This is a genomic window from Streptomyces sp. NPDC014676, from assembly GCF_043084105.1.
GTDB lineage: Bacteria > Actinomycetota > Actinomycetes > Streptomycetales > Streptomycetaceae > Streptomyces.
On record NZ_JBIBZI010000023.1, the window covers coordinates 1 to 57671 of the forward strand.

Annotated in this window: 36 protein-coding genes (1 of these 36 running past the window's edge); 17 read left to right on the top strand and 19 right to left on the bottom strand. The window is 67.8% G+C overall.

What is annotated here, in order from left to right:
• Positions 1-612: 612 nt before the first annotated feature.
• The 5 genes from ACF1DX_RS36670 to ACF1DX_RS36690 all read right to left on the bottom strand — a co-directional run bounded on the left by ACF1DX_RS36670 (position 613) and on the right by ACF1DX_RS36690 (position 4470).
• A complete protein-coding gene (locus ACF1DX_RS36670) occupies positions 613-1626 on the bottom strand; it encodes an alpha/beta hydrolase (protein ID WP_391795481.1) in 1014 nt (337 codons plus the stop codon).
• A 332-nt stretch (positions 1627-1958) separates the two neighbouring features.
• Positions 1959-2744: an SDR family oxidoreductase gene (locus ACF1DX_RS36675; RefSeq protein ID WP_391795482.1), complete on the bottom strand. Its 786-nt coding sequence runs from the start codon at positions 2742-2744 to the stop codon at positions 1959-1961.
• Positions 2745-2782: 38 nt separating this feature from the next.
• Complete coding sequence (locus ACF1DX_RS36680) at positions 2783-3145, bottom strand: nuclear transport factor 2 family protein (RefSeq protein WP_391795483.1); 363 nt, start codon at positions 3143-3145, stop codon at positions 2783-2785.
• A 75-nt stretch (positions 3146-3220) separates the two neighbouring features.
• Entirely contained in the window at positions 3221-3619 is a 399-nt protein-coding gene (locus tag ACF1DX_RS36685; protein WP_391795484.1) for a hypothetical protein, read from the bottom strand.
• Positions 3616-4470 (bottom strand): IS5 family transposase, encoded by an 855-nt coding sequence (locus ACF1DX_RS36690; protein ID WP_391795485.1) that lies wholly within the window; start codon positions 4468-4470, stop codon positions 3616-3618. Before ACF1DX_RS36690 ends, ACF1DX_RS36685 begins: the two co-directional genes overlap by 4 nt.
• A gap of 66 nt (positions 4471-4536) precedes the next feature.
• Between ACF1DX_RS36690 and ACF1DX_RS36695 the strand changes: the two genes are divergently transcribed.
• Complete coding sequence (locus ACF1DX_RS36695) at positions 4537-4941, top strand: winged helix-turn-helix domain-containing protein (RefSeq protein ID WP_391795518.1); 405 nt, start codon at positions 4537-4539, stop codon at positions 4939-4941.
• Positions 4942-5090: 149 nt separating this feature from the next.
• Here the strand turns inward: ACF1DX_RS36695 and ACF1DX_RS36700 are convergent, their stop codons facing one another.
• Positions 5091-6248 (bottom strand): DNA alkylation repair protein, encoded by a 1158-nt coding sequence (locus ACF1DX_RS36700; RefSeq protein WP_391795486.1) that lies wholly within the window; start codon positions 6246-6248, stop codon positions 5091-5093.
• A gap of 233 nt (positions 6249-6481) precedes the next feature.
• Between ACF1DX_RS36700 and ACF1DX_RS36705 the strand changes: the two genes are divergently transcribed.
• Entirely contained in the window at positions 6482-7732 is a 1251-nt protein-coding gene (locus ACF1DX_RS36705) for an IS701 family transposase (RefSeq protein ID WP_391795519.1), read from the top strand.
• Between the two features lie 285 nt (positions 7733-8017).
• Entirely contained in the window at positions 8018-8353 is a 336-nt protein-coding gene (locus ACF1DX_RS36710) for a MarR family transcriptional regulator (protein WP_391795520.1), read from the top strand.
• 180 nt (positions 8354-8533) lie between these two features.
• Here the strand turns inward: ACF1DX_RS36710 and ACF1DX_RS36715 are convergent, their stop codons facing one another.
• Together ACF1DX_RS36715 and ACF1DX_RS36720 are read right to left on the bottom strand one after the other, a co-directional pair.
• Positions 8534-9319, bottom strand: coding sequence for an SDR family oxidoreductase (locus ACF1DX_RS36715; protein ID WP_391795482.1), 786 nt, complete (start codon positions 9317-9319; stop codon positions 8534-8536).
• Between the two features lie 38 nt (positions 9320-9357).
• Positions 9358-9720 (bottom strand): nuclear transport factor 2 family protein, encoded by a 363-nt coding sequence (locus ACF1DX_RS36720; protein WP_391795483.1) that lies wholly within the window; start codon positions 9718-9720, stop codon positions 9358-9360.
• A gap of 78 nt (positions 9721-9798) precedes the next feature.
• Between ACF1DX_RS36720 and ACF1DX_RS36725 the strand changes: the two genes are divergently transcribed.
• A complete protein-coding gene (locus ACF1DX_RS36725) occupies positions 9799-10593 on the top strand; it encodes a MerR family transcriptional regulator (RefSeq protein WP_391795487.1) in 795 nt (264 codons plus the stop codon).
• Between the two features lie 1570 nt (positions 10594-12163).
• Here ACF1DX_RS36725 and tpg read toward each other — a convergent pair.
• Entirely contained in the window at positions 12164-12721 is a 558-nt protein-coding gene (tpg, locus tag ACF1DX_RS36730; protein ID WP_391795488.1) for a telomere-protecting terminal protein Tpg, read from the bottom strand.
• A 9-nt stretch (positions 12722-12730) separates the two neighbouring features.
• Positions 12731-14980 (bottom strand): telomere-associated protein Tap, encoded by a 2250-nt coding sequence (tap, locus tag ACF1DX_RS36735; protein ID WP_391795489.1) that lies wholly within the window; start codon positions 14978-14980, stop codon positions 12731-12733.
• A gap of 610 nt (positions 14981-15590) precedes the next feature.
• Between tap and ACF1DX_RS36740 the strand changes: the two genes are divergently transcribed.
• Together ACF1DX_RS36740 and ACF1DX_RS36745 are read left to right on the top strand one after the other, a co-directional pair.
• Complete coding sequence (locus ACF1DX_RS36740) at positions 15591-25661, top strand: ADP-ribosyltransferase domain-containing protein (RefSeq protein WP_391795490.1); 10071 nt, start codon at positions 15591-15593, stop codon at positions 25659-25661.
• A 6-nt stretch (positions 25662-25667) separates the two neighbouring features.
• Positions 25668-26033 (top strand): hypothetical protein, encoded by a 366-nt coding sequence (locus ACF1DX_RS36745; RefSeq protein ID WP_391795491.1) that lies wholly within the window; start codon positions 25668-25670, stop codon positions 26031-26033.
• Between the two features lie 58 nt (positions 26034-26091).
• Here ACF1DX_RS36745 and ACF1DX_RS36750 read toward each other — a convergent pair whose 3' ends face one another.
• The 5 genes from ACF1DX_RS36750 to ACF1DX_RS36770 form a co-directional block, all read right to left on the bottom strand.
• Complete coding sequence (locus ACF1DX_RS36750) at positions 26092-29010, bottom strand: BTAD domain-containing putative transcriptional regulator (RefSeq protein ID WP_391795492.1); 2919 nt, start codon at positions 29008-29010, stop codon at positions 26092-26094.
• A 521-nt stretch (positions 29011-29531) separates the two neighbouring features.
• Complete coding sequence (locus tag ACF1DX_RS36755; RefSeq protein WP_391795493.1) at positions 29532-32045, bottom strand: hypothetical protein; 2514 nt, start codon at positions 32043-32045, stop codon at positions 29532-29534.
• Between the two features lie 366 nt (positions 32046-32411).
• On the bottom strand, positions 32412-33221 hold the full coding sequence (locus ACF1DX_RS36760; RefSeq protein WP_391795494.1) for a maleylpyruvate isomerase N-terminal domain-containing protein: 810 nt from the start codon (positions 33219-33221) through the stop codon (positions 32412-32414).
• Positions 33222-33818: 597 nt separating this feature from the next.
• The gene (locus ACF1DX_RS36765) at positions 33819-34886 is read right to left on the bottom strand and encodes an MBL fold metallo-hydrolase (protein WP_391795495.1); all 1068 of its coding nucleotides are present in this window, start codon (positions 34884-34886) and stop codon (positions 33819-33821) included.
• A gap of 14 nt (positions 34887-34900) precedes the next feature.
• Entirely contained in the window at positions 34901-36004 is a 1104-nt protein-coding gene (locus ACF1DX_RS36770; RefSeq protein ID WP_391795496.1) for an NAD(P)-dependent alcohol dehydrogenase, read from the bottom strand.
• 273 nt (positions 36005-36277) lie between these two features.
• On the opposite strand from ACF1DX_RS36770, the gene ACF1DX_RS36775 reads away from it, so the two are divergent.
• Positions 36278-36808: a MarR family winged helix-turn-helix transcriptional regulator gene (locus ACF1DX_RS36775; protein ID WP_391795497.1), complete on the top strand. Its 531-nt coding sequence runs from the start codon at positions 36278-36280 to the stop codon at positions 36806-36808.
• Positions 36809-37201: 393 nt separating this feature from the next.
• Positions 37202-38164 (top strand): ion transporter, encoded by a 963-nt coding sequence (locus ACF1DX_RS36780; RefSeq protein ID WP_391795498.1) that lies wholly within the window; start codon positions 37202-37204, stop codon positions 38162-38164.
• 360 nt (positions 38165-38524) lie between these two features.
• Here the strand turns inward: ACF1DX_RS36780 and ACF1DX_RS36785 are convergent, their stop codons facing one another.
• The gene (locus tag ACF1DX_RS36785; protein WP_391795499.1) at positions 38525-38758 is read right to left on the bottom strand and encodes a hypothetical protein; all 234 of its coding nucleotides are present in this window, start codon (positions 38756-38758) and stop codon (positions 38525-38527) included.
• 278 nt (positions 38759-39036) lie between these two features.
• On the opposite strand from ACF1DX_RS36785, the gene ACF1DX_RS36790 reads away from it, so the two are divergent.
• From ACF1DX_RS36790 to ACF1DX_RS36820, 7 genes are all read left to right on the top strand, one after another.
• A complete protein-coding gene (locus ACF1DX_RS36790) occupies positions 39037-40074 on the top strand; it encodes an NAD-dependent epimerase/dehydratase family protein (RefSeq protein ID WP_391795500.1) in 1038 nt (345 codons plus the stop codon).
• Positions 40075-40289: 215 nt separating this feature from the next.
• Positions 40290-41153, top strand: coding sequence for a UbiA prenyltransferase family protein (locus ACF1DX_RS36795; protein WP_391795501.1), 864 nt, complete (start codon positions 40290-40292; stop codon positions 41151-41153).
• Positions 41154-41428: 275 nt separating this feature from the next.
• Complete coding sequence (locus ACF1DX_RS36800; protein ID WP_391795502.1) at positions 41429-42457, top strand: glycosyltransferase family 2 protein; 1029 nt, start codon at positions 41429-41431, stop codon at positions 42455-42457.
• A complete protein-coding gene (locus ACF1DX_RS36805) occupies positions 42454-43755 on the top strand; it encodes an endonuclease/exonuclease/phosphatase family protein (protein ID WP_391795503.1) in 1302 nt (433 codons plus the stop codon). Before ACF1DX_RS36800 ends, ACF1DX_RS36805 begins: the two co-directional genes overlap by 4 nt.
• Complete coding sequence (locus ACF1DX_RS36810) at positions 43752-44894, top strand: glycosyltransferase family 2 protein (RefSeq protein ID WP_391795504.1); 1143 nt, start codon at positions 43752-43754, stop codon at positions 44892-44894. The genes ACF1DX_RS36805 and ACF1DX_RS36810 overlap by 4 nt, the downstream gene beginning before the upstream one ends.
• Positions 44895-45067: 173 nt before the next feature.
• Positions 45068-46090, top strand: a complete 1023-nt coding sequence (locus tag ACF1DX_RS36815; protein WP_391795505.1) for a lysylphosphatidylglycerol synthase domain-containing protein — start codon at positions 45068-45070, stop codon at positions 46088-46090.
• Positions 46080-46865 (top strand): polysaccharide deacetylase family protein, encoded by a 786-nt coding sequence (locus ACF1DX_RS36820; RefSeq protein WP_391795506.1) that lies wholly within the window; start codon positions 46080-46082, stop codon positions 46863-46865. Before ACF1DX_RS36815 ends, ACF1DX_RS36820 begins: the two co-directional genes overlap by 11 nt.
• Here ACF1DX_RS36820 and ACF1DX_RS36825 read toward each other — a convergent pair.
• Positions 46852-47154, bottom strand: a complete 303-nt coding sequence (locus ACF1DX_RS36825; RefSeq protein WP_391795507.1) for a hypothetical protein — start codon at positions 47152-47154, stop codon at positions 46852-46854. The two genes, ACF1DX_RS36820 and ACF1DX_RS36825, sit on opposite strands and share 14 nt — an antisense overlap.
• A gap of 863 nt (positions 47155-48017) precedes the next feature.
• On the opposite strand from ACF1DX_RS36825, the gene ACF1DX_RS36830 reads away from it, so the two are divergent.
• On the top strand, positions 48018-48536 hold the full coding sequence (locus ACF1DX_RS36830) for a hypothetical protein (protein WP_391795508.1): 519 nt from the start codon (positions 48018-48020) through the stop codon (positions 48534-48536).
• A gap of 940 nt (positions 48537-49476) precedes the next feature.
• Positions 49477-56310 carry a hypothetical protein gene (locus ACF1DX_RS36835; protein ID WP_391795509.1) on the top strand — a complete coding sequence of 2278 codons (6834 nt, stop codon included), beginning with the start codon at positions 49477-49479 and terminating at the stop codon, positions 56308-56310.
• 279 nt (positions 56311-56589) lie between these two features.
• Here the strand turns inward: ACF1DX_RS36835 and ACF1DX_RS36840 are convergent, their stop codons facing one another.
• Positions 56590-57507: a hypothetical protein gene (locus ACF1DX_RS36840; protein WP_391795510.1), complete on the bottom strand. Its 918-nt coding sequence runs from the start codon at positions 57505-57507 to the stop codon at positions 56590-56592.
• Between the two features lie 4 nt (positions 57508-57511).
• Positions 57512-57671: the 3' end of an NlpC/P60 family protein gene (locus ACF1DX_RS36845; protein WP_391795511.1), read on the bottom strand. The gene runs 944 nt beyond the window's last position; 160 of the gene's 1104 nt are visible here — the last part of the coding sequence; the start codon falls outside the window, past its right edge; the stop codon is at positions 57512-57514.

Genomic DNA, 57671 nt, shown 5'->3' on the forward strand with positions numbered 1-57671 from the left:
CTACGAGCGCAAGGCCGACCACTTCCTCGCCTTCACCAGCATCGCCTGCACCCTCATCTGCTACCGCAGACTCACCAAATGAGATGAGCTCTAAACGAGCGGACCATGGTCGTCCCGGGAACGAAGGTGGCCGCACTAATCGTCCCGAGCCTGACCACCTCGCTGGCCACCGCCCTCGACCAGCACAAACCACCGGCCGGACGGACCGAACAACTCCTCAAACACCCACCCTCTCTCGAAAGCCCTGACATCCATGCCGGGAGCTCCACGGCGGGGCGTTCCATGTCTGGGGAGCGATCGTGCCGGCCGACGGCGGCTGACCCGCGACTTCCTGAACGACACACGCCGCAGCGCCGGGTGAGATCCACTCACCCGGCGCTGCGGCGTTCCTGCAGTATGACGAGCATCGCCGGGCCGCAGACACCCCTCCGGGTGTCCCGGAGGGTGAAGTCCGGGACAGGCCCACAACACCGACCACCACAGCCACACCGAACAGGACACCGCGATCGCCAGCTACGTACGCCGGCACAACGCCCGAGCCGGGCCGAAGGCCAACTTCGCCACCGGCCCACCGATCCGGAACTGGACCGATTACCCGGCCGAGGCTGCGTGTCAGACCAAGAGCTGACGGCGCAGCCATGCCGCTCGGGCGGCGATGGCGTCCTGCGAAATCACGGCATGAGGGACCACGACGTCGAACCCGTGGAACCCACCGGGCCACACGTGCAGCTCGAGGCGGCCGCCCGCCTGCCATATGCGGCTTGCGTAGGCGACGTCCTCGTCCCGGAACGTTTCGGCCGACCCGACGTCGATGAACGTGGACGGCAGACCGGAGAGGTCTGCCGCACGGGAAGGCGCAGCGTACGGGGACACATCCGGTCCTCCGCGAACGCCGTCGCCGAGGAGCGCGTTCCATCCGGTCTCGTTCGAGGAGCTGTCCCAGATACCGACGCCGCGCATCTGCTGAGCAGAGGGCGAGTCGTTGCGGTCGTCAAGCATCGGCGACAGGAGCAGCTGGGCCAGGATTGCCGGGCCGTTGCGGTCGCGTGCCATCAAGGTGACACCTGCCGCGAGACCGCCGCCGGCGCTCGCACCGCCGATGACGATGCGTTCAGGGTCGATGTTGAGCTCGTGGGCGTGATGCGACACCCACGCCAGGCCCGCGTAGCAATCCTCGACGGGACCCGGGTGGGGCGTCTCGGGTGCGAGCCGGTACTGGACCGAAATCACGGCCATGCCCATCGGCTCGGCCAGGTTCAGCATCTCGACGAGGCCGAACCGGTTGTCTCCGATGATCATGCCGCCGCCGTGGATGTGGTAAATCGCCGGGGCCGGGGTCGTCGCGTGCTTCGGGAGACAGATCAGCAGCGAGATATCCGGTTCTCCGTCCGGCCCTGGCACCACCCGCTCCTCCACGCTGTAGGTGCCACCGCGCGAGAGGATCTCGTCGGTCGGGGTCTCCACCCCGGGGACGGGCTCGCGCATTTCAACGATGTTGTCCAAACGGTAGGCGTCGGGGGAGCGCAGGCCGGTCAGGATCTCAACGACCGGAGCGAGCTCCGGGTCGAAGGGCGGGGGCGGCCCGACCGGTTGGGCGGACGACCGGTCCGTGATGTGCGTCGTCATGTGTTTTCCTTGCGATAGTCAACTGGGTCTCTGCCTGCCCCAGCTCACGGGTCATCGGCACATGTCACGTGACCGATACGGCCCGCCATCTGGTGGGGCAACCTGAGCGCTCGACACGTGAATCGGTGACGCGCAGCCGTCTGGAGACGCGCAGCCGTCTGGAGACGCGCGGCACGATCGCGACGACCAGGCGAGCGCCGGAAGCGCGACGACGGCGTCGTCGACGCGCTTCTCGGTGTTGCAGCAGCGTCTGAGAGTTCTCCGTGTGAAGGAGGGGGTCCCGCCGTCGGATCGAGCTGTTCGCGAGTGGCTACTCGGAGCCGGTGTCTGGCTCAGACGGTCCGGACGGTGCCGCCGTCAATGACGTACTCCGCGCCCACAATGGATGAGGCTCGGTCCGAGACAAGGAAGCCGACCAGGTCCGCGACCTCTTCCGTCGTTGCGAACCTTCCGAGTGGAACCCCTCCGAGGGAATCCATCAGGCTCTGCTCCGCCTCCTCGCGGGTCAGTCCGTTGCCCTCGGCGAGCTGGTCGATGAAGCCCTCATACGCTCCGGTCTGAATCCCCCCGGGGCTGACGGCGTTTACTCGCACTCCTCGTGGCGCCAGTTCGTTCGCGAGACCCTTGCTGTACGTACGCAGGGCACCCTTCGCTGACGCGTACGGCAACGTCGCGTCGTGCAACGGCATCTGACGCTGGATCGACGTGACGTGGACAACTACTCCTGATCCGGCCTCCACCATTGCCGGCAGCAGCGCTCGATCCAGTCGGACAGCTCCCAAGAAGTTCAGGTTGAGTTCCGCCAGCCAGTGCTCCTCAGTCGCTGCCGCGAACCCGCCGGGCGGGGTCGACGACCCTCCGACAACGTGCACCAGGATGTCCAGCGCACCTCCCTCAGAGATCTTGGACACCACAGCCTCTACACCGCCCACCGTGGAAGTGTCCGCCTCGATGAACCGGTCGGGGCGCTCGTAGCCGCCGGGCATAGTGCGTGCCGTGGTCCACACGTCGGCACCCATCTCTCGCAGTCTCTCTACGACGGCCTTGCCCGAGCCCTTCGAACCGCCCGTGACCAGCGCCCGGCGACCGTCGAGGCGATCGCGATCTGAACTAGACATTTTTCTCTCCACTGAAGATCGAGGTGGTGCGGGTTCGGTCAGGCCGGGTGGTTGGCGATGACGAGTTCGGCGATGAGGTCGTCCCGCAGCGCGAACCGGTAGTCGAGCTCGGCGACGCCCCCCGGGAAGGTGCCCTCGAGCCGCACGGTTACCACCCAGTGGGCGTCATCGACGCGGTGAGCGCCGATCTGCTCGGTCGTGTATTCGAACTCGGATCCGGCGTCCCGCAGGAACGCGTAGGTCTTCTCTCGGCCGCGGAAGGTCTCGTCCTGGTCGACGATCATCGCATCCTCGGCGAGGAACGACGAGGCGGTGTCGGCGTCGCGGACGATGTGGGCGGCGAAGAACTCGCGCACGGTGGCCGGGAGCAGATCGGACGGAAGGTCGGTGTGCTGTGTCATGAGTCCACCGTGTGGCCTCACGGCGCGGGAGGGTCAAGCCGTGGACTCTCCCCCAGGGAGAGTGTTTAGTGGACGTTAAGTCCGTTTCTCGTAGCGACCTCGTCCGGGTTGGGTGAGGAAGCCTTGTCGGACGAGGCGTCCGAGGCGGCTGCGGGTGACGTTGACGGTCGCCTCGTCGGTGGGCATGCCGAGGAGTTCATGCAGCTCACGGGCTCGGAATGCCCGGCCCGGGTGTTGGTTGAAGGCGTTCACGATGGCTTGGTAGGCGGTGCTCGTCTCGGGCGGATCGGGCTCGGTCCCGGGCGGGACGCGTTCGGCGATGATCTTCCGGGTGGTGGCCAGGTCTGCGAGTCGCGCTTCGGTGTCGGCCAAGGCGGCGGTCAAGTGGTCGATCTGGTCGCGTAGTTCACCAGCCCGGGCCGTGGTTTTGTCGTGCTGGGCCTGGAGGTCTGCCAGGAGCTCGCTGATGTTCACGCGGCCAGCCCGAGGATGTCGCGCCAGGCCGGACTCGGTGTGGTGAGGCGGCGGGCCATGTTCGCGATGGAAGCCCAGTAGACGCGCGAGGCGGAGGTGTCGGGGCGGTGGTCGTACTCGCGGGCCAGGCGGCGGTGCAGCATCAACGTGCCGTTGACCTGCTCCACGATCCACCTCTTCGGTTGCGGGACGAAGCCTTTGCCCTGGTCTGCGGGGTTGCGGCGGACGACCTCGACGTCGATGTCGAGCAGGGCGCCGTGGATGAGAACCTCGTCCTTGAAGCCCTGGTCCACCAGGGCCTTCTCCAGGCGCATCCCGCACCGCTCGGCCGCCTGGTCGAGCAGGGCGGTGCCGGCGGCGTTGTCGTGGGCGGATGCGGCCAGCACCACGACGCCGATGATCAGCCCCGGAACGTCGACGGCCAGTCCCCGCTTGCGGCCCGACACCTTCTTGTTGGCGTCCAGTCCCGTCGTGGTCTTCGGGACACCGGCGGCCGCGCGGACGGACTGGGTGTCGATGATCACGAGGGACGGGTCCTCTAATCGGCGGGCGCTCTCCCTCACCTGGCAGCGCAGAATTTCCTGGATCCGCTGGTCGAGCCCTTCCTGACGCCACAGCGTAAAGTAGTGGAACACCGCAGACCAGGCCGGCAGGTCGTGGGGCAGATAGCGCCACTGGCAGCCCGTACGGTTCTGATAGAAGATCGCGTTCACGACCTCCCGCAGATCGCAGGCCCCGGGATCCCCGGTCGCCGACCGCGCCACCCGGCCCTGCTTCCAGGCCGTGATCATCGGCTCGATCAACGTCCGCTGCTCATCCGATAAGTCGCTCGGATACGGTCTCCGCCCCATGCCCGTATCCCAGCATGGACATGACGAGCAGTCGCCCCGGACGAGTATCAGTACCACGATCGAGCGATCACGAACCGGGGAAGATCGGACTTAACGTCCACTGAGATCGCGCGGATGCTGGGGGTCAGCGACGAGAGTGTGCGGCGGTGGAGACGGGTCTGGGAGGAGGGCGGCGCCGACGGGTTGCGCCGGCGTCCGGCCACCGCTCGCCCGCCGAAACTGGACGATGCCCCGGTCGATCGGGTGCGGGCCGCGCTGGAGCAAGGCGCCCAGACCGATGGATTCGAGGCCGATCTGTGGACACTGGAGCGGGTCGGCCCGGTCGTCGAGCGGGTGACCGGAGTGGCCCTGATCCGGGCTTCGGTATGGCGGTTGCTGACCGGCCGGCTCGGGTGGAGTCTGCAGCGTCCCGAGCGGCGGGCCGTAGAGAGAAATGATTCGGAGATCGTCCGCTGGGTCGCGCACGAGTGACGGCGGATCAAAAAGGGGCAGCGAACATACGTGCCTGGGTCGTCTCCCTCGACGAGTCACGTGTCTACTTGCTGCCGCAGGTCCGCCGCACGTACTCGCACCGCGGCCGCACCCCGCTCCTGCGGCACCGGCTGAACTGGAAACGCGCCTCACCCATGGCTTGTTCCACCTCTACTCATCGTCGTCGAGGTCTCCTCCTCGGCGGGTGTCTCGGGTTCGAGCGTGAAAGGCGCTTCGCTCGACACGACGCCGTTTGCCTGCACGGTGACGAAGTGCTCGCCGGGGTAGTAGGTCCGGGTGGTGATGGGGCGAAACGAGTGGGTCTTCTCGACCACGACGGACTGGCCGGGCGGGATGCGCCGTGCCGCCAACTTGAAGGTCTTGGGACTGATGGTCCCGTTCGCTCTCTGGAATCCCAGGGAGTAGTCGATGGCCACGCGGGCCTCTGACTCCCCGTTGTTGGTAATGGTCGCGTTGAACGACACAGAGCCGTTCCATGGCACGGACGGCCTGGACACGCTCGGTTGCCCGACGGTCAGGTCCGAGCCGGTGAAGCCGACGAGTTCGAGTGCTTCCGGATTGCCCTTCTTGATGAGGGTGCGCAGGCCATGCCTGATCACCCACGGTGTGTTGGCGTCGGGATCTTCGGCCCACCGCGATGCCAGCCGGGTGACGAGGTCCGGGGCAACCCTGCTGAGGTCGTTGAGGTGGTTGGCTGCGGATCGGCGTACGAAGTCGCTCTCGTCGCGGTAAAGGGCGTCGATGATGGCCTGCGTAGACTTGGGATGCGTGATCAGGAAGGGGACCCGTCGGCCCCATGGCAGGTAGGCACGGGAGCCCTCCGAGGCCAGTCGTCTGACGTGTAGGTCGGGGTGCTGGGTCCAAGTCTTCATGATTTCGAGGGCACGCTCTGGTCGGGCGTTCAGGGGTTCGCGTACGGCGAACTCGCTGCTCAGCCGGACGGTGAGTGCGGCCAGCAAGTCCATCGTCGCGTCAAAGTCGGCCGTTGTGCCGCTTTCGAGTCCTCGTCTCGCTACCCACTCTGAGGCTGGCCAGATCATCCAGCCGCTGAAGTTGGGCTCCTCCAGCAGACCGCGTGCGATCTTCTCGGTGATCGCGAAGTCCTCGGGAAGATCTTGGAGGAGGGCGTCGCGGACGATGTCGACGCGCTCGCGCAACTTTTTACCCGTTACGGCCTTCTCTGCGTCGTTGAGCGCATCGATGCTGCTGGACGCCACCATTCGCGTGACATAAGTGCGAAGCCGTGCGACCAGTGCCGAACTGACAAGGTCGTCTGTGACCCCCATGGGTTGCCTCCTGGCTCTGGCTGGGATTTTTGCGCGCCATTTGGCGGAGCAGCGCTTGGCGTGACAGCACCGCCTCGCTCGGCTCGTTGCTCTTGCCGAATTGCTCCCCCGGGGGCTGTGACTGTCGCCCGTGCTTTCAGTGCGAGATGCTAGTAGGGCTTGGTCATTTTCACTCGCGGGTGGCGTGTCCGTTGGTCTGCGGGTGTTGTTGTGCTGGTGTGACACCTGAGGAGATGGCCGGGGTCCGGGAGGACCTGGAGGCGTTCGCGGCGGAGTTGTTCGACGGGTTCTTCCGTGCCGATCAGCGGCGGTGGGGGCAGGCGTATGTGCGCGGGCTGCTGCTGGACGGCAGACGCAAGTCGGTGGAGCCGATGGCGGCCCGCCTGGGTGAGGACGGCAACCGGCAGGCGCTGGCGCACTTCATCACCTCCAGCCCGTGGGATGCGGCGTATGTGCGGGCCCGGCTGGCCTGGCGGATGCACGAGGCGATCGGCCCGGAAGCGTTGATCATCGACGACACCGGTTTCCTGAAGGACGGGGATGCCTCGGCGTGTGTGGCCCGGCAGTACACCGGCACCGCGGGCAAGGTCACCAACTGCCAGGTGGGCGTCTCTGTGCACCTGGCCGCCGACCGTGCCTCCGCGGCCGTCAACTGGCGACTGTTTTTGCCCGCCTCCTGGGACCCGGCCTCGCCCGAGGCCGATCCGGTCAAGGTCGCCCGTCGTGGTCGCTGCGGCATCCCGGCCGAGGCCGGTCATGTGGAGAAGTGGCAGCTGGCCCTGGACATGATCGACGAGACTCTCTCGTGGGGCCTCGATGTCCCGCTGGTGGTCGCGGACGCCGGCTACGGCGATGCGACCGCCTTCCGCCTCGGCCTGGAGGAACGGAACCTGGCCTACGCGGTCGGGATCTCCTCCCGGCTCACCGTTCATCCAGGCCATGCGCGGCCGGCCACTCCCGCCTACAGCGGCACCGGCCGCCCGCCGGTGGCGAAGTACCCGGACAAGGCCATGACGGTGAAGGAACTGGTCGTTGCCGCCGGCCGGCAGGCGGCCCGGCCGGTGTCCTGGCGGGAAGGTTCCCGGCCGGGCACCGGCCGCAGCGGGCTGAAGCGCATGTACTCGCGTTTCGTCGCCCTGCGCGTCCGGCCGGCCGGGCGCGAGATCCGCCAAGCCACGGACGGTCCGGAGCTCCCCGAGCGGTGGCTGCTGGCCGAATGGCCCGCCGGTGAGAGCGAGCCGGTGCAGTTCAGGCTGTCGAACCTGCCCTCCGGCATGCCGCTGGCCACGCTGGTGCGACTGGCCAAGCTCCGCTGGCGCATCGAACACGACTACCGGGAGATGAAACAAGCCTTGGGCCTGGCCCACTTCGAGGGCCGCACCTTCACCGGCCGGCACCACCACGTCACCCTCGTCTCCGCCGCTCACGCCTTCTGCACCCTGCAACGACTGACGCAAGACCCAAAAGATCCGGCGCCGGTCTGAGCCTCTACCACGTCGTCCGGAACCTGCAGGCACTCCTCGCCACCTGGACCGGCGCCTGCCCCACCTGCCACCGCGACATACCCACACCCATACGAACCTGACCAAGTCCTACTACCACTTATACTGTCTCACAGGACAGTATTTTCCTCCCGGTCGAGTGAGAGATAACAGACACCGAGACGTGGACATGCAAGGCGACGAGGACGTACCGAAGGGCCGGAACTTTACGGCACGGACTCCCCTTATAGGCCTGGACTCCTGTCCAACCTGAGCGCATTGATCCTCGTGTGGAACAACCCAGCAATCCAGGGCGAGATCTTTGCCAAGACCGGGGAGACCCTCGACCAGCCCTCACTGGAGGTCTTGCGGCGCCTGTTGGCTTGGGGTCCGATGCATCCTACTGCACTGGCAAAGTTGCTGGGCACGGGTCCCTCACACGTCAGCAAGATCGTTCGTGAACTGGAGACCGACGGACTGGTCCAACGCATCGCACATCAGTCCGACGGCCGCGCAACGCTCGTTAGAATCCAAACTGCCAGGAACCAGCAACAAGTAACGGCGCCTGGTTGGAAGCTAACCTCGCGCTTTCACGAGTTGGGGCGGCGACGTTTGACCAAATAAGCAGAGAGCGCCCCTGAACTGCAACGATTGGACTTTTCTAGGGTCCTGTTGGCTACATGGAAAGAGGCGTTCTCCAGGTGAAGAGCCTATCGGGTCGTACCCGCATGGTCCTTGTGAAGGAGGGGGTCCCGCCGTCGGATCGAGCTGTTCGCGAGTGGCTACTCGGAGCCGGTGTCTGGCTCAGACGGTCCGGACGGTGCCGCCGTCAATGACGTACTCCGCGCCCACAATGGATGAGGCTCGGTCCGAGACAAGGAAGCCGACCAGGTCCGCGACCTCTTCCGTCGTTGCGAACCTTCCGAGTGGAACCCCTCCGAGGGAATCCATCAGGCTCTGCTCCGCCTCCTCGCGGGTCAGTCCGTTGCCCTCGGCGAGCTGGTCGATGAAGCCCTCATACGCTCCGGTCTGAATCCCCCCGGGGCTGACGGCGTTTACTCGCACTCCTCGTGGCGCCAGTTCGTTCGCGAGACCCTTGCTGTACGTACGCAGGGCACCCTTCGCTGACGCGTACGGCAACGTCGCGTCGTGCAACGGCATCTGACGCTGGATCGACGTGACGTGGACAACTACTCCTGATCCGGCCTCCACCATTGCCGGCAGCAGCGCTCGATCCAGTCGGACAGCTCCCAAGAAGTTCAGGTTGAGTTCCGCCAGCCAGTGCTCCTCAGTCGCTGCCGCGAACCCGCCGGGCGGGGTCGACGACCCTCCGACAACGTGCACCAGGATGTCCAGCGCACCTCCCTCAGAGATCTTGGACACCACAGCCTCTACACCGCCCACCGTGGAAGTGTCCGCCTCGATGAACCGGTCGGGGCGCTCGTAGCCGCCGGGCATAGTGCGTGCCGTGGTCCACACGTCGGCACCCATCTCTCGCAGTCTCTCTACGACGGCCTTGCCCGAGCCCTTCGAACCGCCCGTGACCAGCGCCCGGCGACCGTCGAGGCGATCGCGATCTGAACTAGACATTTTTCTCTCCACTGAAGATCGAGGTGGTGCGGGTTCGGTCAGGCCGGGTGGTTGGCGATGACGAGTTCGGCGATGAGGTCGTCCCGCAGCGCGAACCGGTAGTCGAGCTCGGCGACGCCCCCCGGGAAGGTGCCCTCGAGCCGCACGGTTACCACCCAGTGGGCGTCATCGACGCGGTGAGCGCCGATCTGCTCGGTCGTGTATTCGAACTCGGATCCGGCGTCCCGCAGGAACGCGTAGGTCTTCTCTCGGCCGCGGAAGGTCTCGTCCTGGTCGACGATCATCGCATCCTCGGCGAGGAACGACGAGGCGGTGTCGGCGTCGCGGACGATGTGGGCGGCGAAGAACTCGCGCACGGTGGCCGGGAGCAGATCGGACGGGAGATCGGTGTGCTGTGTCATGAGTCCACCGTGTGGCCTCACGGCGCGGGAGGGTCAAGCCGTGGACTCTCTCCCAGGGAGAGTGTTTAGAGTCAGGGTATGCTGACCATCGGAGAGTTCTCGCGGCTGACCCACTTGAGCGTACGGACCCTGCGCCGGTATCACGAGGCGGGCCTGCTGGAACCCGCCGTGGTGGACGAGACCACCGGTTACCGCTACTACGCCGTCGGCCAGATCCCGACCGCGCAGGTCATCCACCGGCTCCGCGAGCTCGACGTCCCTCTGAGCGATGTGCAGCGGATCCTGCGGACACCCGACCCCGGTGTCCGGGCGGCCCTGGTCACGGAACACCTGCAACGCCTCGAGGACGCGCTCGACCGCACCCGGGCCGCAGTCGTGTCGCTGCGCCGCCTGCTCCGGCCCGACCCCGCGCCGATCGACGTCGAGCTGCGTGCGGAGCCCGCCCGGACGGTCGCGGCGATAGAGGCCGTGATCGGGCATCGCGACATGGCGACCTGGTACGCAGGCGCGATGGCCGAATTGGAGGCAGCCGTCGGCGACGCCGTGACCGGACCACCGGGCGGCAGCTACGACAACGCCCTTTTCGAGCAGGAGCGCGGCCGCGCGGTCGTCTACCTGCCGACCGCCACGCCACCCCGCACCGGGCGCGTGCACCCCACGATTCTGCCGGCCGCGGAACTGGCCGTCACCACCCACGTCGGCGAGCACGACGGTGCCGAGGTCACATACGGCGAACTCGGGACCTGGGTGGTGGAGAACGCGATGTCGGTGGCCGGGCCGGTGCGGGAGGTCTACGTTGTCGGCCCCCGTGACACAAGCGATCCCGCTGCATGGCGCACCGAGATCGGCTGGCCGGTCTTCCGTGTCACCTGAAGCGGTCAGTGCGGAGTCCTGGAACGACGGGGCGTGGTGTTTCACTCCGGCCGCGGCACGCAGGGCGGATTCAACCGGTCGTCGCGACACCGGCGCGCACTGGTCGTCGAGGGCTTCCGCGGGTGTCTTCCGGCCGAGGGCCTTGCGGGGGCAGGAGTCGAGGACCACGGCGATGGCCGACAGTTCGTCGGCGCTCCATCAGGACAGGTCGGTGCCCTGCGCAGCACGGCGATCCCGTGCGCGAGCGCGCCGCCGACGGCCCGACGAGCCCGGCAAGCGCGGCAAGCGGCCTCGCCCTCGCACCACGCGTAGCAGGAGGAACGGGCGGCCCTCAGCACCCGGCACAACAGGGCGACCGGACAGGCCGCCTTCTTCGCACGGCCCGACCGGTACAGCCGGCTCACCGGCCGATCCCCTTCACGAAGAAGGCCGTCTTGGATTCAACCCGTCAAGGCAACACTCCCGGCTGGTGTGCGGACCTCCTTGCACAGCCGCTCGCGCTCCTCGCGTGCGGCGCCAGCCGGCTCACCAAACCCGCCGCCGTCCTGGTCCGGCTCGGCCCGTCGGTACCAGCCGCGCGGATACTCCGAGCCGATAACCGAACTCCCGGGCCACCACGGTGACCGTACCGCCCGGGGATCGACAAGCGCGATCACGTCCGTTTGAACTCCTCGGTACACCGCTTCCTGTGCCTGTTTCCCACCCAGTGCCGCTCCCTCCGGAACCTCAAAACCCCAGCCTCCAGGTGCCCACGATCAAAAGGGAAGCTCCAACAACGCGGCAGAAAGTCAGCACTTCTGACCTCGAGGCCGGCATTCCTGACCCACCGCGGGTCCTGTGTCACCCCGGGGGCGACACATCCCGCCCATGACGCCCCGCAACAACTCCTGCACACTGGGCAACCCAGGAATGTCCGAAACGGGCGAGCCGACGACACGGAAGCCAACAACGCCGACCTCCCGACGAACCAGAAGATCAGCGATACTGACCTTTTGCCGGGTACAAGGTCAGGAATACCGACCTTTTGAAGGATTCATATCTCCTCAGCGGTGGCATCCGGGAGATCGAATGTCACTGCCGAAGAGACACACGACCTCCGCTTTCGACTCTGTGACCAGCGAAAATGTCGGTTCTCTTTCTATCTATGCCAGGTATAACGTGCGGACCGGACCCCGTCGTGGCCGAGGCGGCTTCGCGTGCGGCCCGATGGGCCGTCTGCGGACCGCAGGCGGGAGAAACGGCTCCGAGTCTCGGGGGCCGGCCGTGACGGACAAGCAGCAGCACGGCGTGGCCGGGACCGGACCCGGGTTCCGCCGCACGGCTCCAGAGGGCCGTGCGGCTGCTGTACCTCCGCACGCCGCGTCTCAGGTGCACGGCATCCGAGATGCTCTTCTGCGGCTCGGCCTGTCGGAGGGCGGAGGTGACGCGACGGCTCTCGGGGAGTGGGGCCCTGCGCATCCAGCCCATGACCCGCCCCTGGCCTGACCCGTGATGCTGTCGGCCGCCTCTGCCGGCGGATACGTGAGCGAGTCCCGGACCGTATCGGTCCGGGACTCGCGTGGTGGAGCGGTTACAGCTCGAACTCCAGGTGCTCGATGTCGGTGAAGTGGACCTCCTCCAGGCTCCCGGCGCGGCGGCCGCCGTCCTGGAAGTACACCTCGCGCAGCGCGTCCGCGGCGATCCGCCGGAGCTGGGCGTCGTCGGCGCCGACCTGCTGGGCGTCGAAGAGGCGGGCGGCGTGCTGCGGGGGCAGGGCGACGGTCAGGTGCCGGATGCGGGACTCGTCCGTCGACCCGATCGGCGCGGTGTAGCCGAGGCGGGCGCGGGTGTCGATGACGATGCCGCCGGTGGTCGCCGCCCTCGCCCTGGCCTTGGCGCGGATCTGCGGCTGCCACCGCTTGTTCACCTCACGCTCCAGGCGCGCGGCGAGCTCCGGGCGGGGCCTTTTGATCTGGCCTTTCACATACCGCTCGACGGTGCGCTGGGAGATTCCCAGCATCTGCGCCACGGCTTTGGTGCCCTTGAGCTGCTTGACCAGATACCGCATCCGCGCGGGTGCGCTCTTGGGTGCCGGGCGGGTGAACGCCTTGTGCACCGCGGCGTCCAGGCCGTCCCCGAACAGGGTCATCGCCTTCCCCTACTCTCCGTTGTCGACGTCGGCGACGGTACCGTCCTTGATGTAGCGGGCGAGGTTGAGGTCCGGGGTGCCGAACCGGTCGCGGACCTCCTCGCCCCACAGGACGCTCTGGGTGCCCTCGTGCTTGACCAGGCCCGGGTTGACGCCGAGCTTGAAGCCGCCGGGCAGCGGCCTGCCCTCCCGGTAGGGCAGGAAGTCCAGCGGACCGGTGCCGTCGGTGGCGTAGACGACGCAGTCGGACAGGATGGCGACCGGGTACTGGCCGGTGAACGCGGCGTGCTTGACGATCTTGCGGTGCAGGTTGATCCGGGTGCGGGAGATGACGGCCGCGCGGATGTCCGGCCGCCAGGTCGGGCGGGACAGGGCCCGCCACGGCTGCCCGGGCCGCCAGCCCTCCCCGCGCGGGCGTTCGCGCAGCTTGCCCAGGCCGCCCTTGACCGTGGCCTTGATCGCCGAGGCGACGATCGCCAGCTGCGGGTCACGGCTTCCGTAGCCGTCCATGGCCGCCAGGAAGTCGGCCGGAGCCATGTCCGGGTGGACGCCGAGGTCGGCCATCGTGGCCAGGTAGGCGTCCCGCAGCCGCTGGTACCAGCCGTCCAGGTAACGGCCGTTGTCGTACCGGACGTACGCCTCAACAGGTTGCACCTCGTAGCCCAGTTCCACCGCGTACGCGACGGTGGGCGTCGCGTACCAGGCCGGCCCCTCGGGACGCTCGCCCTTCGGCGTGAACGGAGAAGGCAGCAGACCCGCGTCCAGCTCCGCCCACGTGTCCTTGCCCACCTTCACCCTCGACAGGTCGACGTGGCTGAGGTCGACCAGCCATGAGCCGGGCAGCTTGGGGTCGAAGACCGGGTTCGTGACGTGGGCGGGCGCGCCGAGACCGACGACCAGGCCGTTGGCTCCGGCGGCGAAGGCCATGTTCACGTCGATGCCGACCAGGTGCGGCAGGGTGCACTCGGCATCGGTCATCGGCCGTGCCCAGTCGTACGCCTCCTCGAACAGCTTTTCCGCCGGACCCCGGACATGGAAGCGGGGCAGGTCCTTGAGCAGCGGGTGCCCGTCCGGTGCCTCGCACGGCGCGCAGTCCACCGGGTCCTTGCCCAGACTGCCGGGGTTGTGCTCGGAGTGCCGTTCACCCGCCGCGTCGAGCCCGGAGGCGCGGGTCGGCGGGTGCAGGGCGGTCATCAGCTCCAGGCCGGTGACGGCGGTCGAGCCACGCGGCGTCATCACCCGCGACGCGTACACGCCCAGGACCCGGGCGAGTTCGGCCGGCGGAAGCTGCGCGGCCTCGCCCCAGTGCCGGGTGTCCAGCGCGTTCCAGGAGGGGATGCACAGCTGCACGCAGGCCCGCTGCGAACCGGTGGCGGGGCGGTAGATCCGCGCCCACGGCCCGAAGCCGCGCTTGGTCAGCTTCCACTCCGCACGCACCAGCTGCTTGATCACCTTGTGGCCCTCCGGGATCCGCCCGGCCAGCCGCTCCTGATCGGTGAGGGTGACGGGGAGGCCGTAGCGCTCCAGCGCCGCCTCGGTGAGCACGATCAGCGGATCGGCATCCTTACCGGGACCGGACAGCCTCGGCTGCCCGAGCCTCGCCTCCTTCAGCGTCCACTCCACCAGGGCCGGCAGGGACTTGGCGGGCACGTCCAGGACCAGGCCGCCGGTGCAGTACGCCAGCACCTGCCCGCCGGTGTCGACGTCGACGACCGCCAGCGGACCGTTCTCGAACCGCGGGTCGGTGCCGCCCGCCGGGGTACCGGCCGGGGCCGCCTTCTTCGCGCCAGGGCGGCGCGACGCCGGTGTGCTCTCGGTGGTACGCGCAGGAGGGGGCGCGGCCGCCGGAACAGGAGGCGGAGGGGCAGGAGTGATGCGGGTGTTCCCGGTCGTGCTCGCGGCCGCGGCGTCGGACGCCGGAACGGAGAGCGGAGGCTGCGCTTCCCCCAGGGCGGGCGCGGCGATGAAGGCGGCCGGCGCCGCCGGGGCGGCTGCCCCCTCCGGTACCGGAGGCGTGGGGTAGAGATCCGCGAGCCTGTTCAACAGCCGCGCGTACGCCTCACGTTCGGGGCCTCGCGGCTCGGTCGTCTTCTTCACCGACTCCCAGCCGGACACCGTCGCCCTGCGCACCTTCAGCGCGGCGGCCACCTCATCCAGGGTCAGGCCATGGGCTTGACGCAGCCGCTTGCGCTCCTGCGCCGGCGGCAGCGGAGCGCGGGACGCCACCAACGCGTCGACCGCGTCGAACAACTCGGACATGCAGCACCTCCTGACCGGCACCTTATCCGCCAAACCGTACGGACGGCGCACTTTTTGCGTACCGACGGCGCATGAGCAGGGCAGGTGCGACGAGGAGACAGTGGCCCCGGCCCAAGAGGTCCTTGCGGAACGGCCCTTCCGCGACACGGTGGCGAGGTAGGTGATCCCGTGCTGTGCAAGGCGTGCTCACGGTGCGGCGAAAGCCATGGGCGGTCGGTGGCGAACCGCAGGCGGTGATCGAGCCGCTGCCGCCGCCCTCGAACCGCAGGGCGAGAAGCGTTCACTTGCGCGGCATAAGCATGGAGTGTCCGGCATCACAGGGAAAGCCCAGAGAAAAGAGAGACTCCCCAAGAGGGGTTGCCGAAAAACTTCTGGATCTCAAAATGTGAGCCACGTCACACTGAACCTGCGTGCTCGGCACGCCGTTGTATTGACGCGTCGATCCGACGCGAGGGTGCCGCCCAACCATGCGCGCAAGGCACCTCGTGCCTGCTGTTGCAGCTTTGCCCTTCTCGGAGTTCCGTCGCCCGCCCGTCGCGCCGACGAGGCCGAGCGGCCACTGCCGACGCGTCCATGGCCGCCAGCGATCCGCTCGACAATGGGGACTGCAATGCCCGATGTGAACAAAGTCTGCTTCGTCACGGATGCGGATACCGCCAGGAAAATCAGGCAACATACGGACAAAGTCACGCAACTGAAAGCGCTCATCGAGTATTACACGCAGAAAGAGGCCGCAGAACAGCGGACGAGTGCGTCGCCGGACAGAGGCGTGTTCCAGAGGACCTTCGGTCCTGATGAGATTTCCCTCCACGGCCCAGGCGAAGCCCCACCCGCTCTGACACGCGACGCCGGCGAGCTGTCCGCCGCGAAGACGGCGGCCGCCGTTGCCGAGGAGACGGCACATGAGCTGCGGAACATCGCCGATAGCACCGGTCAGGTCACTGGGATGAACCGTCTCGCCGCCCCGGCACAGGCCGAGCCGGCGCCGATGTTCACAGCGGACGACGCCCCTGCCCCGTCGCAACGTGTTCGCCCCGCCCCGGTGTACCCGATCGTGGATCCGGCCGTCCGTGCCCGCTGGGCCGATCGGTTCGCCGAGGCCCGGGAGGTCCTCGAGTCGCTGCCGGAAGCGAAGCGGGAGCAGCTTCTCGAGCAGGCCGCCCAGCTGATGAGCGGGCGCCATCAGCCCCCGCCGATCGACCGTGCCGGTGCCGCCGAGGGGTCGCCGGAGGCCGAATACGCCGCGCTCTTCGACGACATGGCCGCTGTGATCGCCGCGCGCGTGCACAGCGAACCGCGCCCGGACTCCGTGGAGGAGTGGCCGCCGTCGCTGCTGTCCGAGGAACTGCGTACCGAGTTCGGCACCCGGGCGGTAACGGGCCTGCCGGGAGGCATGTGGTCGACGAGTCACAGCACCGCCTCGTCGTCGCGGCAAGGGCAGCAGAGCTCGAGTTCGGCACGGTTCGACCCTTCCCTTCTCTCGTACGGGAAGATGGGGCCGGAGTTCGAGACCGAATGGATCATCGACCAGGATCTGTCGCACGGCGACAGACTGGCGCAGCTGGGCCCCGTCACCCTGACCGCTGAAAGGCTGCGGAGCGACGCCCCCACCACGCTGGAGATCGTCGGAGCCCCCATCGCTTTCCGCGGCGAGGCCGACGGTGTCCCGGAGGACGACATCTGGCGTTCGCTCGACACGGTCATGCGTTCCTTGCGCCCTGGGCCGGCCGTCAAGCATCTGTTCCGAGGGCAGAGCGGGTTCCGGGCCCTGGAACACGGCGGCGCGGGGCTCGCGAGGGTGGCGCCCGGGCGGGAGTCCAGCCTGTCACCGCAGTGGACCGTGGGCATGCCCGCCTCCGAACTGCTCGACTTCATCATGGACGACGTCAAGGCGCTGTCGGTGAAAAGCGCCGACACCGCTCACGCCGACGCGGAGGCGGGTGCGGCCTTCGCCAAGGAGACCGCGGCCCTCTACTACTCCGCCACGCGGCGGACCACGATCACCAACCCCTGGCTGGCATGGGAGATCTTGGACGATGCCGACTACCGGTCCGTAGCCGGTCTGCTCCTTCTGGTGTTCCTGCAAGCCATCACGCCCGTGCACGTGGAAGACAACAGGAACGCCGGCAAAAAGAGCGGGAACTGGTTCAAGAGCTATACGTTCATCGCGTCCCGGCATGACCCGCGCACCTTGGCCGATGCACTGCCGCCCCATGCGCGTGATTTCCTGAACGAGAATCATTCCTCCGTCCTGCGCAGCTTTTCCAAACATGCCCGGAGCGCACTGAGCGACCGATATTCCGGCAACCCGCTCGATGCCAGTTTGCTCTATAAAGGCCTCACCGTCCGTGACTATGTGAACAGCTTCCTTCTGCGTAACCCGTACTACGCCGTTTCTCAGGAGATCATGGGCATGGTCACGGTCTTCGGAAAGCTCGACGGAGGAAAACCGCTTGTCGAGCTGCGGAACCTGGCCGATGTGGAGGGCGTTGCCCAGGCCCGTGAACAGTATGAGGACCTCAAGCGGCGCGCCCTCGTCCGCTATGAGGCGGGGGCCCGAAGGACAGGGCTGCCCCCCGGCCACCACGTCCGGCTGCACGCGATGCAGACGGAGCTGGCCAGTAGTGAACTCGCAGGCTCCCTGGAACGGCTGCTGCGGATCACAGGGGAACTGAACCTGGCGCACCACCAGCGCGCACTGGGGTTCGAGCTGGTGAAGCGGACAGCGGTGAAGCCTCTGGTGCGCAGTCTGCTTCGGCTTCACAACCCCGTGGAAAGCGGTACCAGGGGCGCCGAGCAGGACCGTTCTCACGTTTCGGCCGTACTGCAGAAGCTGGACGCCGATCTGACCGAGTTCGCCTACACGCTGAACCTCTTCGATCACGCGGGACGGTCCTGGGACCGGGTCAAGCGGCAGTGGGCCCAGGCCATGCAGGACACGGCCACGCTGCGGCAGGCACTGTCCCAGGAGCCGGCGAACTGGCCTCCGCCCGAGGCCATGCAGAACTGGAAAGAGATCTCGGCACTCCCCGGAATGAGGCCCCGCACCAACCTCAAGAACATCGACTCCGCCGTCAGGGAAGCCCTCTCCCGGCCTGGCGACACAGCCGCCCTGCAGGACATCCTGTTCCAGATCACCGACTGGCGTGGCCACCATCCGGGCAGCAAGCGGGAAGGCGCCATCGAGCGGCTGGAACGCCACGTACTCCACCAGCTGGCCGGGAGACCCGAGCACATCGCAAGGCCCTCGGCTCCCCGCCAGGGGATGTCCACAACGGACCGGCAACGACCAGGCACAGCACACCACACCAGCCCGGCAGGCGCGACGAGTCCCCACACCGACCACCCCCGCTACCCGGTGCCGTCCCCAGAGGCGTTGGAGGAGTGGTCGGACAGGATCCGCTACGCACGTGATTACCTGCGTGAGGTGCCGGACGCCGGCCGGCTCCGGCAGCAGGCCGCATCGATCGTCACCGCTCATCACCTCGCTCCCCCGCACGCATCCGAACGGCTCACCGAGGACGCCAGGACTTATCGGGAGTATTACGAAGGTGCCGTCGACGTCGTGGCTTCGCTCCTGGGCCGTGACCGAACCCGATCCCAGCCCGACCGACGCGCCGTCCAGGCCGCCCAGGACATGGCCGAAGCGTTCGGCAGCGCCCGCACCTCCCACACGGCCGTCCCCCTGGGCGGCGCTCCCTTCGCCGCTCCGCAGCCGCCGGTGCAGAACCTGGCCGAACACATGGCGCGCATGGGACTTCAAGCGCCCAGTACGTCGGCTCCACAGGCTGCCGGTTCACACGTCCGGGCCTATCCACCGGTGAACACCGTAGTCGTCCAACGATGGCAGGCAAGGTTCTCCTCCGCCCGCCAGACGCTGGCATCTCTGGCCGACCAACAGCAACTGCTGGAGGCCGCCGCGCCGATAGTCGCCAGGTACCACATATCACCCCCCTCTGAACGCAGCGGCCTGCCCGAGGCCGCACAGAACTATCAGAATCTGTACTCCAACATCGTCTACGTGGTCGCAGCGCAACTCTTCGCGGACCGCCGTTCACCACAGCCCGCATACCAGGCGCACGTCATCGCCCAGCAGGCGGCGAACGAGTTCGGCACGGTGCGTCGCTCCGCCGCTTCCACGTCGCTGCATCCCCAGGTCTTCATGACGCTGACCCCACCGGCCTCGGACATGGCACGGTGGCAGCAGGACATGCTGCGGAAACGACTGACGGAACTGCAGCCGGGGAGCCCGGAACACAGGCGTGTCACGAAGGTACTGAACACCTGGACCCCTGAAAGCGCCGCACCCACCACAGAGAACCAGGAGACCGGACAGCCGCAGACGGCATCCTCCTGGCAGGACCCTGCCCGCACCGGGCTGCCCGCGGACCGTGCCCCAGGGCAGCGCTCGGCATGGAAGGCACCGGAACTACTGCCTCCCGCCTTCGGCGGCCGAACGGCCGAACACGTGCCGGCGAACCCCTCGGGACACCGGCACGAAGTGATGACCAGCCCGTCGGTTCCCCTCCCCAGGACGGACAACCTGCCGACGGTGAGGGAGACCAGGGAGGATTCCGGACACGGCGGGTCCGTTCGGGGCACGGCGACCGGTGAGCCGCAGCCCGTGTTGCGTCTGCGTGGTGGTGGTCCCGGTGGGTCGCAGTCGGAGCGCGACATCATCGACCACTGGATCGCGGAATCGGACCGGCTGGGAAGAAGTCGTTCCGGCAAACTCCAGGACATCGACCGTGCGGTGGAAGCGTGGATGACCGGTGGCCGGGAGCATCCGCTCGCCTTCGAGCAGAACAAGTGGGAGCTCCAGGCCATTGACCTGGCGATCGGGGCATGGCTGGCCGAACCTCATGGCTCGGCCCGTACGGCAGCGGTCGAACGGCTCCGGCAGCGCGTACGACAGGAACTGACCGCGTCCGACATGCTGTCGCGCTCCTTTCCCTATCTCGCCGTCCCGGGCTATCGCACAAACCATGAGGAACGTCAGTCGTTCCGCACCGGATTCGCGGACTACCAGCTGCATCGGCAGCAGATGCCGTCCGGAAGCTATTTCAGAAGAATTCCGGAGGAAGACCTGGTGGCGCTCATCGCGTACACGGGCATTACGGAATTCTCCGCCGTCAACCAAGCCCTGCGTACGGGCGACCGGAGGGCACTGGCGGGCTATGCGTCACTGATCAAGAGCTCGATTTCCGGTTTGAACCAGCTTGCGCCGCACACCGGGACGGTCTACCGGGGCATCTCGCTCAACCCCGCCCAAACACAGGCGGCGCTCGCCCGCTACGCACCCGGCAGGGTGGTGCAGGAACCCGCCTTCGTCAGCACCAACGCCTTCGCCCCCCGTTTCTCCGGCAACATCCAGTTCGAAATCGAGTCCCGGAGCGGCCGATCGGTTCAGGCGATCTCCCGGCACAAGAATGTGGAGAACGAGGTTCTCTTCCCGCCGGGGACCAGTTTCCAGGTGCAGTCGGTGCAGGACCAGGGCGGCATATGGACCATCAGAATGACCGAGGTCGCCCCCGCGCAGGACTCACCGCCTGCCGCGGAACCTTCGTCCCTCGCCCGGCAGGGCGAGCCTCTCCCCTGGGTGGATGCGTCCGGGTGGCGGAAAATCGGTGAGAAGCTCGGGTCGAATGTCGGTGGAACCTACGAGGACGCCAGGGGACACCGCTTCTATCTCAAGCTTGCGCGGACACCGGACCACGCCCGCAACGAGGTCCTGGCCGCGGCGTTGTACAGGCTCGCGGGTGTGCAAGTCCCCGAGCTGCGACTGATCACACGCGAGGGAAAGTACGGGACGGCTTCGCGTTTCATCGAGAACGCCCATCAAGATCTTGAGCGAAAGCTCAAGGACAAATCATACCGAAAGGCTGTATACGACGGATTCGCCGTCGACGCATGGCTTGCCAACTGGGATGTCGCAGGACGATATTATGACAATATCGTCAACGTGGGCGGAAATCCGGTGCGCATTGACACCGGAGGCGCACTGATGTATTCGGGCAAGGGGGACCTGAAGGGAAACCGTTTCGCTTCGAATGTCACCGAGTGGAACAACCTGCGCGACTACACCACCAATCCGCAGACCTTCGAAGTTTTCAAGGACATCACCGCGAAGGCGATGCAGGAATCCGCCCGCCGAGTGATTGCGATAACTCCGCAGCAGATAGATGCCGCGATTGACAGCGTCGGCTTCAGCGATCGCACCACCGCGTACCTGAAGACGACGCTCAAGGCACGTCGGATCGACGTCGCACGCCTGGCGGGTCTCCCTCTGCCCACGGAAACAGCCGGTCCCGCAGGGCGGACTCCGATCGCGGCCCCCGCGCCGTCGTCGGCGTTCACCAGCACGCCCGGCCAGTACCGCGGCCCTCAAGCCCCCCTGACCGCCTCCCAGATGCTGGCGATGGTCAACAGGCAACCCGCTGAGCCGAGCACGGACATCCCCGCGCTGACCCAGCAGTTCTCGCACGTCGGTCTGAGCCGTACGAACACCGGGATCGAACCCCCCCAGGCCTCCGGTTCCCGCCTCCCCGCATATCCCCTGGTGGATCGCGCGCTCCTCGATCAGTGGCGGGGGAAATTCTCCGAGGAACGCGCGGCGTTGAGAAGCCTGCCCGACGGCCAGAACTGGCTCACCACAGCGGCACGCCTCGTGGCACGCGATCATGTGGCTCCGCCGTCCCTGGGGAGCACGATGTCGGCGCCCGAGCAGGCGTACCAGGAGCTGTATTCCGGCATCGTCTACGTCGTCGCCGCCCGGCTTCACCGGGACCGCGCCCGGCAGCATCCCCAAGAGCGGGCGCACGCACTCTCCCTGGAGTTGGGAAGTACCTTCGGGACCCTGCTTTCTCAAGCCGCCCCCACCCGTGGCGCGCGGACCCAGCAGTGGAGCGAACCGGCACCGGGCATCGACTCGGGCGAGCTCATCGGTGACGGCAGAGGATTCGGTGCGGCCACCGGCTTCGCCGGTGTCGAGGACTCGTCGCGGGCGATGAGGATCGCCCGCGAGCTGATCGACGTGCCCGCCGAGGTGGAGCGGCCACTCGCCGCTCGTGCCGAGGCAGCGCGTCTGATCGGACTCCTCCTGCACGACGACGTCGTCGCGGAGCGGGTGGCGGGCAGCGATGTCCGGGTGGTGATCGTTCCCCGTTCCCGGCACCTCGCCGACCTTCCTCCGTACGCCGGCACGCAAGGCGAGGACCGTCCGCCGGTGAGCGCCCGCGGTTGGACCGACCAGCAGCGGGCCGTGGTGGCGGTCAGTGAGGAGAACCTCCTCGGCCAGGAGGCCGCGGACGCCGACCGGACTCATCCGGAAGGCTATTCGTCGGTGCTGCACGAGGCCGCCCACCTGGTGTACGCGTTCGGACTGGAAGACGCCCGGCGGGCCCGGGTGGAGGAGGCGTTCAGCACGCGCAGGGGCGCGGCGACACCGCGGCAATGGGTCGACGGTCCGCTGCGGGACCTCCACGGCAACCCCAGCACCAACCATTCCTCCTCCGACGCGGCCGAGTACTTCGCGCAGAGCACCGTGGCCTACTTCGGCGCGAACCACGGGCGCGACTCCATCACGCACCAACAGCGCAACAACGGCGCCGCGTGGCTGGCCGAGCACGATCCCGTGCTGAACTCACTCCTCCACGAACTCTACGGACCGCCGCCCGCCGAGCCTCTGCACGCCAACGCTCTGTCGGTCACCGCCGCGGACCAGAGCATGTGGGAGGCCCTCAACTGGCACACCACGAACACCGAGGGCCGGCAGGACTCGGCCCGACAGGTGCCCGGCACAGCCGCCCACGCGCGGCAGCACTCCTTCGAGGAACCCGTCGGCAGTGGCGTGACGGAGACCGTTCCGTCCGTGGAGGGCACGGGCCCTGTCGGGTCGCGTGACACCTTGCGGGCACCGGAGCCGGAAACGGCGCAGACCCCACAGCGGCCCGCGCGGACAGAGCAGGGCCGGCTGGTAGGGGAGGACAGCGCAGGCGTATCCGGTCCGCACGAGCAGACCGCACCGGTGAAAGAGCCGCCGACCGGGCTTCCGGTCCCGCTGCCCGATCTGACGCCGCCCACCCCACTGGTCGCGTTCCTGGACGCACCCCATACGAACAAGTCACGATCGACACGGCCGGGGACGGAAACCGAGGGAGGCTCCGGCCGACTGGGACGAGAAGTCTTCGACCGGCACACCGAGAGCGCCGAACTCCGGGAGCACACTGCGGGACAGCCGGCCGATGGTGTTGAAACGTCCGCAGCGCCGGATCCCGATCTCGCCAAGGACACAACAGCGGCGGCCGTCACCACCCCCATGGATGCATGGAACGCGCTTGCGAGCCGGGATTCCGAACGGGCGAACCTGTTGATGGTCTTCACTCTCGGCAAGCTCCCGCCGGAGCTGGGCGACATGAGCACTGCGGTCAAGAAAGCATATTCTGAACTGACCCGGGCAGAAATCGCTCTTCCCGTCGAGCATCAGGCGAATCTTCTGACCCAGCTGATCCTGGCCGGCACCAAGTACCCCGTCAAAGGCGGAGCTCCCCTCGCCGACCTTTTCAAGAAAAAGAAGAAAGCGGATAATTCCGGCGCCGGGCCCTCCTCCGAGGCAAGAACGTACACTCCTGCCAACGCCACGCCCCACTGGTCGGCCGGCACGAGCACCGCACCCCACTGGCCGGCCGGCACGGGCAGGGAGCTTCAATTCACCGACCCGGCAAGGATGCAACCGCGGATCCCCACTGTTGCGGTACGGACCCTGGTGGATCACAACCAGCATTTCCTGGGCGCTGACTACACGTTCCACGCCGATGACGGCCGCATGATCGACACACGTGGCTTCGTTCTGCATCCAGATGGAACGCACGGATCCCACCGCCTGGCCTCTGCCCCATGGGGAAGTGACCGGGTGTTCCTTGTCCGGGCCACCTGGGATGAGGAATTTCATAAAATCGTCGTGCGTGAGGACGGGGAATTCGCTGGAAAGTCACTCCAGGAATTCGCTGAACTGGTTGGACGAAACCCAGCACTGACTCAAGTTCACCCACAAATGGCGATCGCCATTCTCGTCGAAGCACAAGACCCCTCGACAGTGTGGAATCTCGCACGATTGACCGCGTTCACCACGCGGCGGGCGGTGTGGTTCTCGTCGCAGCGCCCGGCCCTGGGCACCAGCCCTCTCAACGCCTCTCACCGGGCGATCAGCATTTCCGGTGTGAAAGCCGCCCGTTGGGCGAAAGTCCTTCCGCAGGACTGGACCGGAGAAGCCCCTGAGAGGCACCTGACAGTCCATCCTCAGAGGCAGATCAGAGACACCGACATCCGCGTCGATGTTGTGGTGGACTACGAGACAAAACGCCCGATCGGAGTTCTCAGTCACAGCCTGTGGGACACGCAGAACTCAGAAGAATCATTTATGACCCTGTCCGGGTTCAGGCAATACTCGCAGGGCCTGGTAAACAAGAATGAAATTCCGAGAATAGCCGGGACGGAGCGTCCTGTCCCCTGGCCGAGGGACGCCTTCTTCTGGGTATCGCACGGTCAGCCGGGCTGGGTCATTCTGGAAGCCAATCTGCCGGCCGGCGGGCAATATCATGTGTCAGGTAAAGAGTTCGGTGGATATCTCAGGCGTCTCCTGAGGACACAACCGTTGCGCGCTGGTGCTCCGATCGTCCTGGTGGTCTGCCACGGCGCCTCCGTCGCGCATGATGTCGCCCAGGCTACTGGTCGTGTCGTGTACGCAGCAGACATGCGGGTCGGCGCGAACTTCACTATCGCGAAGGAACCCCATGGCCATGACCACTTGTGGATGAGGTTCGAGCCACAGCGGCTTCCCCAGCACCCTGGTACCGGCGTCATCACCTATCCCGTGATCGTCAGCAGCGCAAGCGGGGAGGCAGTGAGCAAGCAGGCCCTCCGCGCTCAACTGGAAAAGATGACCCCGGGAACCGCGCAATACGAACGTGTCACCCGGGCGCTTGCATCATGGGAGCACGCTGACCGCAAGGAGGCCGCCCGTGCGACTCCCGGCACGGCTGCCGGGGAGACCCACGACGACACGTCTCTGATGAGCGCCCGCCCTCGTGTCACTCCTCAGGAGTTGCCGAGCTGGATGACTCAGTTGCTGAGCGATCTCATGCGGGTGCCGGCAAACCTGCAAGTTCCGCCACTCGGTGCCGGCGAGACTCGTGGTGAGCGGGAGCGCTTGGAATCCCTGGAGCCGGAGAATGAGAAACACAACCGGACCACAAGGGTTCTGGACACAAGGACGGCAGCACCGGACAACGCCCCTTCCGCGGTCCAAGGAACCGACGAACTCCTGGTCGGCATCGAGGACAGGTTCCGCCCCGCCGTACGGCGTTGGAACGGCCCCTTCGTCACCGAGGTGGAGAGACTCACCCGCATCCTGCGCGTAGCGGGGTCGCGATCGCTGGTCTTCGGAATCACGCCGGACGACCCGATCTGGGCGGTCAACGACGGGGGCTCCATCGTCTGGCGCGCCAAGGACACCACGGTGCTGCCGGCTCCGCAGGAGGCCGCCGGTCCGGTGGCCTCCATCGACATCCACCGAGACGGCTATCTGATCGGGCCTGCGGCATCCGCGGTGCAGAAGGGCGCGGTCGGGTTCTGCGACCTGAATCTGGGCGCCGATCCTTACAAGGTCCTCGGCGGCCGATGACTTGATGTGGCGTTTGCCCAGGTGGGCGCGGGAGAAGCGGGCCTTGTCCGCGACAACCGCGCCCGGCCGGGTGCGGGGCCGGCCGACCGGCAGGGACTGACGCGCTTCGTTATCTCCAGCCCCCTGGGCTCCGGCGCCGCGTGCTTCGTCGGCCAGGAAGCGGTGGCCGACCTCCGGATCGTCACGGTGCGCGTCGGACAGCGCGTCCGCACGATACGCCTCCCCCAGCACGGCATCGGTCACCGGCTGGTGCAGCCGGCGGTAGCAGGGCTGTCCGGCGGACTTCAGCACCCGGCGCGGGGCCATGACGGGCACCCCGCCCCGGCCGGTTCCTTCACGAGCGGGCAGGTCCTTGCCCGGCAGATGCGCTGACGCGCATGGTCAATGATCCTCTTGGGGCGTACCCCGGTCCGTTCTTGGTTTTCTCGCCTTACATCGTTCCTCGGTTCGACAAGCGAGCAGGCATCACTTCTTTAATTTTGAGGTTGAGAGACTGAATGAGGGACTTCGCCATATCCTCCTCGGACCCCTCCAGGAAATCGAGCGCCATCCTCCAGGCCCCGTAGGCCGCATTACTGTTCCCGCTGCTTGAATACACGTCACCCAGCTGGCCCAGGGATACGGCGGCAAAAAGATCACTGCCAAGACTCTGGAAGAGATCGATCGCATTTTTGTAGGCGGTGGTCGCCTCTCCGTAGTGACCCATCTTCTGATGTGCCGTCCCCAGGCAGTCCCAGCTGTGAGCCAGACCGTATCGATCGCTGGCCTGGGACCATAGAGGGATGGTGCGCATGCATATTTCAACCGCTTGTTCGAAGTCGCCGAGCTGTATGTACTCGTTGCCGGTGTTGTTGAGTATCGTGGCCACAAATGCCGGATTTTCTTTTTCCGTGAAAAATCCTAGTGCTATTTTATAGTTTTCAATTGCTTCCGTATGTCTGCCGAGGGCGCCCGCACTGATTCCGAGCGAGACATGGCATTGGCCCTCGAAATCCCGTTCTCCGATCTCTCGGAACTCGATCATTGCCGCTTGCGCGTACGACTGTGCCAACTCGTGCTCGCCGCGCGTACTGTGCGCCTTTGACAAACTATGGCGTGCCAGAGCTCGCATCCAGGCGTCATTGAGGTTCTCCGCTGCGGTCAGCGCGAGGAGCTGAGTTCGGATCCACGCGTGCCAGCGCCCCGAAAATTGAAGATAGGTTTCCATTGCACGGGCCAGGTGCCAGACTTCGGAATACATGCCGAAACGCATCGCACTGTCAATTATTTCAAGGAGTACGGAATGTTCGGCAGCGCTCCATTTGAAAGCGTCCGCGTAGGCGTCGAATTTTTCCACGATGACACCTGGCGACGGAGGGGGGACGTCGACCTGAGGCCGGTTCGGGTTCAGCATCTTTGCGGCGGCATGCGCATTGACGGCATAGAAGTTGATCAGACGAGAGCGTGCGGCATGATGGGATTCGGACGCATCCGTCACGGAGACCAGCTCATTTGCGTATGCCAGTAGCAGGTCATGTGCGGCAAAGGTGCCGGGCGATACCTCTTCGAGGAGTGCGGCTTCACAGAGTTCTGTCAGAAGTCGGCGTGCTTCTCGGGCACCGATGTCGGCCAGGCTGGCGACCGACGCGACCGTCATCTGCGATCCTGGATGCAATGCCAGAAGCCGGAACAGCCGTGCTGCCGGATCGTTGAGGGAAGCATAGGACCAGGAGAATACATTTCTTATGTCAAGTGCGGGATCTTGATTGCCGAAGCCGTCAAGATTTCCTGCGGATTCCCGAAGCTCCTGCACAATTTCAGCGAGCAGAAAATTCGGCCGTGCGGCTGCCCGAGCGGCCACTATGGCGATCGCGAGTGGCAGCTGGGCACAACACGCGATGATGTCCAGGGCCGCGCCCCGCTCCGTTTGCAAGCGCTGAGGACCCAGTCGCTGCTCGAGCATGTCGAGGGCATCCTCGACAGGAAGGACTTCAAGGTGAATCAGATGAGCGCCTTCGCCGACTATCAGGCCGGTCAGCTGCACACGACTCGTGACAATGATGAGAGTTGACTGTCCCCCGGCCAGCAACGGACGAACTTGCTGTGCGTCACGTGCGTTGTCCAGCACGATGAGCATCCGGCGATCGGCAAGAATGCCGCGGTACATGGCTGCTTGCGCATCAGGATGCGCCGGCATCTTTTGCGGAGTGACTCCCATGGATTCCAGAAGAATGCGAACCGCTTCGGTGGCCGACTTGGGCTGCCCATCGGCACTGAACCCTCGCAGATCGAGGTAGATGTGGCCGTCCGGAAAAATTTTCGCTACTCGATGAGCCCAGTGAATCGCGAAGCTGGTCTTGCCGACGCCGGCAGTTCCTGTGACGAGACCAATGGTGGGCCCAGCTCGGTCATCGACCCTGGTGGCAAGGTTGACTGCGTCCTGAAGCTGTGTCTGGCGTCCTGCGAAGACAGGCAGCCCTGGAGGGAGCTGGTCCTGTGGAACAAAAAGATCTGTTGCGACTGCTGGAGCTTCTGGCGTCGAATTTTTGCCGGTCTGCTCGTAGTGCTTGAGCTCTGGAAGAGCGAGGAGAGGACTTTCCGACAGCAGTTGGCTGTGTATCTCTCGCAGTTGAGGACCGGGCTCGACTCCCAGTTCGTTCACCAGCACGTGCCGAGCATCCTGATAAACGCTCAATGCCTCGGCCTGGCGCCCGCATCGGTACAGTGCGAGCATCAGCAGGGCCCGCAGTTGCTCACGTAGCGGATACTCTGCGCAAAGGGCTGTCAGTTCAGCAACTACATCCGTATGACGGCCCAGCCGGAGGTTGAGTTCGAGACGCTCCTCCAGGATACTCATACGCCGCTCCGCGAGGCGCATGCTCTCCTTGTGCGCAAAGGGACCGGGCACGCCCTCGAGGGGCGAACCCTGCCAAGCATCAAGCGCAGATGTGAATGCCTCTACCGCTGCGAAATGACTCCCCTCTTGAACCAGCCGGCGTCCTTCGGAGACCATGGCTTCGAAGTCCGTCATGTCGAGAGAGTGACTTCCGGACATCAGAATCGCATAACCCCCCGCAGTGGAGGTGATGAATTGCGCCTCGCGGTCGGCGGGAAGGCTGGGATCCACAACACGGCGCAACCGGGATATATAGGTGCGCAAGGTAGGGACCGCGGCAAGCGGAGGGTTGTCTCCCCATACGGCATGGATGAGTTGATCGATCGAGACCGATCGTCCCTCCCGCATGAGGAGGACTGCCAGTACCGCCCTCTGCTGCGGCGATCCGAGATCGACCTCTTTCCCGCCGCACCAAGCCCGGACAGGCCCCAGCACGGAGAACCGGAGCTCTGCCCCGCCTTGGTTGATCGCCAACTGCTCAGTGCTGGTTCTTTTCCGGTGGTGGGACATCGGCGCCGATCGCCTCTCATCTTGCCAGGTATGTACGGATGCGTACGAATTGCCCCTGTATTGTAATTATGTACAGATGAATCAGGTACTGCTAAAAATTCCCGACTCCGATCCCGCTCGATTGAGCACCTCGGGCTGTAACGCCTTGTGTCGTCGCGTATGCGGGTCGGCCAGCATAGTACAAGGTTGTACATCTTGCAGCCGATTTCTAAACTTTTCGGACTTCACACTGACACACGGTAAAAAATAAGGACATCCTTATGTGTCAGTGAAAACTTCTCCCTCCGAGTGCCAGGTGATGAGAGTCAGAAGCCTCCGTCGATCGTGGTGACGACAGGGCAGCGGAAGACGCCGCGGTTCGAGTCCGTGCCGGCAAAGGCCCACAGGATCGGCTGCACCATCACCCATACGGCCGGCCCCGCCTCCGCGACGGACGGACCCACGGACCCACATCACCCGCCGCGCCTACTGCTTGACGGACCTTGTCAGAAATCAGCGGTGCGACTGCGCGACAGGAAGGGAATCTCGCGGTCATAGAGGTCGCGCAGCGTGCTGGCTATTTTGTCGTAGTACTGGCGGACGGTGCGGAGGTTGGGCTTGTGGTCCGCCCCGAAAAATCTTATCTCGAGCAGCACGAGAGGTATACCGATACCGCTGCTGTCCAGCTCCTCGAATGTTGTCATGAGACCGAACACGTCATCCGGAGAAAATACCCTGCCGCTGTGCTCAGGATACAGTGCATCGCTCACGTAGCCCGCGGGACTCGGGTCGCCCGGCGGAGAAAGTTCCAGTAGAGGGAGGTCGAAATCCGGCCGCTTGTATTTTTCTTTGAGAACGAAGGAGACCGGCCGGTTGGATTCGATGAAATGCTTCTCCATGTCTTTGCCGATGCCGCCGGCCCTCTTTTTCAAGTATTCGATGACGCGCGGGGAAAGGGCCTGCCGTATGACGGAAAGCGGGTTACGGCTGAGAACCGGGGTGTAGTTCTTGATGACCACCTCGTCGTCAGGGGAGGTGGCCTGAACATAGTAGGACCTCAGGAGGGCGGCGAGATGCGTGTAGACGAGCGCGGTGAAACCGGCAAGGGCAGTGGATTCCAAGGCGATGGAGCGACTGCTGCCCTCTCCTCTGTGCTGCTTCAGATACTCATTTCTGACTTTCTGGCCGAACTTGAGGCCATGGTCGAGATTTGCCATCGCAGTCCGGATCGCAGAATTCACCGCCCTCGCACGCCCCTCTTTCAGAATGAACTCGAGGAAGGAGTACAAAGAGGCCAGTGGGACACCTGCGGTGAAGTGGATGCTGAGTCCTTCGTCCAGGTTTCGCGGGTCGATCTTGCCGATGATCGACGATTCGTGATCTTCGATCGTGAACCTATTGCTGTCCGGGAACAAGTCGGACAGCAATTTACTCTCCCCTGGAGGCACATCGCTCAGCCGTTGCAAAATCAGAGCGACATCGGAAAAGACGTCGTCCGCCGAAAGTCCGGATGTTTCCTTGCCGTGGACCCTCATGGGGCTCGAGGTGATCTCGATGATGGACTGGCCGTCCAGACCGGTGTCCGACACCAGTCGCAAGGTTCGGGCTTTCATGAAGTGTTCTTTTACATTTGGCGAATCGACCTCGAATTCGGTTTCGAGTTCTACGCCGAGCATGCCGTAGTGGTGGCTGGTGGGTGCGTCGACCAGGGCCTGGGCAAGGGTGGCTGATTGAGGACGGGCGGGGAGAGAGGCGAGGTCGACGGCCCGGCCGGTGGGAGTGATGACGATCATGCGGGTGCCGCGTCCGGCCCTTATCCATCGCTGGGCCTGATCGTGCAGTGTCTCCACGGGGCGGCGTGCCTGGGGGTCCACGCGCACGATGTGGGTGCGGCCGTCCGGGTGGGCGCCGATGTGGACGTAGAGGAGGGCGTGCCCGATGTCTTTACGGCCTTGTTCGAGGAGGAGGGCTGTGCTTCCTCGGCCGGCCTGGTGCAGTGCTGTGACGATCTGATCGACAGTCGACACAGGCGTCCATGTTCCGCCCGGAACGAGCCGGTCCTCGGCCCGGAGGGAGCCTGCGGCGAGGTCGTCCACGGTGATGGCCGGGCGGATCGCGTGGCGGCCCGGCCGAACCGTGTCATAAGTGTCTGCCACCGGGTACAGCCGCGCGAGCACGGCTTCCATGAGGTCGACGCAGTCGAGCACGCCAGGGTCGGCGGCGAATGCGTCTTTTGTCGTGCCGGCCTGTGCGACAACCCGCTCGACCGCGGCGTCGACCGCGGCGCGCAGGAACCCGACAGGTTCTTCGGAGCGCTGCCACGGGACGATTCGGTCAGCCGTGGCCGGGCTGGTGGTGCCGGCATGAGGGGGTGTGAGGGTCCGGCTGCGTGGGGTGTCCAGGAACACACGGGGTGCCGGGGCCTGCTCCCTTTCGTGCTCTGGATCCCTAGGACGCGTTTCCCCGACCGCGGCCACGCCGGCATCCGAATCCGGGCGAATGCCGAATCCACTCCTCCTTCGTTGTGCCGGCAGTGGGGTGTCGCGTCGCTCTGCGATCTTTTGATCATCAGGACGCGCGTACTCGCCGGTCCGGTCAGCCTTCGTGCCGTTCCACGCCTCTTCTGCCGCAGAGGACGCCGATGCCACCGAAGTCATGGGAGTTTCGCCGGATGTCGCGGGGCCGGCGGAATGAACCGCCCGCCCCTCCGCCGGCACCGGCTGCGGGCCGCGGGCGGGACGGTGCGCCACGGCGGCGGCATCAGGATCCCCGAAGAGGGGCAAGGCGGCGAAGTCCTCCGTGAAGTCCGGATTCCCGTTCGCTGTGGTCTGCGGGTCGTCCAGGCCGCCGGCATCATACTCACCGGCCGTCGCAGGGGCCTGTCCCTGCGACGGCCGGCCGGGATATGACAGTCGATCGTAGTAATCGATCAGGACGGCGATCTTCTTCAGCTGATCGGCTTGGCGTTTCACCGCTCGCACGACGTCGCGCGGCAAGCCGTCGAAACACACAGTTGCCATGGGGGAAGTCATAAGCGATACCTTCTTGCTCTGTCTCACGAAGTCGTCGCACTTGATCGGCCAACCGCCTCTCACGGAGGAGGGACAAGCCGTCGCAGTGAAAAGTTTTTGATCAATATGTCGAATCAGCCGGAGGTCGGCATCGTCTCGGAGCCAGGTCTGCTGCCCTGCCGGAAAGAAGCACTGTCCAGGTGAAGAGGCGTCTCGGGCCATACCCGCGTGTCCGCTTCGAGGGTGGCGGCCGGACGGTGGTCGCGCAGCCCTGGGGCGTACTGCTGTCGAGACCGTCCGCAAGGCCGGCTCACGACGGCCGGCCGGTCGCTCCCCGCCGGGAACGTCCCCTGACGTCCCGGCGACATGTCCGGGTCAGGTGGCAACTTTCCGGAGAAGGGTCAGCCGAGCGACCGCGGGGGCGGACGATCCGAACACCTCCCGGGGTTCGGGACCGCGTCCCGCGAGGCTGTCGAGCGCCTCCCCCACCGGTCCGGACAGTTCGGCACCCGCCTGCGGCGACGCGGCTGTCACCCTGATGCTGTCGTCGGCGTGCGTGATTTCGTAACAGCCGTCCGGGCTCCCGTCGAGGGCCACGGTCGTGCGCACATACCGGCCTTCCCAGCCTGCCGGGGCCGCCGCCGCGAGCAGCCCGTACATCGTGGCGGCCCTCAGCTCACCGGCCGGGTACACGGGTTCCGGTCCCGTGCACAGGACGATGTCCCTTTCATGCATCCACGCGTCCCAGAAGGTGTGCGCCGAGGACACCGACCAGTGCAGCGTCCGCCGCAGCTGCCCCTTCACGACCTCCGGCGGATTCACCTCCGCCTTGTGCTCCAGCAGGCGTGCCTCCTGGTCGATCAACAGCTTCAGCTCGTCCAGGGTCTCCTCGGGGCTCTGTCCCTCCGAGGCGGCGAGCCACGTGGCGGGCGAGGTCGCGGGGTCGAAGGGGCCTCCCACCGGGAACGGGGCCGGCGGACCGCCCAGGCGCGCGACGTGGAGGGAGACCACGTCCCTGACATGGCGTACGACATCGTGCACCGACCACAGGGTGCACCGGGTGGGCGCGCGCCAGAACGAGGCGTCCCAGGAGGACACCGTCGTCAGGAAACGGTGGCGCTGTGACCGGAAGGCCTCGACGACCGCGAAGGGGCCGCCCGTCATCCCTTCTCTCTCGTCCAGCACGGCAGGTGATTCGATGTGTCCGACGATGGCCGGACTCCTTTCAGAAGAGGTGAATCCCGCTCACAGGCACAGTCCGTCCGGTGCGGCGGGCGGCCCTGCCGGGATCACCCGCTGCGGTCGCCTGCGTCCGAGCGTGGCATGGCGGTTGCACGGCAGTCGGCCCCGCGGCTCCCTGGCAAACAGCTCATCGGCGTCGCGATCGGGACGGATGGGGCATCAGTACAACGAGGTCCCGGTCATCCGGGTTCAGCGAGCCTTTCTCGGTCTGACGCGGCCGGCACCTCCCGACGGGCGGGCCGGGCCGACGTCCGCGTCCGGCGGACGTCCCGGGGGACAGCGGTCCCTGACGGGGCACCGGCCGTGCCGGATCATGAGCGTCGGGCCCGGCGGCCGTCCGTCCCGGGCCGCGGGGTAACCCTCACCGTCGTCTTCTCCGCGGTCCTGCGCGAAAGCCGCCGGCCCGCGGGCCGGGCATGACGGTTGCCGTCCTGGGCAGGGGGTGGATCCTCCCCCCGCGTCATTGCCGTGGGGGGAGGGCCGCCCCCGGAGTGCCGCGCTCGGCACGGTCGGGTCACAGGGCTGGTCCATACGTGGGGATCAGACGATGTACCAGGGTCCGCCGTCACCGCGCGTCTGGTATCCGTGGTGGGTCCGCTCGAGGCGGGAGGACTCCATGACGGTGTAGGCGTGGTACTTGGTGAACTGGGTCGCGCCGGCGAGCCGTTCGGGCCAGGTCCGGCCGTTGGAGGTGGACTTGGTGAGCGCCTTCTCGGTGATGTAGTTCGCCATGGAGTTGATCCAGTTCTCCGAGGCGGTCAGCACATGCCCCCGGCCGCTGCCGCCGAGGAAGCCGCTCAGGACCTCCTTGGTGCTCAGCTCCCTGAGCGCCTCGTCGGTGAATGTCCGCAGGTCGTGCCAGTACTCACGCGCGGCCTCCACGTCCTCGCGGGTGCCCCAGCGCCAACTGTGGCCGCCGACGTACGCCTTGAAGTCGTAGGCGAGGATGTCGTCGTGGGCCTGGAAGTACCCGCTGATGTTCTCCGAGGCGTCGGCGTGCATGAAGGCCACCGAGCCGGGACTGACAATGTCGATCTTGGTGAGCACCTTCTGTTGCGGCGCGTAGATGTAGATGTTGCCCGGGGTGTGGTCGAATCCCTTGTAGGACAGTTCAAGTTTGGCGCCGTTGACCTCGAGCGTCTCGTCGGTGGAGAACGTCTCGGTGGGCGCCGGGCGGTACGGGTCGGGGAAACGGGTCAGAAGCTCACGGGTCATCTCGTGCCCGATGATCTTGACGTTCGGTCCGAAGGCCTTCGCTCCGCCGATGTGGTCGCTGTGCCAGTGGCTGTAGATCAGGTGGGTGACCGGTTCGTCGGTGACCGACTCGACCGCAGCCACCATGTTCTCGCCGAGCGCGGGCGGAGCGTCGATCGCGACGACGCCGTTGCCCGTCAGCATGAAGGCGGCGTCGTAGCCGCTGGGGCTGCCGACCCAGTAGAACCCGTCGCCGTCACCCAGCTTCTCGACGCGGTAACCCTTCTCGTAGAAGGCCGGGTCGTCGAGGTGCCCGGGCAGGAAGTGCTGCGGGGCCTCGATGTTCTCCGAGGGCTCGGACTTCGGGAAACCCCACTTCCGCGCGGCGTAGAAGTCTCCGTACTTGCTGGCCATGGCATTGCTCCTTCTCAGTCGCTGGTGTCCGTCATGCGGAGGACCGGTTTGACGACGTCTCCGCGTGCCGCGTCGGCGAACGCGGTGTTGATGTCGTCGAAGTCGTAGAAGCGGACCAGCCGGTCGAACGGGAACCGTCCGGACCGGTACAGCTGAATGAGCCTCGGGATGAACAGGCGGGGGTTCGAATCGCCCTGGACGATGCCGCGCACCGACATCCCGAGCCCGAGCTTGGCGGTGGGGATCCTGGCGTCCTCGCTGCCTGCCACGAGGCCGGCCTGCCCCGCTGCCGCCAGGGCGTCGACAGCGTGGTCGATCATGTCGGCGCGGCCGGTGGTGTCGAGGGCGTACGCGACTCCCCGGCCGGTGATGCGCTTGATCTCCTCGGCCACGTGCGTCTGGCGGGCGTCGATGACGTGCGTGGCGCCCAGTTCCGCGGCGAGCGCGAGGCGCTGTGGATTCACGTCCACGGCGATGACGGTTGCCGCGCCCGACAGATGCGCGGCCATGAGTGCGCCGAACCCGACGGCTCCGACGCCGAGGACCGCCACGGAGGAACCCGCGGGAACGGCGAAGGAGTTCAGTACGGCGCCGGCTCCGGTCTGCAGGCCGCAGCCGAGTGGTCCGAGTATGTCCAGCGGGACGTCGTCGGGGACCTTGACGGCGTTGCGCTGTGTGGCGAGCGCGTACGTGGCGAACGAGGACTGGCCGAAGAAGTGCCCGTGGATCTCGCCGCCGTCGGTGCGGCGGATTCCCCGGGTTCCGTCGAGCCGCGCACCGGCGAAGTTCGCGGCGATCGCACTGTCGCAGAACGCGGGATGCCCGCTCAGGCACTGCTCGCAGTGGCCGCACGCCTGGAACGACAGGACGACGTGATCCCCGGGTCGCAGTTCCGTGACGGACGGGCCGATCCGCTCGACCACGCCCGCTCCCTCGTGACCCGGCACGAGGGGGAGCGGGGCGGGGATGCGCTGGTTCCACACATGGGAATCGGTCTGGCAGACGCCCGTGGCGACCACTCTGACCAGAATCTCGTCGCCGACCGGTTCCTCGAGTTCGAGGTCCTCGATCACAAGAGGTTCCGACCGGGCTCGCGCGACTGCTGCTCGGATGTGCATGAGAGGTCCTTCCCATCGGCATGGGGCGGTCGTTCCCCAGCGGTCCGGTGCACAGGGCGCGCCGGCGGTCCGGCGCGTCAGCGCGAAGAAGCGGCGGACCTGCCTCCCCGCAGACGGCCCACGACACTCGCAGCCGCCGTCCATCACTTCAAGCGTTGAGCAAAAGGTATCCGTGATGACTTCAAGCTTCAAGGGGTTTGAGAGAGATGAAAGTTTTAGCTTGAAGTGACTCCGGGAGGTCGATCACTTTCGGGTTGAAGTTACAATGGCGGCATGGACAGTGCACCGGAGCCGCGTTGGCTCAACGCCGAGGAGCAGCAGACCTGGCTCGCGGTCGTGTACTTGCTCGCCCGGCTGCCTTCGGCGCTGGACGCGCAGACGCAGCGTGATTCCGGGATCAGCCTGTTCGAGTACCAGGTCCTCTCCGGACTTTCCATGACTCCCGGACACAGCCTGCGGATGAGCGACCTGGCCGAGTACACCTCGAGCAGCCTGTCGCGGCTGTCCAACGTCGCCTCACGGCTCGAGCGGCGCGGGTGGCTGTGCCGAACCGCCGACCCCTCCGACGGCCGCTTCACTCGGGCCGTCCTCACCGAAGCCGGTCTGGAGAAGGTCGTCGCCGCCGCTCCCGGGCACGTCGAGGAGGTGCGCCGTCTGCTCTTCGATCCCCTCACCAAGGCGCAGCAGGGCCGGCTCAACCAGATCTGCCGACGCGTCCTGCGCGCCATCGATCCCGAAGAGCAGCGGGTGGACGACCCCTTCAAGGCCATCGGGCGCGCAGCGGCCGCACAGCAGCCGGAGTGACGAAGGGGTTCGGTGCGCCAGGGCGCTCCCTGTCCCGGCGCCCTGCTGCCGGGCGCCCGGTCCCCGCTCCCTCGTGCCCGGCGAACGACGGCCTCGTGCCAGGTCCCGGGGCCTGGCCGGAAAGGAACTCGCCCGCGACCACGGGACCGCGGGCCGCGCCCGCTGTGGTCCGCGACGGCTCCGGGCGTCTCACCGGCGTGGTGAGCCCGTACGATCCGCCGGCCCGCGGCCTCGGGCGGTGTGACGGCAGGACCCGGCCGAGTGCCCCGGACCCCCGGGCGTTCGCGCATTGATGTAGAGGTCTCTTCTGAAGCATGATCACTCAACGCTCCCGTGTCCGGTCGGCTCGGCCGGGACGGACCGTCGCAGGCACGGAGGAGACAAGGCAGCAGGATGCCGCAGCACCAAGACCACGTGGCCGGATCCATCGCCCTGTCCGGGCGCGGGCGACTCGCACGCCGCTGCCGTGACATCACGGAGACCCGCTGGTTCGCCGTCACCGTCTTCGCTCTGATCCTCGTCAACGCCGCACTGCTGGGCCTGGAGACGTACTCCGGAGTCGTCGAGGAATGGCACCGCTGGTTATGGCTCGCCGAACACGCCTGTCTGGCCGCGTTCACCGTCGAGATCCTGCTGCGCATGGCCGCGCACGCCGACCGTCCACGGGACTTCTGCAAAGACCCGTGGAACCTCTTCGACCTGGCCGTGGTCCTGTGCGCCTTCCTGCCCGTCGTCCGCGAGAACACCACGGTGCTGCGGCTGCTCAGGCTGGCCAGGGTCCTGCGCACCGCCCGCTTCCTGCCCCAGTTGCGCATCGTGCTCGTCGCGGTCGCCCGCAGCCTGCCCGGCGCCCTGAGCTTCCTGCTCGTCGGCGCCCTGCTCCTGTACGTGTACGCCATGGTCGGCTGGGTCTTCTTCGGCCACCACGACCCCGAGCACTACGGCTCCATCGGCCGCGCCGTCCTCACCCTCTTCCTCCTGATGATGCTCGACGGCATCGGTGACGCGATCCACGCGGGCCTGGAGATATCCCGGTGGAGTCTCCTCTACTACGCCTCCTACGTCCTGCTCGCCTCCTTCGTCCTCGTCAACGTTCTCATCGGCGTCGTCCTCACCTCCCTCGACGAGGCCCGGGGCATGGAGGAGGGAGAAGAGGAAACGCCGGCAGCGCGCCGGCCGGCCCCGGACCGGACGGACCGGCAACACCTGCGCCGGCGTATCGAAGCGGCCCGCAGAGCCCTGGACGACCTGGAACGCGACCTCGCCCCCCGGGCCGGGCCGCTCGCGGACGGGGAAGGGGAACGGCGCGGAGCACAGAGCCTCAGCCTCACCGCCGTCGACCACGACACCCGCTGAGCGGCCTCGTTCATGAACGTTGCGGCTGATGAGGCGCGTCCCGGATGGGATCCGCCCGAAGGCCCGAACCGGCGAGGCGGGGGACCGCCGGCTCGGCACTCCAGCGGGACCCCTGTGTCCGCCCTGCCGACGGCCCGGCGGCGGGGAGCACAACGGGAGTCCGGCACGGGTGGGGCGGTCCTGGGCGGACCGGGTCGTGCGGCAGATGCCGCGGCCGCGGAAACACCCGCACCGGGGCTGCCTCACCCACGGGGATACCCGGCGGTGGCACGAGCAAGGACACGCTCTCGCAACGCAAACAGGGAGCATCCGGCATCAGCGGGAAGGTTCACTTCCGGCGATCGCGTAGACCCGTTCCAGTCACTTCTTGCGCATCTGGCGCAGAGTTTTGCATGCGGCTTTCCGGCTCGCACCGGCGACACCGTCGACATCGTTGTCTAAAAAAACGGACAAAAGAATAAAAACACTTCTGCGATTGCCGTAGAACCGGCATCCCCGCGTCGCGCGTACGACATCGGCCCGCACGATCGGCGAGGGCCCAACATTGGCCGCATACTTTCCCTGACGGACCGCCGTGCCACAGTGCTTCTTCACCGGTCACCTGACTCCATGTCATCGTTCCGATTGCACGGCCCGCCAGTGCCGACGGGTGTCCTGCTCCAGCATTCGCCGCCCTGTCCGCGCGATGCAATGAACGGAATCAACGTGAAACAGCTTTCTCCCGCACCCACGCCTCCGGCTCTGTCATATGCCGCAGGCGCATGCCAGAGCGTTCTCACGGTCGACACGCCGACACTGCCGCAGTCGTCCCTCTCCGTGAGCCACAGCGCACACCACCGTCTCCTCAGCACCACAGGGACGGAGATACCGACATGCTCACCCGCGTAGTGGTCACGGGCAGCAGCGGCATGCTCGGCACCGCGCTGGCGCGGCGGCTGGCCGAAAGCGGCTGCGAGGTCGTAGGACTCGACCTGGCGCACCGTACCGACTCACCCGCCACCCGGCTGGTCACGGGCGACATCCGTGACGCCGCTCTGCTGCGGCAGGTCGTCAAGGGCGCCGATCTGGTGGTGCACAGCGCCTCGGCCCTGCCCAGCTATCCCTCGGCCCAGATCGACTCCGTCGTCGTCGAGGGAACGCGCACGGTGCTCGCCGCGGCGGCGAGCGAGAACGTGCCACGCGTCATTCATCTGTCGACGGGTTCCGTGTACGGACTGCCCACCCAGGTACCGACACCGGAGACCCACCCCCGCCGGCCGATCGATCCCTACGGCACGGCGAAGGCCCGGGCGGAGGAGCTGGTGGAGGAGGCACGCGCCGACGGCATGGTCGTCCCTGTGCTCCGCCCGAAGACGTTCCTGGGTCCGGGACGTCTCGGCATCTTCTCGATGCTCTTCGAATGGGCGGACGAGGGACACCACTTCCCTGTGCTCGGCGACGGCCGCGTACGCAGCCAGATGCTGGACGTCGAGGACCTCATCGATGTCATCCTGCTGGCCGCCGAAGCCCCCGCGGAAGCGGTCAACACGGAATTCAACGTGGGCTCCGCGGAGTTCGGCACCCTGCGGGAGGACTTCCAGACGGTGCTCGACGCCGCCGGGCACGGCAAGCGTGTCATCGGACTGCCGATGAGACCCGCCGTGGCGGCCCTGGAGCTGCTCGCCCGGGCCCGTCTCTCCCCCGTGTACATGCGGCTGATCCACAAGCTGCGCATGGACTCCTACATGGACATCACCCGCATGCGCGAGCGGCTCGGCTTCACGCCGCGTCACTCCAACCGTGAGGCCATTCTGCGCAGTTTCGCGTGGTGGCGGTCGCAGCCACGCGGCGGCGGTGCCGCAGCGGGCGGCAGGACCAGCCGCGATGCCTGGGGGCAGGGAGCGCTCAAACTGGCGAAGGCGGTCTTCTGAACCGTTGCGAGACAGGCTCGACAGCATCCGCGCACCTCCCGCCCCTCACTCCGGTTCCGAGGAGAGTCATGTCCGGCGTCAACTCCACCACGTCCCCCCTCCCTTCAACCCCCACTTCCGCCTCGTCCGCGCCCACCACCTCCGTCACTCCCCCGGCGCCCGCCGCGCACGGCGGTTCCCCGGTGGCGCGGCCTCCCACCAGACCTCCGCACCGCGTGCTGCGCGTCCCTCGTGCGCTGCTGCACCTGTCACGGCCCTACCAGTGGGCGAAGAACCCGGTTGTCATCGCCCTGCCGGCGGTCGTCCTGCACCGGGGTACGGCGCAGACGGCGCTCGCCGTGCTGTGGGCCACGGCCCTGTTCGCCCTGGCCTCGATAGCCGTCTACGTGCTCAACGACATCCTCGACCGGGAGCGCGACCGCCTCAACCCCTCCAAGAGCCACCGTCCGCTGGCCTCCGGTGAGTTGTCCCCGGGCGCGGCCTGGACCTACCTGGCCGCGGTCTGCGCCGCCCTCGCGGCAGGCGTCGCCCTGGCCTCCCTGGAACGGGCCTGGCCGGTGCTGGTGTACCTGGCGCTCAACCTGGCCTACAGCTACCGGCTCAAGCACATATCGCTCGTCGACGCCTTCGTGGTCGCCGTGGGCTTCGTCCTGCGCGCCGTCCAGGGCTACCTGGCACTGGGCGCCGGACCGTCGTCCTGGTTGCTGCTGACCGTACTGACCGGCTGTCTGCTGCTCGCGCTCGGCAAGCGCCGCAGGGAACTCCTCGATGTCGGCGGGGAGCACCGGCCCGCCCTCGCCGGGTACTCGGTGCAGTTCATCGACTACCTCACCCTGATCAGCGCCACCTTGTCCGCGGTGACCCTCGGGATCCACCTGACGGCCGCCCCCGACGAGAGCCCCGAAGCCACGGCCCTCGTCTTCCTGACGCTGGGCACCTCGGTGTTCGCCGTCTTCCGCTATCTGCAGTTGCTGCTCGTGGACGGCGGCGGCGCCGACCCGGTGCGCACGCTGTTCCGGGACCGGCTGATGGTCGGCTGCGGCATCGTGTGGACCGGCGTCTTCACGCTGCTCTCCTGAGGCCCGCACGACGCCCCGGCGCGCCGCCCCCGCCCCCGCGCGCCGCCTCCGCCTCCGCCTCCGCCTCTGCCGGCGCCGCAGCCTCGACCGCTCCTTTCCCCTCCCGTGTGTCCCGCTGCCGCCCGGCCGCATCCGGGCGGCCGCAAGACCCCTTCGCGACCGGCGAGAAAAACGCGGGCCGGGCGCGCGGCGGCGGCACGGGCCATGAGGCACCGGGACACAGCGGACCGGCGGCCGGCGGCACGAACCGAAGAGCCAAGAGAGTAAGGACACCCATGGAAGAACCACTGGTCTCCCTCATCATCCCCAATTACAACTACGGGCGCTCCCTGAGCATGTGCATCCGGTCTGCCAAGGAACAGGACTACCCGAACCTGGAGATCATCGTCGTCGACGACTGCAGCACGGACGGCTCCGAGGAGATCGCCCGGTCCCTCGGTGTGACCGTGGTGAGCACCGGCACCAACAGCGGAGTCGCCGTCGCCCGCAACACCGGAGCCTCCCGGGCCCGGGGCAGCATCCTCTTCTTCCTCGACTCGGACGTGGCTCTGAGTCCCGGTGCCGTCCGGGCCGCCGTCGCCCTGCTGCGGGACAACCCGGGCATCGGCGCGGTGTGCGGCATGTACGAGCCCGAGCCGCTGATCCGGGACAGCCTCGTCGAGGAGTGCCGCTGTCTCCAGGCGTACTACTGGCGGAGCAGTTCCGAGGGCACGGTGAGTTTCCTGATATCCGCCATGTGCGCCATGCGCGTGGAGGTTTTCGAGGAGATCGGTCCGTTCAACCCGAAGCTGCGGCAGACCGAGGAGGTCGACTACGGGCAGCGGCTCAGCCAGCGCTACGACCTGCTGCTCACCCCGGCCGTCCGGGGCGCGCACGACGACGATCACGAGATGTGGCCGCTGGTGCGGAAGATCTTCACCCGGGGGCGGCTGCGCGTCCCGCTCTATGCGCGGCGCAAGCGGTTCGCCAAGGGCTTCGAGACGGCTTCCCGCTCCTGGGCGAGCCTCGCCTCCGCACTGGCGGTGGTGACGCTGGCGGCTCCGGTCGTGCTGGGGCCGGCCGGGTGGGTACTGCCGGCCCTGCTGCTCGGCGCCGCCATCGGTCTCGACTTCGGCATGTACCGTTTCGTCGCCGCGCGGCGCGGACCGCTGTTCATGCCGGCCTTCATCGGCGTGCAACTGGCCTTCAACCTCACCGTTGTGGCGGGAGTGGCCTTCGGCGCGGTGCACTGGCTGCTCTCCCCGTCGTTCCGCAGGCTGTACGACCTCGACCACGCGGTCCCGTCCACCGCGGCCGTCCTGTGACCGTCTTCCATGAGCCGGCTCCCCGGGACACCGCCCTCGAGGAGCCCGGCCCGGACAGCGGGGAAGAGGCCCGTACGATCCGTCCCGGGCGAGGTCGCGCGGTCCGCTTCCTGGTGGCTCTGGCCGTGCTGTGGGTCTGTTACACGGTGCTGCAGCGTCTGCTCAGCGGCCGGTGGTGGGTGATGCTGGCACTCGATCTCCTGCCGCCCGCGACTTTCCTCCTGATGCCGGTGCTGCTGATCGCGGCGGCCTGTGCCCCGGCACTGCGGCGGAACAGGCGGCGCGCGCGGGAAACCGGTGGTCCGGTCGCGAGCGGGCCCGAGGAGGGTTCCGGCACGTCGGCCTCCGGTTCCGTCACGGGTTCCGTGCTCCGCGGGCCTACGGTGCCAGGGCGCCGCCCGCGCGGTACGGCCCTGCTCCTGGTGTGCTGTCTGGCGCTCGTCTCGGCCGCGGTGGGCTGGCCCCGTAACGGGGTACGGCTGTCCGCGCTGGCCCACCAGGACTCGTCCGCCGTCGGTGACCTGCGCGTCGTCTCCTGGAACACCACCTGGTGGGGCCAGGACGTCGACACCGACCGGTTCTGGGCGGCGCTGCGGGCCCAGCGGGCGGACGTCTACCTGCTGCAGGAGTACATACACGGGATCGACCACCGGCAGGAGAACCTGAGGCCGGTCGACGACCTGGCGCGCATCCGCCGCGAGTTCCCCGGCTATCACGTCGTCTCCCGGGGCGAGCTGATCACGCTGTCCCGCTTCCCCGTGACCGGATACGAGCTGGTGGGCCCGGGCAGCGCGGTCGCCAACCGGCCCGACGCGCCGTGGCTGGAGGTGTACCGCGCGGTGAAGACGCTCCGCACCGACATCCGGGTGAACGGCCGGCCCCTGTCCCTGTACAACGTGCACATCCCCGTGCAGATCGATCCCGGACTGCATCTCGTCTCCCCCTCGTTCTTCGGCATGCTGCGGGAGCGGCAGCGGACCCGGACCGCGCAGTTCGAAGGGCTCGAGGCGGAACTCCGCGAGCAGCGCCGGCGTGGTGCCGCCGCCGTGATCGCAGGGGACTTCAACAGCAGTCCCGTGATGGGGGAGATGGACGAACTGCGCGCCACCCTGCGCGACGCGGCGGACAGCGGCGGCGGTCTCTATCCCCGTACCTGGAACGAACTCGTCCCCGTTCTCGGACTGTGGCGGCTCGACTGGGCGTTCTCCACCGGCCCGGTTACCGTGGACCGTTACCGCCTCGACGGCATGAACAGCCTGTCCGATCACCGGGCGCAGATCCTGGAGGTGTCCCTGTGACCGGCACCGGCCCCGCGGCGGCAGCCGTTCCCGGGGACAGCGCGAGCGACACCGGGAACGGCGGCGCGCCTCCCCGGGTGTCCGTCGTCATCCCCAACTACAACTACGCACAGACGCTGGAGCTGTGCCTGGCCTCCCTGCTCCGGCAGACCCTCCAGCCGTTCGAGATCATCGTGTCGGACGACGCGAGCACCGACGGCTCCGTCGCTGTCGCGGAGCGCTTCGGCTGCCGGGTCCTGCGCGCCGACACCAACCGCGGTGTCTCCGCCGCGCGCAATGCCGGGGCCGCCGCGGCACGGGGCGACATCCTGTTCTTCCTCGACTCCGACCAGGCTTTGTCCCCGGACTCGCTGGAGAACGCCGTACGGCTGCTCCGGGCGGACCCCGGACTCGGCTGTGTGCACGGCATCATCGCCTTCGAACCTCTCGTGGACCACGGGCCCGTCGAGTGGTACCGCACCCTGCACGCCCATCACTGGCGGCTCAAGGGAGTGGGTCCGACCCCCACCGCGTTCTTCGCCGCGGCGGCCGTGCCCCGCCGGGTCTTCGAGGAGATCGGTCCCTTCCATCCCGCGCTGCGCGACAGCGAGGACGTGGAGTACAGCGAACGGCTCTCCGCCCGTTACCGCATCCTGCTCACCGACCAGGTGGTCGCCGCCCACGACGAGGAGCACCGGCTCGGTCCCATGCTGCGCGAGCAGTTCCGGCGTGCCCAGTACCTGCTCCCCTTCGCCGCCGCCCACCGCCGCCGCCGCGGAGCGCTGCGGGCGAACAGCATGGCGGGGGTGGCGGCGGCCACGTTCACCGTCGCCACCGTGCCGGCCGCCGTCCTCGCCGCGCCCCTCGCGGTGCTCCCCGTCCTCGGGATCCTGGCGTTCGCCTGCGCCGATCCTTCCTTGCTGCGCTTCGTACGGCGACGACGGGGACTCGGTTTCCTGCCTCTGTTCATCGGACTGCACCTGCTGGTCAACCTGCAGATCGCGCTCGGCGCCGGCACGGGCTGGCTGCGCAGCAGGTTCGACCGCGACTTCGGCAGGGTCGCCGACGGCCCGCCCCGCGGCACGGGCCTTTCCGCCGGGCCCGAGGCGGGCCCGGACGCCGGGAGGACCGACGCGATGGAAGGACGGACGACGGGATGACCGAAGCCGTGCACAACACCAGGGACGCACCCGCCGTTCACCAGGGACGGACGGGAAGCCCTCTTCCCGGGCAGGCGCACGGAGCGCCCGGGGAGACCCTCGGGGAACCGGACCGTGGACATCCCGCGGTACCGGCCGTCCCGGCTCAGGAGCCCGGCGCGCGCACACAGGCCGTGCGGGAACGGACCCGGCCGACGGACGGCGGCGCGCCGGAAGATCCTGGCGGAACGCCGGCGGGCAAGCGCGGCTGGGGCGCACGGCTCCGGCCCTTCCTGGCGGCAGCGCTGGTCGCCGGCGCCGGATACGGGATGTGGCGGGCCCTCGGGGGCAGCGGTCACGTCATCGGGGAACTGCTCGCCCGTGACGGCGCCGCCCCCTGGCTGGCCGGCTCGGCAGCGGTCAACCTGGCGGGGCTGGCCCTCAGCATGGCCTCCTGGCGCAGCACGGTCACCGGTCTGGGGAGCCCGCTGCCTTGGGGTCCCACGTGCCAGATCTTCGGTGCGACCGTCCTTGGGAAATACCTTCCCGGACCTTTCTGGAGCGCCTTGGCCGGAGTGCATCTCGGGCGCCGCCACGGAGTCACCACACAGCGCATGGTCACGGCCTACGTCCTCAACTCCGTGGTGGTGCTGCTGACCGCCGCGGTGGTGGGAGCGCTGGCGGCACCGCGTGTGATGGGCGACGGCGCCTGGTGGCTGCTGCCGGTGGCCCTCGCCCTGGCGGCACTGCTGAGGAAGCCGGGCGTCATCGTGCGGGCGGCCGGCCGGGCGGCCCGGCTGCTGCGCCGTCCCGTGCCGGACCTGCGGGTCGCGGACGGCGACCTGCGCCGTGCGGTCGTCTGGGAAGTGCTGTCCTGGCTCGTCGGCGGCGCGCATCTGTGGATGATCGCGGCAGTGCTCGGGGCGCCCGTGACGGAGTCCCTCGCTCTCTGTGTGGGGGGCTTCGCCCTGGCCGCGGCGGCGGGAGCGGCCGCCCTGGTGGTACCCGGTGGTGCGGGCGTGCGCGAGGTCGTTCTGATGGTGGTCCTCACGGCCGACCTGCCCTGGGCGCAGGCCGGAGCGGCGGCCCTGGCCAGCCGGGTGTGCTGCACGGTCACGGAGATCGTCGGCGCGGGTGCGGCGCTGCTGGCCGTCCGGTGGGCTCGCCGCGGCCGGGATACGGGCGGGGTCGCCGCGGAGGTGTCCCGTGCGGCCTGACACGCGTCCCGCGGTCCTGCGCGCCCGTGGCTCCCAGGTGGGGTGGAGCATCGTCCGCCGCACCGAGGCGCTGCGCACCGGGAAAGCGGGCCACAGCGACGGGGAACCCCTCCTCGCGCGCGGCCCGGTGTTCCGTGTGCCGTACGGGAACGCGGTCACCGAGGCGGTCCCCGGCGGGGATATAGGAACGGTCGGCGGCGCCGGTGAGCCGTGGAACGTGGTGAGGCCCGTCGCTCTCACCGTGGACGACGGTCCCGATCCCACGTGGACACCGGCCCTGCTCGACGTACTCGCCGCCCACGGGGTGAAGGCCACGTTCTTCGTGGTCGGCGAGCGCGCCCGGGAACACCCCGGACTGCTGCGGCGTCTCCTGGCCGCCGGCCATCGTCTGGGCAATCACTCGTACTCGCACTTCCAGCCGTTCGCCGCGCTGCCGGCGGCGGCCGTCGCCCGGGAGATGGACGAGACCCAGCGGGTGGTCACCGACGAGACCGGCGTCAGGCCCACCCTGTTCAGGGCTCCGGCCGGAGGCTGGTCGCGTGGTGTGCTGGCAGCCGCACGCGACCACGGTCTGACGCCGGTGGACTGGACGGTCGATCCCAAGGACTGGCGGGAGCCTCCCGCGGACCGCATAGCCGAGCGGGTGGCGCGGGCTCGTCCGGGCGACATCGTTCTCTGTCATGACGGCGGCGGCGACCGCTCCCGCACCGTGAAGGCGCTGGACCTGGCACTCGCACGGCTACGCGAACGAGGCACCCTTTTCACCACGTTGTGACGTCCCCGCCCGGCGCCGGTACGGGCCGGGCGGCCGCGGTGTCCTGCGGACCGTCGCCGTGGGTCCGGGCCGCGGTGGGACGACGGCCCTCGCCGTCCCACCGGGCCGCGGCCAGGGACTGCTTGCCCGCGGGCCGTACGGCCGGCACCACGAACCATGAGGGCGTCGCGCCCTCGCGGCCGCGCCGCCGGGTCACCTCGGTGGACTTGGGGGCGGGTGCGGAGCAGGGCTCGCAGCGGGGTGCGCGGCAGCAGGGCGGCGCGTTCGACGCACCGGCGGTGGTCGGCATACGGATGTGAAGTCGCGGCGCCGTCCTCTCCGCTCAGGCGGGCGGGGCCGTCTGCCGCCGGCGGCTGCTTGGGTGCCGGTCGGGGCGCGGTCCTGCTGACGGCTTGAGGCAGGACCGCGCCTGCCCACCTGAACCCGGCGGGCACCCCTGGCACAACCAGGGTCCTACGGGCCGGCGAACCAGGCCCCACCCGGAGCCGTGGCCCGGATGTCACCTGCCGCGCATACCGCAGGCGCCGGCAGGATCTCGGCGAACTCCCCCCACAGGAATTCACCGAGACACTCCCACCACGAGAACGCGGCAGGGGCTTCCGCCACCGGCTTCGGGCAGGATCCGTGGAAGTATTACAGCCGGGCCCGGTGAAGCCGGTGCAGTTCTGTGTTGTGGCTTGAGGCAGTGGACCAACAATGCCTCAAGCCACAACTCGCCTTCTACGTATCGAGAAAGGCGTGAGGTCCGTAGTGACCACTCGGCCGGGGATACAACGGCTGGGCGATGACAAAGCCTGCGGACCTACATCTACTACTACTCGCAGGACGCTCCAGCGGTTCATCTCCCGGGAAAATATTTCGCGACGCGAGATCCGCCGGAGCGTCCGGGTCCGCGGCCATTTCCCCTCGGGAAAACAGCTCCGCAGTGCCTCTGCCTCCCGGTGGTGCCCTTCGGCCCGGCCGGCGCCGGCCGCGAACGCCGGACCGGCGGCCTGGCCGGGCGGGGGATCGGGCAGCGTGTTGAACCGGTGAGTGGTGGTCGTCGTTGTCCTGCATGTGCCGTGATCCTGGCCGTTGCCCTCCTGTTCACGGGCCGAGCGGGCGCGGCATCGTGTAGAGAGCCGGGTCGAACTCGAGGTGACAGAGGATCACATGACGACGAGGAAGGTCGATTCGCAGACGCTCGCCACCGTGGTGGGCCATTACATGAAGGCCGTGTCGAAGGAACTGGTGTCCCGGGGAATCGCGGTGGGAGCGGTACGGAGCTGCGGACCGTACAAGACGGAAGAACACGCCTTCGACGACGTCGAGGGGGAAGTGTCCGTGACAGCCGGCGGCGCCGGCCGGCCGGAGTACGTACTGCACTGGTCAGGCGTCTCGGGCTGGGGCATAGGGCCCGACCAGAAGATACCCTTCCTCCGGTACGCGCGCTGGATGCACGCCGGTCTGCTGCCGCAGCCGGCGCAGGTGGCGTCGTTCTGCGCGTCGTTCGTACGGGATCCGTCCAGGGCCGGGTACAAGGACGCGCCGACGTATCGGTACGCCGGGGAAGGATTCCCCGACCTCGTGCGCCGCCTGGCCGTTCACACACCTGCGGAGGAACAGCCGCGGGCCTCCTGCCACGCCTCTGTGAGTGCCCGCTCGTCACTGCGGCGACGGTTCCTGTCGTGAGCCGCGTCCGTGGTGGTGGCAGCGGCGGACGACGGCCCGGCGGCGTCTTCCTCGGGCCGACCGGTCCCGTGCGCGGGTGACGGGATCACGGCCGGTCCACAGACGGGACAGGGCAGTGTCCAGAAGCCGCGGTGTCCCCGCCGCGGTGAACGGGACGAAGGCCGGTGAACCCGTCGGCCCATTCCGCGATGGCGGGCCCGGCCTCGCACAGGCCGTGACACGGCTTACGGAATTCTCTACCGCGTAACAAGAAGTTCACCTACGCTGTGCGCCACTGCCAGTCCGGCCGTCAGAAGCAGGGGTAAAGGTGCCAGCTCTTCCCACCCGTAGCACGGTCTGTTTCCCGGTACCGCCGGATGTGGCGCAGAGGGTGAAGGAACTTCCCGACTTCCTTCAACAGTTGCAGGCGCTGACTGCGCATTTCGAACAGAACCAGGAAACACCCGTATCCGTCGAGGGCATATCCGAAGGCGCGACGACGGAGCACGACACACTTGAGGACGGGACCGGAAGGCATACTCCGCCGACCAGGGTTCAGGACGGTGCCCTCCCGCGGCAGGACCGGTCGCCACGAGCCGCAGTCGGCAGTCCGCCCGCATCGGGACCGGTGGCCTTCCTGGACGAACCCCGCACGACGGCAGGCAAAGACACCGGGGCGGAGTCCCTCGCACCGCGGCGTCCCGTCGCGGCCAGTCACTCCGAGCACGCGGCGCATCCCGTCCGGGCGGACCGGGAAGCTCCGTCCGGTTCCTCCACCGGCTCGCCACCACCTCCCGTGACCGGCGTCGTTCCTCCTCACCAGGAGCAAGCGCCGCCGGCGCCAAGTCTGTTGGACGGGCGCCCGTCCCCCACCGGAACGGACGGCACCCCCCCGCTGTCGCGGGAAGTCTCCGGCCACGACGAGCGGGGCCTCGCACCGGCTGCCGCGGACGACCACACCATGGGCGACTCCGTGCCGCGGGGCATGGGTGCCGAGGACGGCGCGAACCAGGCTCCCCCGCGTCGCGTCCCCATGGAGGAACTGCTGGAGGGCTCGTTCATCGTCCGGGACGGCCTCGAGGCCGTGGCCCTGTGGATGCCCGACGCACCGGAGCATGCGGCGCTGAGGGACACGGAGGCATGGTCCGCGCTGCGGGAGTTCGCCGGGAGCGGCAACGTTCTCGTGTTCGGCGGGATGCGCGGCGGTCACGTCATGGCGGGTGACCGTGTGGTCAGTCCTTCGGCGCTGTCCGACTTGATCTCCCTGGTCGCGCCGGGACGCGTCCCGATCCTGACGATGGCGGGTGCGGACGACGTGGCCCCGCGGCTCGCCGGGACACTCGGCCTGCCCGTGGTGGCGAGCCGGTACGGTGCTCGTTTCGACCCGGTGCTCGGGACTCTGACCGAGGCCCTTCCACCGGAGGGGACCGCCGCGGACGGCCGGGGACTGGAACTCTTCGGCGCGGGCGAGGGTGAGAGGCAGTCGTTCGAGGCCTCTCCCATCACACCGTGGGCGGCATCGGCGAAGAGCGACGGACTCGAAGAGACGGCACAGTCGTCGAACAGCCGGGAACCGGATCCGCATGTCGCCCCGCCGTCCGAAGCAGGCCCTCTCGCGGGGCTCGGGGCCCCCGTCGAGGTTCCGGCGGACGTGCGCTCCAGAGGCGTGCCCAGGGCGGGGCTTCCGTTCATGCCGCAGGTGCTCAGGACGCTGCGGGCGATGGCCGCGCAACTGGGCGCGACCGTGCCGGAACGGGAGTGGAACGGCCTGCCGCACCGTCTGCTGAGCAACTACCGGTATCTCGTACCGGAGGGAGAGGGCGGTACGGTCGACGGATTCGTGATGGAACTCGGCGACGCCGAGGTCCTGGTGACCTTGGATCCGCGCGATCCCCGGGAGGTCAGCCACCCGGCGGCCTCGTTCGACTCGCCGGCGGTGCCGGCCGGCGGGCAGGAAACCACTCCCTCCGACGTCACCGCCGAGCAGCAGGCGCCTCTCACGGCGCGCCCGCCGAAGCGGGACGACCAGCAGGAGGCGTTCCACGCGGTGGGGACGACCAACGCGGCGTTCCAGCTGGGTACGTACTCGCAGACCCACTCCGGAGCGACCGGCGCCACGCGGGTGCAGCTCTCGGGCGGGTTCGGTACCGCCTTCGGCACCGGTGTCCTGGAGAATGCCAGAGCGTTCGCGGCGGTCTCGCTCACACAGAACGCGTCGCAGCGGTCCACGAACATCCTGGGTGACGCCGAGGGCGGCCATGTCGAGGAAACCCGTGACGAGTCGAGGCTGATCGCCTACCGGCCCCACTGGGAACTCAGGATGCGACGGGACACGCTTCCGGCGTGGGCCGATGTCCCGCCCGTTCTCCCCGTCGACGGCTCCGGGAAGGAAGCGGTGGGCGATGAGCGGCTCATGCTGTGGATTCCGGAGCACTATCTCGAGAAGGCACCGGCACACGTCACGGCGGTCAACACGGGCGGCCGGGAGTCGCGGCTGCCCCAGTTCCACTACGCGGCCGGTCTCACAGGTCTTCCCGCTCTGCTGGACACGGTCCTGTCGGAGCTGGAGCGGCAGGGAGTGGACCTCCCGGTCGGTGGATCGTCCTCCGGCAGGTCGTTCATCTCACCCCGAAGCCAACTGGTGCAGAAAATATGGGCTCTCGACGCGCATCTGGACGAGGCCGCCGGACCTGACGGCTACCCGATCACCCTCATCAATGAGAATCGGGCGCGTATCGCCACCGTGACGCTGTACGCACAGCGCATGCCGACGGCCGACAGGGTGGGCGCCACCAGCCGGCAGGCTCCCGACGGCAGCCGGGTGCCCGTCCCGGCGCACATCGAGAACGTACGCACGGCGATCGACGGAACCGGTGGGAATCACACCATCACCAGCGGCTGGCGGGTTTCCGCCGGCGCGGAGGTGAATCTGCTGCCGGTTCCGTTCGCGGGCCCCGACGTCGGTGTGGGCGGCAGCGCGTCACTCTCGGTGTCCGGCTCGGACTCCCACGGCCTGAGCGCTTCACGGGTCGGGCTGTGGGTCGTCGTCCCCCGCTACAAGGGCTTCACCTCCGCCTACCGGGTGGACTTCAGGTATACGGCGTTCGTCGCGGTACGAGGCAGCGAGGGTGCCACGACGCCGGCCGTACCGGGCCGTGCGCTGCTCCGCATCCCCGAGCCGGAGGCCTTCAAGTACGGTTTCCCGGTCGACCGCGACGCCGTGACCGGGGCCACCGCCTCGATCACCGAGGTCACGGAGGAAGCCGATGCCCCGGCGGAGATCATCGAAGTGCCTCGCGTGCCCGAGACGGCGTCCGGGGACAAGGCGCACGCCGGCGGCGGTACCGACGTGCCGGTTCTCGCGTCCGGACAGACGACCGTGGAGTACCGGCCGGACTTGCTCCGCGGCACGGCACGGGAGCCGGTCGACCACCAGCGGCCCCTGCCGCCGCACGCCGCCCGGGGGCGTGGCATCGGCATGGGCATGGTCCAAGTGGGAGAGACCGCCCGGAACCTGAGCGGTCCGGTGAAGGAAGTGCTCCAGGCCCACGGGTTCCTTCCGCAGGACACCAGAGCCCCTCTGTCCCGTTCACGGTGGTACACCCATGGCAACACCATCGACGCCCAGGCCCAGAACCTCGAAGTGTTCAACAAGTACTTCACCGACCGAGGGCTCGAATCCCATTGGGACGAATTGTTCATGGACGGCTTGTCGATCACGATGAGACGGCCCACCGGCACCCTGGGGCTCGATTTCGACGTGGACGCGGTGAAGATCACGATCAAGGCCGCACCCACCGAGAAGTCTTCCCCTCGTTTCCTGGGCCCTACCGACGAGTGGCACACGGTGAACCTGGCGATGGGCATGGACACCGTAACGCAGTCGACCAGCGGTGTCCTGGGTGTCGGACTCGAAATCCGGCCGAAGACGTTCTTCAGCCACATGAAGGCGTCCACCGCCGGAGTCGGGCTGTCCTACAAAAAGGGTGCCGGCCAGACCGCCTTCTACCTCAACAACCGGCCGGAACTTCTCGAGTTCCCGGGCACGGTGAACGAATTCTCGGTGAAGAACGACTTCACCGTTACGTTCGAGTTCCAGCACAGCGGCATGAGCGGCGAGTTCCGCAAGGGGATCCGTGACCCGGCCCCCCTCAGGTTCCCCGGCCAGGACGCTTCGCTCTTCCTGCTCGACCTGGGTGAGAAAGCCCGCCCCGATCTCAGGTCCAAGGAGAATCTCAAGAGCTCCGTCCTCGACCGGGCCGCCATCTTCTACCTCGACACCCAGGGCCTGCGCGAGGCAGCCACCACGGTACTGGCGCCCCTGACCGGCCCCCAGGGAAACGCGGACGCGGAGATCAATTCCCTGACCGGGAACATCCAGGTGAAAGCCCATCTCAAGGAAATAGTGAATGGGCAGTTCACGACCGACCAACTGTTCAAGGAGGGATGGTTCAGGGATGGACACGGCCTCCTCGACATCAACGGACAGCTGAGACAGGCTTCCTTCTACGGCGCCACCGACGACAAGTTCGTCCTGGGGATCATCAAGCTCCACCTCGGTCAGGGGAACACCGCCGACCTGAGCTCCAAGGGATTTTCGTGGCTGCAGGCCGAAACCTCCGTCGGCGGCTCCGTGGAGGACGGCGGATCCACCCAAGGCGGTGCGAGCAGCAGCCGGAACTGGGGCTGGAACACCTCCTTGACGGCCTCACGCACTGCAGGGAAGGAGCGAATCCAGCTCGATTTCAACCGGGCTTACGCCATCCGCACGAAGGTCAATTTCTCCGTTTCCAGCCGATTGGAGAGGGACGGCAAACTGGCCCCGCGCAAGAGCGCGTCGAGGAAAGTGACGCTGGAGAGGGACCTCATCTTCCTCCTGTCCGAACCCGAAGCACTCGAGCAGTACGGACAGGGCGCCATCCCCCTCCCCCACGATCAGTTGCTCGACGCGATGCGGCGGTGGAGCGACGGCGAGCTCAGACTCAGCGGGAACATCGTCGCCTCGGTCCTGACCCGGTGGGCCACCGATCCCGTGCACGACCCGATGGACTCGCACCCGCGGTCGTTCGCCGACACACTCGCCGCGCTGCACAGGAGCCGCGGCCTGCCGATCCTCGACGACGCGGTCAGAACCGCTTTCAACCAGGCCTTCGAGCGGCAGGAGGCCGGCATGTCGTCGGTCTTCGACGACATGGAGTTCCCCGAGTACCTGACCCGCGAGGACCCGGGGGGCCGGATGCTCGGTCACAGCGGCGTCCATGACCTCACCTACGACGACGGCCGCACCACCTACGACATCGTGCGCAGGCTGGTCGACAGGACGGCGCCGGGGCTGCTGACGTCGAAGCCCTGGATGTGGACACGTGACGGATCGCTCGTGGGGCGGCTGCAAGGCGGCGTGAACTCCCTGCAGGCGCTGCTGGCCAAGGGCCGCGACCAGGCCATGTGGGACGAGTTCCTGTCGCCGAACGGGTTCTCGTTCTTCCTGGTGAACCCGGTGGGTTGGGCTCTGTCGGACATCGTGGAGATCAACGTCTCCGACGTCCTGGAGGGAGCGCCGAAGACACTGGACTTCCGGGGTGGAACCGGCCTGGAGGTCTACAACCACGGCTATGTGGAAACAGGTCAGGGGCAGTCCCGCGATGGTGCGCAGAACGTCGGCATCGCGTTCGGCGGCGCCGAGGACGGTGTCTCCTCGAACAGCAACGCCGGTGTCGGCGAGGGGCACCACAGGAGCGTCAACCGTTTCCGCAACGAAGTCACCGAACAGACCGCGTACGACTGGAACGGGAACTACCTGGTCGAGTTCCGCCACCGGTTGAAGGTGGAGGTGCGGCGCCTCGACCTTGCCGGCCGGCCGGTCAACAACCTGCTGACGAGCTGGTACCGCAGCCGCGACGCCTTCCGCTCGGAGGTGAACACGGCCAGCGTGGCCGGCAAGCTGGTGATCCGGGTCCCGCGTGGTCTCGCGGAGTTCCGTGCGGTGTCCGGTCCCCGGCCCGAACGTGATCTGCGGCCGCTGCCGCCGCTGCCGGGAGACGCCTTCGTCGCCGGGGCCCTCCTCGACGAGGGACTGCCGGCCGCGCGAAAGCTCCTGCGGGAGCTGTTCGGCACCCGCATGAACAGCGCGGTGGTGCACACCGGGCACGCTCTTCCCCAGTTCATGGGGCGTTTCCAGATGTCGAACCATGTGCTGGAGGCCACGGCCGGCAAGCGCTACCTGATCACGGAGAACCTGCACGTACCGGGCAAGGAGTACACCCGGGCCAGGCTGTACATGACGGGGGACCTCTTCGACCTGAGAGTGCTCGGAGCCGTGTCGGGTTCCGGCACGGGCCGCTACATCAAGGCGTCCGAGGGCACGTCGAGCGGTCAGGCGTCCGACCGCTCCGGACCGTCGACCGGTGTGGGGGTCTCCGGAGGGGAGTCCTTCAGCGACCACGACGCCAGCTCCGGACCCGCCCTCTCACGCCTCACCACCAGCAGTGCCTCGGGCGGCATGCCGAGGAACGTGCGGCCCGAGCAGCACGTCAAGATGCAGGGCCCGATGCAGCTCGTCGTGGTACGAGGCCGCTTTCGCCTGGAGGCGGAGCCGTTCGCCTGGGCGCCGCCGAAGGAGAAGCGGCGCGGGAACGCGGCCGGTGCCGCGCGCCGGGTCCCCCCGAAGATCGTCCGCACCGATGCCTTCACCGGCGATGTGTACATGGAGCTGTACCAGGCCGAGGTCGAGGAGCTGCTCGCACGCGTCGAACGCACGGAGCACCCGAGGGTGCCCGCCGTCGACTGGCAGGAGATGAGGGAGCGGGCCCAGCACTTCGATCTGGCCGCCCTGCTCGCGGAGGCGGCCGAGCAGCCCGGGGCCGCCGCGGCACGCGCGCACGAGGTGGTGGCCAGGCTCATCCGGCAGCGGACGACCCGGGCGATCCAGTCGGTCTCCCTCGTCTACGACGAGGCCGGCCTGGCGCGTTCGGCGGTGCGGGCCACTGCTCGATGGGCGGTCGGGACGATCGGCCGCGGCATCGAGGGAGGAAACCGGGCCCACGAAACCGAGGCGCGCGAGCTGCTGCTTCACTACCGACGCCTCTCGGACAGCCCGCCGCCGGTCCCCACCCGGTCGGCGGTCTGGGAGACCGTTCGTGGTGTCCTTGACGGCGTCGAGAACGTGACGTCCGCGCAGGCGCGTCAGGAAGAACCTGCCGGCACCTCCCTGTCCGGCCGCCCGTCCCCTCCCCTCGGTGGCCCGCCGATCCTGGGCTTCCTGTCATTGTCGCCCGCGGACCTGCTGCGGAACATCGCACACGAACTCGACGCGTATGTCATCGGTACTGTCGAGCCGCTCGACGGGCGACGTCGCACCCTTCTGGTGAATCCGTTCATGCAAGGTCTGGAAGGCCTGCTGGCGGGGCTCGACGATGAGGTGCGTCCGGCCGTGCGGAGGTGGGATCCGGCCGCCGCCGATCAGGTGGAGGTGCTGAGAAGGATTCTGCGCTCCCCCGGGGCGCGGTCACTGGTCTTCGGAACGCGACTGAATCATCCCGTATGGGCATTTCGCGATGAGCACGGTGACATCTCGTGGCGGACTCTCGACGTCAGGGACATTCCGGCTCCGGACTTCGCCGACGGTCTGTTCGCCTCCATCGACATCGACCATCTGGGCCGGCTCACGGGGCCTGCCCTGGAAGAGGTGAGGCGGATGGGGGAAGCCGCCCGGCCCAGCCCGAGGACCGATTTCTGTGCTCTGAACCAGGGTGCCGACCCGGCGGGAGTCGTGGGCTGGCGAGGTCCCGTGCCGTGACCTCACGGACCCCCGCGTCTCCGCGGCGGACCGCGGTCTTCCGTACGGCGTCCGGGAAGGAATGTGACGCGGAACGGTCCGCCCGGTGGCTCCGCGCACACCCGGGCCAAGATCGCGTGCCGCGACGGATCCCTCGCCTCATCGGATGCCCCCGCGCTTGCCGCGCCGAAGCGACGAGCACCGTGCGGAACGGGGTTGGCAGGCGAGGTCATCGGCCTTCGGGGTCAGGGGCCGGGCTGGGGAACCGCCCCTGACCCTCGCATGTTCCCCGGCGGGCTTTCAGAGCGATGTCCCGGTGGACCGGCCGGGCCGGCGGGTGAAGCGCCGCAGTCCTCGTCGTGCGGGCTTGAGGGGCTTGTCCTCGGGGGCTGCCGGTCCCTGGCCCGCGGGCAGCACCGGTGTCGCGGCCGGGGCCGGCGGTACGGACCGGACGCCCTGTTCGAGCCGGCTCCGGACGGCCTGGGCCATGACCTGGTGGGCCGGTTCCAGCAGCAGGCCCTCCTCGGACAACCGCTCCCACATGTGCAGCAGTTCCCGCCCCCGGACGGCCACCTGGCCCTCGTCCACCAGCCGCTGCCACGCCGCGGTGGCGCGGGCCACCTCGGGCGCCGCCCGGTCCAGCTCGGTGCGGCAGCGAACGCGCGCGACGGTCAGCGCCAGAGTCGTGGCGACCGTGTAGTCGCCCCGTCGATACGCCAGGTACGCCTCGATCGCCCGTGCCTCCAGCGCGAGTTCGTCCTCCGTTCCTCTGCGCAGAGTGAGGTGCTCGCGCAGCGCGCTGGCGAGGACGAACGCCGCGTGCAACTCCTCGCGCTGCGCGTGCTGGATGATCCGCTGGACGCGGGCGAGCGGAGGGAACGCCTCTTCCTCCGCGGCGGTGCGCTCGGGCCCGGGCGGCAGGTCGTCCTCGTCGGCAATGGTCCTGCTGGAACCATCGGGGTACACACGCAGACGTACCATCTGCTGCGCGGTGCGGTCGATGACGGTGGCCGCCACCGGGGATCCCAGGGTGCGGGCGAACATGGCGACGGCGTCGAGGATCGCCTCGTCGGGCGGTCGCGTGCCGCCCATCTGCAGCAGATGGCCGTTGACCACCGTGGAGCCGTCCTCGGCCACGTAGGCGTCGAGGCGGATCAGCGGCGGCGCGCCGAGCGCGGGCAGGTTCCCCTCGTCACGGGTTGTCAGTGAGTGGGACATCCGCTCACACTCCGGGCCGGACGACACCGAGTACGGGCATGGAGGCGGCCGGCGCGGTCGTGACCGTGCGTCCGGGCCGCGGAGCGTGGACCATCCGCCCGCCTCCGATGTACATGCCCACGTGCGTGGCGTCGTTGAAGTAGATGATCAGGTCGCCGGGCCGC

What these genes read in the sequence shown, in the direction of transcription:
- ACF1DX_RS36765 (WP_391795495.1), bottom strand. Translation starts at nt 34,886, where the DNA reads ATGGCCAGCAAGTACGGAGACTTCTACGCCGCGCGGAAGTGGGGTTTC.
- tap (WP_391795489.1), bottom strand. Translation starts at nt 14,980, where the DNA reads ATGTCCGAGTTGTTCGACGCGGTCGACGCGTTGGTGGCGTCCCGCGCT.
- ACF1DX_RS36830 (WP_391795508.1), top strand. Translation starts at nt 48,018, where the DNA reads ATGACGACGAGGAAGGTCGATTCGCAGACGCTCGCCACCGTGGTGGGC.
- ACF1DX_RS36755 (WP_391795493.1), bottom strand. Translation starts at nt 32,045, where the DNA reads ATGGCAACTGTGTGTTTCGACGGCTTGCCGCGCGACGTCGTGCGAGCG.
- ACF1DX_RS36720 (WP_391795483.1), bottom strand. Translation starts at nt 9,720, where the DNA reads ATGACACAGCACACCGATCTCCCGTCCGATCTGCTCCCGGCCACCGTG.
- ACF1DX_RS36790 (WP_391795500.1), top strand. Translation starts at nt 39,037, where the DNA reads ATGCTCACCCGCGTAGTGGTCACGGGCAGCAGCGGCATGCTCGGCACC.
- ACF1DX_RS36800 (WP_391795502.1), top strand. Translation starts at nt 41,429, where the DNA reads ATGGAAGAACCACTGGTCTCCCTCATCATCCCCAATTACAACTACGGG.
- ACF1DX_RS36725 (WP_391795487.1), top strand. Translation starts at nt 9,799, where the DNA reads ATGCTGACCATCGGAGAGTTCTCGCGGCTGACCCACTTGAGCGTACGG.
- ACF1DX_RS36715 (WP_391795482.1), bottom strand. Translation starts at nt 9,319, where the DNA reads ATGTCTAGTTCAGATCGCGATCGCCTCGACGGTCGCCGGGCGCTGGTC.
- ACF1DX_RS36775 (WP_391795497.1), top strand. Translation starts at nt 36,278, where the DNA reads ATGGACAGTGCACCGGAGCCGCGTTGGCTCAACGCCGAGGAGCAGCAG.
- ACF1DX_RS36705 (WP_391795519.1), top strand. Translation starts at nt 6,482, where the DNA reads ATGGCCGGGGTCCGGGAGGACCTGGAGGCGTTCGCGGCGGAGTTGTTC.
- ACF1DX_RS36690 (WP_391795485.1), bottom strand. Translation starts at nt 4,470, where the DNA reads ATGGGGCGGAGACCGTATCCGAGCGACTTATCGGATGAGCAGCGGACG.
- ACF1DX_RS36670 (WP_391795481.1), bottom strand. Translation starts at nt 1,626, where the DNA reads ATGACGACGCACATCACGGACCGGTCGTCCGCCCAACCGGTCGGGCCG.
- ACF1DX_RS36840 (WP_391795510.1), bottom strand. Translation starts at nt 57,507, where the DNA reads ATGTCCCACTCACTGACAACCCGTGACGAGGGGAACCTGCCCGCGCTC.
- ACF1DX_RS36675 (WP_391795482.1), bottom strand. Translation starts at nt 2,744, where the DNA reads ATGTCTAGTTCAGATCGCGATCGCCTCGACGGTCGCCGGGCGCTGGTC.
- ACF1DX_RS36680 (WP_391795483.1), bottom strand. Translation starts at nt 3,145, where the DNA reads ATGACACAGCACACCGACCTTCCGTCCGATCTGCTCCCGGCCACCGTG.
- ACF1DX_RS36835 (WP_391795509.1), top strand. Translation starts at nt 49,477, where the DNA reads ATGGGCGACTCCGTGCCGCGGGGCATGGGTGCCGAGGACGGCGCGAAC.
- ACF1DX_RS36740 (WP_391795490.1), top strand. Translation starts at nt 15,591, where the DNA reads ATGCCCGATGTGAACAAAGTCTGCTTCGTCACGGATGCGGATACCGCC.
- ACF1DX_RS36770 (WP_391795496.1), bottom strand. Translation starts at nt 36,004, where the DNA reads ATGCACATCCGAGCAGCAGTCGCGCGAGCCCGGTCGGAACCTCTTGTG.
- tpg (WP_391795488.1), bottom strand. Translation starts at nt 12,721, where the DNA reads ATGACCCTGTTCGGGGACGGCCTGGACGCCGCGGTGCACAAGGCGTTC.
- ACF1DX_RS36825 (WP_391795507.1), bottom strand. Translation starts at nt 47,154, where the DNA reads ATGCCGACCACCGCCGGTGCGTCGAACGCGCCGCCCTGCTGCCGCGCA.
- ACF1DX_RS36780 (WP_391795498.1), top strand. Translation starts at nt 37,202, where the DNA reads ATGCCGCAGCACCAAGACCACGTGGCCGGATCCATCGCCCTGTCCGGG.
- ACF1DX_RS36700 (WP_391795486.1), bottom strand. Translation starts at nt 6,248, where the DNA reads ATGGGGGTCACAGACGACCTTGTCAGTTCGGCACTGGTCGCACGGCTT.